At 69.9% G+C, this 57671-nt stretch carries 33 protein-coding genes (1 of these 33 running past the window's edge); 17 read left to right on the forward strand and 16 right to left on the reverse strand.

The window, feature by feature from the left end; translation table 11 throughout:
* Positions 1 to 492: 492 nt before the first annotated feature.
* The 3 genes from P3T29_RS21825 to P3T29_RS21835 all read right to left on the reverse strand — a co-directional run bounded on the left by P3T29_RS21825 (position 493) and on the right by P3T29_RS21835 (position 8255).
* Positions 493 to 885: a hypothetical protein gene (locus P3T29_RS21825; protein WP_280718250.1), complete on the reverse strand. Its 393-nt coding sequence runs from the start codon at positions 883 to 885 to the stop codon at positions 493 to 495.
* A gap of 391 nt (positions 886 to 1276) precedes the next feature.
* Complete coding sequence (locus P3T29_RS21830) at positions 1277 to 1666, reverse strand: hypothetical protein (protein WP_280718251.1); 390 nt, start codon at positions 1664 to 1666, stop codon at positions 1277 to 1279.
* A 7-nt stretch (positions 1667 to 1673) separates the two neighbouring features.
* Entirely contained in the window at positions 1674 to 8255 is a 6582-nt protein-coding gene (locus P3T29_RS21835; RefSeq protein ID WP_280718252.1) for an RHS repeat-associated core domain-containing protein, read from the reverse strand.
* A gap of 849 nt (positions 8256 to 9104) precedes the next feature.
* Between P3T29_RS21835 and P3T29_RS21840 the strand changes: the two genes are divergently transcribed.
* Both P3T29_RS21840 and P3T29_RS21845 read left to right on the forward strand, forming a co-directional pair.
* Complete coding sequence (locus tag P3T29_RS21840; RefSeq protein ID WP_280718253.1) at positions 9105 to 9563, forward strand: hypothetical protein; 459 nt, start codon at positions 9105 to 9107, stop codon at positions 9561 to 9563.
* Entirely contained in the window at positions 9449 to 13153 is a 3705-nt protein-coding gene (locus P3T29_RS21845; protein WP_280718254.1) for a LamG-like jellyroll fold domain-containing protein, read from the forward strand. The genes P3T29_RS21840 and P3T29_RS21845 overlap by 115 nt, the downstream gene beginning before the upstream one ends.
* Before the next feature lie 847 nt (positions 13154 to 14000).
* On the opposite strand, the gene P3T29_RS21850 is transcribed toward P3T29_RS21845, so the two are convergent.
* Positions 14001 to 18083, reverse strand: a complete 4083-nt coding sequence (locus P3T29_RS21850; RefSeq protein ID WP_280718255.1) for a LamG domain-containing protein — start codon at positions 18081 to 18083, stop codon at positions 14001 to 14003.
* Between the two features lie 727 nt (positions 18084 to 18810).
* On the opposite strand from P3T29_RS21850, the gene P3T29_RS21855 reads away from it, so the two are divergent.
* Both P3T29_RS21855 and P3T29_RS21860 read left to right on the forward strand, forming a co-directional pair.
* Positions 18811 to 25635, forward strand: coding sequence for a polymorphic toxin-type HINT domain-containing protein (locus tag P3T29_RS21855; RefSeq protein WP_280718256.1), 6825 nt, complete (start codon positions 18811 to 18813; stop codon positions 25633 to 25635).
* Positions 25636 to 25657: 22 nt separating this feature from the next.
* On the forward strand, positions 25658 to 26077 hold the full coding sequence (locus tag P3T29_RS21860; RefSeq protein WP_280718257.1) for a hypothetical protein: 420 nt from the start codon (positions 25658 to 25660) through the stop codon (positions 26075 to 26077).
* Between the two features lie 274 nt (positions 26078 to 26351).
* Here P3T29_RS21860 and P3T29_RS21865 read toward each other — a convergent pair whose 3' ends face one another.
* The 5 genes from P3T29_RS21865 to P3T29_RS21885 form a co-directional block, all read right to left on the reverse strand.
* A complete protein-coding gene (locus P3T29_RS21865; RefSeq protein ID WP_280718258.1) occupies positions 26352 to 27356 on the reverse strand; it encodes a LamG domain-containing protein in 1005 nt (334 codons plus the stop codon).
* Between the two features lie 84 nt (positions 27357 to 27440).
* Positions 27441 to 28556, reverse strand: a complete 1116-nt coding sequence (locus P3T29_RS21870; protein WP_280718259.1) for a citrate synthase 2 — start codon at positions 28554 to 28556, stop codon at positions 27441 to 27443.
* 144 nt (positions 28557 to 28700) lie between these two features.
* The gene (locus tag P3T29_RS21875; protein ID WP_280718260.1) at positions 28701 to 29735 is read right to left on the reverse strand and encodes a DMT family transporter; all 1035 of its coding nucleotides are present in this window, start codon (positions 29733 to 29735) and stop codon (positions 28701 to 28703) included.
* Positions 29736 to 29805: 70 nt separating this feature from the next.
* The gene (locus P3T29_RS21880; RefSeq protein WP_280718261.1) at positions 29806 to 31416 is read right to left on the reverse strand and encodes a class I adenylate-forming enzyme family protein; all 1611 of its coding nucleotides are present in this window, start codon (positions 31414 to 31416) and stop codon (positions 29806 to 29808) included.
* Between the two features lie 5 nt (positions 31417 to 31421).
* A complete protein-coding gene (locus P3T29_RS21885; RefSeq protein ID WP_280718262.1) occupies positions 31422 to 32876 on the reverse strand; it encodes an arginine decarboxylase in 1455 nt (484 codons plus the stop codon).
* 381 nt (positions 32877 to 33257) lie between these two features.
* On the opposite strand from P3T29_RS21885, the gene P3T29_RS21890 reads away from it, so the two are divergent.
* From P3T29_RS21890 to P3T29_RS21910, 5 genes are all read left to right on the forward strand, one after another.
* Positions 33258 to 34265: a trypsin-like peptidase domain-containing protein gene (locus P3T29_RS21890; protein ID WP_280718263.1), complete on the forward strand. Its 1008-nt coding sequence runs from the start codon at positions 33258 to 33260 to the stop codon at positions 34263 to 34265.
* A 209-nt stretch (positions 34266 to 34474) separates the two neighbouring features.
* On the forward strand, positions 34475 to 36550 hold the full coding sequence (locus tag P3T29_RS21895; RefSeq protein WP_280718264.1) for a hypothetical protein: 2076 nt from the start codon (positions 34475 to 34477) through the stop codon (positions 36548 to 36550).
* Between the two features lie 132 nt (positions 36551 to 36682).
* Positions 36683 to 37444 (forward strand): beta-phosphoglucomutase family hydrolase, encoded by a 762-nt coding sequence (locus P3T29_RS21900; RefSeq protein WP_280718265.1) that lies wholly within the window; start codon positions 36683 to 36685, stop codon positions 37442 to 37444.
* The gene (locus P3T29_RS21905) at positions 37441 to 39840 is read left to right on the forward strand and encodes a glycosyl hydrolase family 65 protein (RefSeq protein WP_280718266.1); all 2400 of its coding nucleotides are present in this window, start codon (positions 37441 to 37443) and stop codon (positions 39838 to 39840) included. Before P3T29_RS21900 ends, P3T29_RS21905 begins: the two co-directional genes overlap by 4 nt.
* A gap of 149 nt (positions 39841 to 39989) precedes the next feature.
* On the forward strand, positions 39990 to 40988 hold the full coding sequence (locus tag P3T29_RS21910; protein ID WP_280718267.1) for a helix-turn-helix domain-containing protein: 999 nt from the start codon (positions 39990 to 39992) through the stop codon (positions 40986 to 40988).
* Between the two features lie 187 nt (positions 40989 to 41175).
* Here P3T29_RS21910 and P3T29_RS21915 read toward each other — a convergent pair whose 3' ends face one another.
* From P3T29_RS21915 to P3T29_RS21945, 7 genes are all read right to left on the reverse strand, one after another.
* Positions 41176 to 42348, reverse strand: coding sequence for a cytochrome P450 (locus P3T29_RS21915; RefSeq protein WP_280718268.1), 1173 nt, complete (start codon positions 42346 to 42348; stop codon positions 41176 to 41178).
* A gap of 68 nt (positions 42349 to 42416) precedes the next feature.
* Entirely contained in the window at positions 42417 to 43019 is a 603-nt protein-coding gene (locus P3T29_RS21920; protein ID WP_280718269.1) for a GAF domain-containing protein, read from the reverse strand.
* On the reverse strand, positions 43016 to 43861 hold the full coding sequence (locus P3T29_RS21925; protein ID WP_280718270.1) for a S8 family serine peptidase: 846 nt from the start codon (positions 43859 to 43861) through the stop codon (positions 43016 to 43018). Before P3T29_RS21925 ends, P3T29_RS21920 begins: the two co-directional genes overlap by 4 nt.
* Before the next feature lie 45 nt (positions 43862 to 43906).
* Positions 43907 to 47041, reverse strand: a complete 3135-nt coding sequence (locus P3T29_RS21930; protein ID WP_280718271.1) for an adenylate/guanylate cyclase domain-containing protein — start codon at positions 47039 to 47041, stop codon at positions 43907 to 43909.
* Positions 47042 to 47063: 22 nt separating this feature from the next.
* Positions 47064 to 47267, reverse strand: coding sequence for an aroma-sacti cluster domain-containing protein (locus tag P3T29_RS21935; protein WP_280718272.1), 204 nt, complete (start codon positions 47265 to 47267; stop codon positions 47064 to 47066).
* On the reverse strand, positions 47264 to 47938 hold the full coding sequence (locus P3T29_RS21940; RefSeq protein WP_280718313.1) for a hypothetical protein: 675 nt from the start codon (positions 47936 to 47938) through the stop codon (positions 47264 to 47266). Before P3T29_RS21940 ends, P3T29_RS21935 begins: the two co-directional genes overlap by 4 nt.
* Positions 47939 to 48009: 71 nt before the next feature.
* Entirely contained in the window at positions 48010 to 49083 is a 1074-nt protein-coding gene (locus tag P3T29_RS21945; RefSeq protein WP_280718273.1) for a radical SAM protein, read from the reverse strand.
* A gap of 371 nt (positions 49084 to 49454) precedes the next feature.
* Between P3T29_RS21945 and P3T29_RS21950 the strand changes: the two genes are divergently transcribed.
* The 8 genes from P3T29_RS21950 to P3T29_RS21985 form a co-directional block, all read left to right on the forward strand.
* A complete protein-coding gene (locus P3T29_RS21950; RefSeq protein ID WP_280718274.1) occupies positions 49455 to 49946 on the forward strand; it encodes a hypothetical protein in 492 nt (163 codons plus the stop codon).
* Between the two features lie 92 nt (positions 49947 to 50038).
* On the forward strand, positions 50039 to 51232 hold the full coding sequence (locus P3T29_RS21955) for a radical SAM protein (protein WP_280718275.1): 1194 nt from the start codon (positions 50039 to 50041) through the stop codon (positions 51230 to 51232).
* A gap of 26 nt (positions 51233 to 51258) precedes the next feature.
* Entirely contained in the window at positions 51259 to 52626 is a 1368-nt protein-coding gene (locus P3T29_RS21960; protein WP_280718276.1) for an MFS transporter, read from the forward strand.
* A gap of 45 nt (positions 52627 to 52671) precedes the next feature.
* Positions 52672 to 54735 (forward strand): prolyl oligopeptidase family serine peptidase, encoded by a 2064-nt coding sequence (locus P3T29_RS21965; RefSeq protein ID WP_280718277.1) that lies wholly within the window; start codon positions 52672 to 52674, stop codon positions 54733 to 54735.
* Positions 54736 to 54910: 175 nt separating this feature from the next.
* Positions 54911 to 55114, forward strand: a complete 204-nt coding sequence (locus P3T29_RS21970; protein ID WP_280718278.1) for a hypothetical protein — start codon at positions 54911 to 54913, stop codon at positions 55112 to 55114.
* Positions 55102 to 55311 (forward strand): hypothetical protein, encoded by a 210-nt coding sequence (locus P3T29_RS21975; RefSeq protein ID WP_280718279.1) that lies wholly within the window; start codon positions 55102 to 55104, stop codon positions 55309 to 55311. The genes P3T29_RS21970 and P3T29_RS21975 overlap by 13 nt, the downstream gene beginning before the upstream one ends.
* A 116-nt stretch (positions 55312 to 55427) precedes the next feature.
* The gene (locus tag P3T29_RS21980; RefSeq protein WP_280718280.1) at positions 55428 to 57353 is read left to right on the forward strand and encodes a BTAD domain-containing putative transcriptional regulator; all 1926 of its coding nucleotides are present in this window, start codon (positions 55428 to 55430) and stop codon (positions 57351 to 57353) included.
* Between the two features lie 64 nt (positions 57354 to 57417).
* Positions 57418 to 57671: the start of an alpha/beta fold hydrolase gene (locus P3T29_RS21985; RefSeq protein WP_280718281.1), read on the forward strand. 448 nt of this gene lie beyond the right edge of the window; only the first 254 of its 702 coding nucleotides appear in the window; it begins with the start codon at positions 57418 to 57420; its stop codon lies beyond the right edge, outside the window.

Raw genomic sequence — 57671 nt, forward strand, 5'->3', positions numbered from 1 at the left:
GGACTGTACTTCGATGGCCTTGCCACGCGGATCTTCACCTTCCTGGATCAACAAGATCCATTGTCAGGTGTGTCCACATCGCGGGGGTCACCTCAATGATGAATCCCAGGTCAGTCCTCTGACCTGGGGTTTCTTGTCTGGCTGGCCTTGGAATTCGGGCTAATCGGGCACTGGTGGTCTACGCATCGAAATGTGCCTGTCTGGGAACGTGCGCAGGGTGGCAGTGCATGCCAGCCGGTGAACGATGTCGGTAAGCCGTGTGCGCGAGAAGAGCCTGCACGGTTTGACGGGCGGGGGCTGGAAACGGAGCCCTTATAGGCTACCGCGCCAGTCCCCGACCCTACTCAAAGAGCCGGTGCAAGCCCCGGCCAACCGTTCATACTCGGGCAAACACCCGGCACTGGTCCCGAGCGCTGTCGGCCGGAGACTGCCCACTCCCTTCCTTGTGCCGGCCGGCCGGCACAAGGAAGGGAGTGGCAGAGCGAGCCGTTTTCACGAACACAACTGCGAGACGGCGATATCTGTCACATCCTGAGTCATTTCGTCAAAACCGCTCAAGACTTCCCGCAGAGCCGACGGAAGAGCCATGGCACCGATCGGGATGTCCGGCGGAGAGAGAAGGACCTCTCCGGATTCACGACAGGCGTCCATCGTGGCCACGAAGTCATCCCCTGAGCGAATGAACTCCAGCGAGATGTCGACGGGGTCCTCGGTATCGTCGATCCGGACGATCGAGATATAGGCACTCAGCAGAGAACCGGCCGTGGACCGCGACTCCGCCCGGGTCTTCAGCTCCGGCTCCCGGACGGCAAGCTCGTCGGCGATGCGCGCCCGGATTCCCTCAAGATGGGAAAGTACCGTCGGGGTGATGTCGATCTCGGTCATTTGATATCCTTCAGAAACTTCACAAAAGCCGCCAGGAGCTCTGCGGTCAATGGGTGCTCTACGGTTTCGGCTGTCGCCCTTGACGCTATCCAGCCCTCCATTTCAGCCGGATCCCGGGGCTTGATCGACACATGTCCGTTCCTGGAGTACGCTTTGACGTTGCCGTCAGCGTTGCCGTCAAGACAACCAGAAGCCCTGCCGAAGAACCGCGGCAGGGCTTCTGACTAAACGCACTCACTATTAGATCATTGACCACGATTGGCGGCGGATGCACACTTTTTATATCCGGTCATGAACTGCGACATCTCGTCGGCGAGAAACCATCAGCGGACTGCCAGAAGAAGTTGAGTCGCTGATTCGATGCCTACCCCACGGAATGCACCAGAGCCCGCTACTTCTTCGAGATCATCGAAATCCCACCCGATGCAAGGGAGAATATCCGGGCAAGCGACTTCCGAACATCCGGGTCTCGATCGAGTCGCTCCAGCGATTCAAACCTCGCCGGATCAATATCGATGGTGGCAATTCCGCCAGTATCCCCGCCACCCACGGTCGAGAACAGCAGGAGGCATCGGTAGGCCCGCACAGCCCCTCCTCGCTCCTCGCGCATCAGCGACTGGAGGACGACGAATTCTTCTTTGACCTGACTGCGGAGTGCGTCCACGGAGGTCCACCGAGTCGCCCAGCCTCGATCCTCCGCCTCCAACTGCATCTCGAGCAGCGTATCGAAACTGATCTGACACACACGGAAGTCGGGGTCAGTCGAATGAATCATAGGCATCAGAGCACTACTCCCCGCCGTAGACGTCGATACGGATTTGCGTGTTCGGGTCGATGCGACCGTCGTCGATCCTTGTTTGGATTTCGTCCCAGCGGTGATGACCTCCAAGAATCGTGCCGTCACGTGAGACGAGAATTCCTTCTCCCGGTGCGGCCTTGTTGACCCCGTCCAGAAGTTCCTTGTCGCTCAGGTACTCGTGGTACCACTGCGACGCTGGATCCCGAGTCTTCTGCCCCTCTGTGTATTTACCGAGATCGCCAGCCTTCTCGTAACGTGTCGAGATCTCCGGGCATGGCCCAGAATTGTGAACGAGTACCGGCGTGGCGCCAGCGAGTACATAGTACGTGTGGAGGTCGCTGATAGTCAGGTTGTACATGTTGGCTGCGCCTGGAACGACCAGTACTGAATGAATCGTGGCGCTTCCGCCACCGGTGGTGGCGAGGTCGTGTCCAGGGGTGAGGCCAACGGCTGGGGCCCAGCTCTTCAGGGTGTCGTCCCAGAAGGGGTGATTCGCTGTCGTGTGGATGAGCGAGAGTCGACCGTCCGATGTCATGACGGTGAGGTCGACAAGGTCGTTGTCATGGTTCAGATGGAGAGCCGTTACCAGGCGTCCGCCGACCATTTTCCCAGTTTCAGGGTCAGCTGATTCGACATCATCGCCGATCTTGACATCGGCTATCTGTTTGGTGGATCCGTCCTCCAGGAGGACACGGGTGCTGCCTTCGAAACTATTCCCTCCGCACAGGCTTGGCGCTATCGCATAACGCTTCACCGCGTCCGGAGTATCGTCCTGTTCTATGAATTTCCAGTAAGGATCTTTTATCGGCTTTTCGCCAAATCGACCCCCGGAATGCTCTTCACTGTCAGGGTGCTCGCCTCCCCCTACCAAAAGGGCAACCGCATCGACTGCGGTTCCCCAGAGAATAGCAATCTGGATGGATTCGGAGCTTGTGCAGATTCCCTTTGTCGAGGCGCAGACGTCATTGGCCAACGAGTACTGCGCGGTGGGGGTCAGTTCCGGGTCATACTTATCGACGTGATGTGCGCGCTTTGCCCAGTAATCCTCGACGAACTTGTCCGGGTTGGAGAAGTCTGCCGGCAGGACGAGATTGGTGTCGACATGTGTCGTGCCGTCCGATGGAAGGTTGTCGTCGCTGCCACCTGGCGCGACGCCTCCGGCTTTGTTGTCGGTGGGGCAGTCGGCCTGGTCGCCGCCGCAGTTGAGCTTCAGGCCGGTGGGGTCGGAGGCGTTGACGGGGTTGTTGTTGCTGTAGGCGTAGCCGTTCCACTGCTGGGGGTCGGCGGCGTCGAGGAGGGGGTCGGGGTTGAGGAAGCGGCCGGTGGTGGGCTGGTATTCGCGGGCGCCGAGGTTGGTGAGGCCGGTGGTGTCGTCCTTGGTACCGCCGACGAAGCCCTTGTCGCCTGCCCAAGCGCTGGGTGCGGGCTGGGTGCCGCGGGGGTTGCCGAAGGGGTCGGTGGGGCGGCGAGTTTCGGCGAGGGTGGTGAGGTTGACGGCGAGGCTGTTGGTGCCGTGATGGTCGGAAAGTTGGACGACGAGTCCGGCGGTGCCGACGCGGACGTCGGTCATGCCGTTGGGCATGGGGTAGTAGCGGGTGCCCGTGAGGGTGGGGGGTTTGGCGGTGGTGTCGTAGGTGAGTTCGTCGCTGCCGAGGTTGACGGTGGTCTTGCCGGGGTCGTGGCGGATGAGCTGGTTGCCGTCGGCGTCGTAGATGTAGGTCGTGCCCGGGGACTGACCGGTCTTTGCGACGGAGGCGAGCTTGTCCTCGCCGTCCCAGGTGAGGTTGACGGTGCCGCTGGTGTCGGTGACCGACGTGGTGTTGCCCGCCTCGTCGAACTGCGAGGTGCTGACGGTGGGCGTACCTGTGCCGACCGTGGTACTGGCGCTCAGGAGCGCGTGCGGACCGCCGGTGCCGCCACCGGTGTTGGCGGCTTTGGTGGGAGTGTTGGGGGTGGTGGAGAAGGTCTGGGTGGTGGTGGTGTCCTTGGTGGAGTCACCGCCGGGGTTGTGCTGAACGAGGGTGCGGCGGTTGCCGGTCAGGTCGTAGGTGTAGTCCTGCCAGTAGGGGCTTCCGCCGCCGACGGTGGTCTTCAGCGGTGCCTGGACGCCACTGGTGGGGGTGGTGTTGGTGCAGGCGCCCAGGGAGCGGACCTTGTGCTGGAGCGGGTCGGGGCTGGTGATGCCGCCGGTGTCGCTCCAGGCGGTGGTGAGGCGGCCGAGGCTGTCGTAGCTGAAGCACTGCCGGTCTGTCGCGGCGGGGGTGTTGTCGGGGATGCCGGTGATCGAGGTGAGCTGTCCGGCGGGGTTGTAGGTGTAGTTGGTGATCTGGGCCTGGCCGTTCTGGGACGTCTGCTTGTCGACGTAGTCAGCCGTAGCCTGCCCGGTGGACTGGTCGTAGACGGTGGTGGCGACGACCTGGGTGGCCCAGGGGTTGACCGTGGTGCGCTGCGGGCGGCCGAAGGCGTCGTACGCCGTGTTCAGGTCGTAGGTGACCTTGCCCACGGTCTTGGTCAGGAGGCCGTACGCGTCGTAGGAGTTGCCGACGGTCTCGGCGGGGAGTCCGCCGATTCCGGGGAGGGCGGTGGTGTTGAGGTTTCCGGTGACCCTGTCGTAGGTACCGCTGGTGGTGTAGATGAACGGGGTGGCCTGGCCGACCTCGGAGCCGGGGATGCTGACCGTGCCGCCGGTGGGGCGGTAGGCGTCGTCGTAGCCGTTGACGGTGGTGCTGTACGCCGGGCCGGACGCGCCGTTCGTGTAACGGGTGGAGGAGGCGGGCCGGCCCTTGCCACCGGTGACGCTGTCGTAGGTCCAGGCCGCCTGCTGGTTGGCCGAGCTGGCACTGCCGGTGTACTCGCCGGTCTTACGGCCGATCAGGTCGTAGGTGTAGACGAGCGTCTTGTTGCGGGCGTCGGTGACGGAGTTGAGGTTTCCGGCGGCGTCGTAGGTCTGGGCGGTGGTGCCGGTGTCGGGGTCGGTGGCGGTGTTCTGCCGGCCGAGGAGGTCGTAACCGTAACTCCAGGCGTTCCCGGCCGCGTCGGTGCGGGTGCTGGGCTTTCCGTCGGGGGTGTAGGTGTAGCGGGTGACGGTGGCGTCGGCCGGGTTCCCGGTCGGGGTCAGCTTGTTGTACTGCCACAGCTCGGCGGTGTGCCCGCGGGAGTCGGTGACCGTGGTGGTGGGCCATCCGCCGCTGGGCGGGGTGACGTCGGTGCGGTCGGCACCGGGGTATGCGGTGGTGGTGGTCCACTGTGTGGTACCGAGCGAGACGAAGCTCGACGTGGTGGTGCGCCCCCGGCCGTCGAACGTGTTCAAGGTCTGGGAGGGGATCTGGTTGTCGCCGGCCGCTGGTGTGCTGTTGGGGACGACCAGGGTGCCGTTGGGCCCCGAGTCCGCGTTGTACCAGGGGGCGTTGGTCTTGTAGACGCGTCCCTGGGAGTCGCGGAAGGAGTCGGAGATCAGGCGCCCGGTGATGCCCTTGACCGCCGTGTTCGTCTGGACCTGGCGGACGCGGCCGAGGCCGTCCATGATCTGGACGCTGTTGGTGTAGGTCGGGCTGGTGGTCTGGTCGACCTTGAGGCTGGCGGTGGTCACGGCCGCGGGCAGCGCCCGGCCGCTGTCAAGGGTGTACGTGAAGGTCCGGTTCGGGTTCTGGCTGGTGGTCCGCCCGGCCTGCCAGACGGAGACCGGTCGCCCGAGGGCGTCGTACGCCTCCGTGGTGACCTTGCTGTTGGGGTCCTTGACCGTCAGTGCGGTGCTGCGGCGCACGTCGAACGTGGTCGTGGTGTCCCACGTGGTGGTGGGCGCTCCCGGAACCGGTGCCGAGACCGTGACGGTCGCGGGCAGTTCACCGGCCGCCGCCGGGGCGTAGCTGGAGCTCGTGGTCGCCCCGCCCAGATGCTGGGCATCGGTGCTGGTCAGGGCCGTTGCGGTCAGCAGTCGGCCGTAGGAGTCGAAGCTGGCACTGTTCTTCGGTGTGTAGTGCGCTTTGCCCGAACCGTCGTAGGAGTCCAGGACCTGTGATCCGGTGGCGTTCGCCACCGTTCCGGCCTGTCCCCAGGGCAGGGTGTCGTACAGGATCTCACCGTCGGAGACCGTGTTCGCCTGGGCGGGAGTAGCCGTGCAGGCGTTGTTGCCGCTGACGACGGTGGTGCGGTCGACGAGGTCGGTGCGCTGCGGATCGGGTCCGGTGGCGTAGCCGGTGCGGGTGCACAGGTCGGGCAGGCCGTCGGCCTGGTCGAGGACCGTGCTGGGGCGGTTGTTGTGGTCCGGGTCCGTGCTGGTGGTCTTGGTGGTGGTGCGCCAGGTGGTGTCGGTCTTGAGGGACCGGGTGGTGGTGACCATGCTGGTACCGGCGTAGCGGGCCACGACCGGTACGGGGATGGTGGTGCTGCCGGTCATGGTGTGGGTGGCGGTGGTGACGGGGTTGGTGGTGCGGTTGACGGTGGTGGCGACGATCTTGAGCTTGCTGGAGTCGCTCTCGTCCTGGGCGTAGGTGTCGGTCTGGACGGCTTGGCCGGAGAGCCAGTCGTCGTCGGTGACGGTTTCGCCGAGGGCGTCGGTGAACTGGGAGGTGCGGTCGGTACCGGTGGTCTTGTCGCCGTTCATGCCCTGCAGGTAGGTGGTGGTGCTGCGGCCCTTGGGGCCGTCGGTGCCGCTTCCGGTGATGGTGGTGACGGTGGCGTAGCCGCGGAAGTCGCCCCAGGTACGGGAGTTGGCGTCGGTGTACTCGCTGTCGTCGCGGTGCCAGCCGGGGTTGGTGTAGGTGTAGGCGGTCTGCTGGGGGGTGTATCCGCCGCCGTTGATGGTGGTGGGGTCGTCGGTGGTGAGGGAGGCGACGGTGTAGTGGTTGAACCAGTCAAGGATGGGGTCGGAGCCGGCGATGGCGCCTGGTGGTGTCCACTTCACGGGGAAGCAGGACATGTTGTTGTTGTCCTCGGCGGTGGGCATCACGTTCTTGAGGCGTGAGCAGCCGGGGAGGTTGTAGTCGGCGGTGAGGACGGCGCCGGTCTCGTTGTGGATGACATGGATGCGGGGCCGGTTGATGTCGGGGAAGGTGGCGCCGTTGGCGGAGGTGGCGACGCCGTCGACGCGGTTGGGCAGCATCTGGTACTCGAAGCTGACCGGCGGCAGCTGGATGTTGGGTGTAGCTGTTTTGCCGGTGCGCACGATGGAATCCAGCCACAGGGTGCGCTGGCTGGTGCTGTCACCGGGCGGGGGAAACGACTGGGACAGCGCGTAGGAGTCGACGTCGTTCCAGGCGTTGTTGGAGCGGACCGCCGTGGTGATGGACGTTAGTTTCTTGGTGCTGAAGAAGGTCGGCCCGTAGTGGGCGCAGGGAGTAGTGGTGGTAGCGGGGTCCGGGCACTCCTGGTCGACAGGGACGTCGGGCCAGTACGAGGAGTTGTCGGTGCTGCGCAGGGCGGCCGCGCAGCTGAAGTTCTTGTCGGTGCCGGTGTCGGTGGTGCAGCGCTCGGCGTCGGCTGTGAACGTGATGCGGGCGGCGGGCTGGAGCGTTCCGCCCGCCTTGAGCTGCTCGTCCTGGCGCTGGCCGTAGGCGATCTGGTGGAGGAGGTTGGCGCGGGTGTAGGCGGTGGTGGTGCCGGTGCCGTTGTTCTGGCCGCCGCCGCGCGCGTAGTAGCCGGTCTCCGGGTTGTAGGTGTAGGTGGTGAGGTTGCCGTGCGGGTCGACGATGTAGTCCAGGGCCCAGCGCGATGCCATCTGGCACCAGGACGCCGCACCCTGGCCGGCGTCGTAGCAGGGGTCGCCGCTCGTGGGTGAGTAGACGGGGACGGTGGAGACGGACTGGCTGGCCGTGCCAATGGTCTGCATGGTGCCGTCGGCCTTGGGGAGGTAGTTCGCCCCGAAGTAGTAGATGATGCCGGCGCTGTCGGTGACCTTGACGTACTCGCCGTTGTTGGCACCGTTGTTGGCACCGGTCAGGAACTCGACCTTGGTGCCGTCGTCACCCTTGATACGCCAGACACCGGAGGCGTCGTCGTGGACCAACGAGCCCGAGTGCGAACCGAACGACATGGTGGCGTTCTCGCCCGCCCAGCACCGGTCGCCGGAGCCATCGATGCCGTGCTTGTCGCAGGTCTGGTAGGTCCGTTCGATGAAACCGGGGTTGTAGTCCCACCCATCGCCGATCCATGACGACTGGGCGTTCGTCGCCGACGTCTTCCCGTCCACCGAGGAGGAGTCGTAGGCCAGCGACACACCGGGGACGCTCCCGCCCAGAGTGGGAGGCACCTGGATGCCGTAGCTGTAGGTAAGACCGCCGCTTGAGCTACCTGCGGTCCACCCCGAGGACGGGTTCAGGCTGGAGGCCTTGTAGTCGCCGCCGCCGCCGGAGGACGTGGTCGTCGCGCCGAGCAGCATGGGCGCGGATGCCGCTTGGACGGCCTGCGGTGAGGCCATCGTCGAGCGCCCGGTTGCAGCGGTGCTTGCACTGGTGGGGACGGTGATGTCGGCGATCACCCGTTTGGTGGCCGCGTCGACGTGGGTGGCGACCAGGGTCTGCACGGTGCACGCCGGAATCCGGGGCGTGGTCAGCGCACAGGCCGGCAAAGTCACCAGATGGCCCCGCTGGGAAAAGGTCCCGCCGGTGGCGGCGTCCAGCGCCTTCGGGTCGAGGGCGATCTGCGCGGGACCGCCCTTCGTGTCAGCGGTGGGGCTGAACTGGAGCAGCAGGCCGTCGATTCCAGCGGCTTGTGCCGCCTTGGAATCGGACTGCTTGACCGTCAGCTTTCCGCCCAGTGAGGACTTTTGCGGACCAAATGCTGCCGGTGCCAGCCAAACGGGGAGGTCTCCGGCGTGCGCCGGTGACTCCGGCCCCGCTGCTGACAGATCTGCTGTGCCGGTCGCCGCGACAACCGGCTTGCGTGATGGTGCGGATACGGCGGACCGCGTGGAATGGCGTGGCGTCACCGCTGCCCCGTGACCCACCGCCACGACGGCCACCGACGGGGTCTGGGACAGCGGAGTATTGGGCGGAGACCACAACTGCTCCGGGTCGACGGCTGCGGCTGCGAGGCCGACGGGCCCGAGCAAGGACGTCAAGATCGCCAGGGTGGCCACCACCGCGGCGCGGGAGCGAACACCTCTGGCACGTATGGGTGAAACAGGACGGGTAGCGCGATCAGGCACCAAGAACCCCCCGGGTTGACGGAAACGCAAGAAACCCGTCCGACAGACAGCCGGACGGGTCGCTGGGATTCTAGGGCTGGTTTAACTCGAAAGAAAGGACTTTTTAAGAATCCTTGGCTGGTGATGCATGTCACGCAGTGTAGGAATCCAGGCATTCTCCACAACTCGGACGCTGTCGCGGTAAATGCCTTTCCGGACCAACCATTTGTTCTGTCAGCATGCGTCTGGACTCTGCTTTCTTACCGTTCATCAGCACGCACTCTGGGGGATCTTCGCATGCCTGCACGGCCGTACATATCCGGTCATAGACGCTGCCGTACACGACTCCGTCTGGCTGCGGCCGTCGTTGTCCTCGGCCTGGCGGCCTCCCTGAACACCCCGCTCGCGTTCGCCGATGACGTGCCGAGCGCGGAGACCATCGCGGCGCAGGACGCCGCCCACGCCGGCGAGCTTCCGCCTCCCACCGCCGTCCAGCAGGCCATCGCTACCGCGAAGTCGACCGGCACCAAGGTCGCCATCGACTCGCTCGCCACCGAGTACAGCGAGACCTACGCGACGACCGACGGGCACGTGTCGCAGACCCTGCACCCGGACCAGCAGCGGATCAAGAAGAACGGCGCGTGGGCCGCCCTCGACGCGACGCTGGTGGCGAACCCGGACGGTTCCTACTCCCCCGCGCAGCTCCGAGCGGACTCGCCCTCTCCAACGGCGGCAGCGACCAACTCGCCACACTGACCGGACCGAACGGCCAGCAACTCGGACTGACCTCGCCGTTCCCGCTGCCGGCCCCGACGGCCAGCGGTAACTCGCTGCTCTACGACGTGGCGCCCGACACCACGTTGAAGGTCACCGCCACGAAGTTCGGCGGCCTGTCGACCGTCATCATCCTGAAGACCGCTGCCGCCGCCGCGAATCCCGCCCTGAAGAAGCTTCACTTCGGTACGACCACCAACGGTGTCACCGTCAAGGCGGACGCGGCCAACAACATCACTGCCGCAGCGGCAGACGGAACGACGCTGTGGCACGCGCCCGCGCCGCAGATGTGGGACAGCACCCCTTCCACCACGTCGCCGGTCCAGGCGCAGGCACGCTCGGCACCGCGCACGGCCAAGGCCGCTGCGAAGTCCTCGCGGCTCTCGAGGTCCTCCGCAGCCGACTCCGGCAGCAGCCCGCACGCCGAAAGCACCGCCGACGGCCCCGGTACCGGCGCCCGCGTCGCCGTCATGCCCGTCCAGACGGACGCCACCGGCATCAACCTGAGCACCGACCAGGACATCCTCAGCAAGGGCACCGGGCCCTGGTTCATCGACCCGGCCTGGATCGCCGACTCACGCGGCGTCAACCTCTGGAACTGGGTGCAGTCCGCGCACCCTGACGAGAACAACGACAACCGGCAGGGCGATGCCGACAGCGACCACCCGGGCATCGGCACCTGCGGAACCTCCTACCCGAACGGCGGCAGCTGCTCAACCCAGTCGACGTACCACACCTACTACCGTTTCGACCTGTCCGGCCTCGGCGGAGCCGTCATCAACTCGGCCACCCTGAACCTGCAGGAGTACGTCTCCGCCGACTGGTCGTGCGACACCACCTACGGCATCGATGCCTACCGCACCGACTCCGTCGCCAACGGCACCACCTGGTCGAACGAACCCACCTGGCGTGAGTCCCAGGGGACCGACAACGTGGGCGGCTCGGGCGCCACCGGCTCTGCCTGTCACGACAACGTGCCGTTCCAGTTCAACGTCACCGGCGCGGTCTCCTCACAGGCCGGGGGCTCGGTCACCTTCGGCCTCCGTGCCGACGACGAGTCGAACCCCTACGCCTTCAAACGCCTCACCTACCAGCCCAGCCTGAGCATCCAGTACGACAGGTACCCTGCGGTCCCCACCGGCCTGCACACCGGTCCGATCACACCCAGGACCCTGTCCAACCCCGACATCGAGTCCTGCGGCAACGGCCCGGTCTCCAGCTACGGGTGGATCACCAGCGACAGCGTCCAACTGCAGTCCACCCTCACCTCGCCCGGCCCGAACGTGCTGAACGAGTGGGTGAACATCTGGGACAACACCAACGGCGGAAAGCAGGTCACCACCGGCTGGAGCGGCACGGTCCCCAGCGGGGGTACGGCGAGCTACCAGCTCCCCGCCAAATCGCTCCAGAACGGCCACGTCTACGGCTGGGAGGCCTTCGCCAACGACGGCATCCTCTTCAGCCCGAAAACCGGGGTCTGCCACTTCAGCGTCGACCTGTCCGCACCCACCCTCACGGTCCGCCCCACGATAGATGTCACGACCGGTCAGCTCCCGCCGTCCGGGAACGGCCAGACCACCAACGTCCCCGTCGGCGGCACCGGCTACCTCCCCGTCACCGCCGACGACCCGGCTCCCGGCGCGGGTCTCGTGTCCTCCGGGCTCGCCTACCTGCGCTGGACCTACGACCCGCACCCGGCCGCCAACGTGGGATGGGTGACCCCGAACAACTCCAAGTGGGTCACCCCCGCCGGACTGATGGTCAGTCCGAAACACTGGGGCACCAACGTCGTCTACATCCAGGCCGAGGACAACGCCGGCAACATCAGCCAGCCGTACCCGTACTCCTTCTACGTCCCCTGGACACCCTCACCCCTTGCCTATGGCGACGTTTCCGGCGACGGCCACCCCGACATCCTCGCGGCCGACCCCAACACGGGCGACCTCCTCGACTACGGCCAGGGCATCACCTTCACCGCGCCCAGGACCGGCGTCCCCACCGCCGGCGGATCCACGCTACCCGGCCTCCAGGTGGCGGCCCCCGCCGCGAACGCGCCCGACAGCGGACACACCTGGAAGGACTACCACCTCACCCACCGCGGCTCGGTCTCACCACAGAACCAGCTGGACGACCTCTTCGCCCACATCGACCCCACCCCCTCGGCACCGGCCGGCGGCGACGCCCTCTGGAACCTGACCAACAGCACCCAGACACCCGGCACGTTCTACGGCGGTGCCAGCAGCGCCAGCCAGCTCTTCCGGCCCACCTGCGCCAACACCACCGCCAACCCGCATCCCGAGTGCCTGGACTACGGCAGCGTCGACAGTTGGTCGACCGTCAGCCAGATCACGCCCATCGGTTCGAGCAACGCCAAGCTGACCCCCACCGACAAGCCGGGGGACGCGACGGGCGTCCTCGCCGTCGAGAAGGGCAACCTCTGGTACTACCCGGCCGGTAACGGTGCCGCGGCCAACTCGAGCGGCAACCTCACGTTCTTCGGTCAGCCGGTCGAACTGGCCAAGGGCGGCTGGGACAACTTCGACCTCATGATCCCCGGAGACACGCTCTCCACCGGCCAACCCGCCCTCTGGGTCCGGGCCCGCAACAACGCCACCGGCGTCACGGCCGGCGACATCCTTCAGTACGCCCTCACCTTCGACAGCACCGGCTTCGTCGTGACCGGCATCACCCAGAAGCCCGCGACTCCCATCGACACGAACATCACCACGCAGAACTGGCCCGTCGTCGGCGCCGTCGGCGACCTGACCGGCGACAACATCCCCGACCTCTGGGGCACCGGGCCGACCGGCCAGATCACCACCTGGGCCGGCACCGCCACCGACCCCACCAACAAGACCAAGCTCACCGGCTTCACCCACCGGACCAACCAGTGGCTCCTCAACCCCAACACCAAAGCCAACGACACCACCGGCAACAGCTCAGGCAACCCGGTGACCCCCGTCGGCGGAACCACGGCCTGGAGCCCCGACGCACCGGCCGGAACAGCCGTCACAGGCTCCGCCGCCCTCACCGGCACCGGCATCCTCGCCGCCACCGGACCAGCCCTCAACACCACCACCAGCTACAGCGTCAGTGCCTGGGCCAAGCTCGACAACAAGAACACCTGGCAGACCTTCGTGTCCCAAGCCGGCACCACCATGGGCAACTTCTACCTCCAGTACAACAAGACCCTGGACGCCTGGACCTTCCTCACCACCGCCTCCGACAAGGCCGGCGCCGCCCAGTACATCGCCCACAGCGACCCCAAGACGCTGCCCGTCACTCCAGGGCAGTGGACCCACCTGACCGGCACCTACGACCTCAGCTACGACAGCAACAACATCGCCACCGGCACCGTCACCCTCTACGTCAACGGTCAGTTCGCAGGCTCGGCAGGCGTCTCCAACCCCACCGCCAACACCTGGGCCGCCACCGGACCACTGACCATCGGCGGCGTCCAGACCACCGGCGGAGCCGTCAACAACCAGACCACCGGCCACATCGCCGACGTCCGCGTCTACCCCTACACCCTCACCAAGGACCAGGTCACCACCATCTACAACAACGAGTGACCCCACCGGCGCAGCCGTAACACCGGCCACAGACACACGCTCAACCAGCCAACATCCAGGGGACGATACCCATAGAAAAAGGACGCTGCTGGCAGTTCTGAGCCCTGGCATTCTGCCGGGACTGTCCGAAAACCTGACACTCCCATTCTGCCCCGTTGGAGCTTCCCAGCGGGGCAGAATGCTGTGCGGAGGGAGGTTCCTGGACGACCCCACCGACACCCCGGTGGCAGCTCGCGTGCCCGGAATGCCTGGTGGGGGTGTTCGCCAGCTTGGGGAACCGGGTTGTGGCTACTCTCCAGTAGAGGGAAGCCTTTGGGTGGGCGGCGAGGAGGGCCCTGATGGGCGCACGGGGTGCGAGAGAGGCCCTGTTCTGAGAAGCCGTCAGCCGCTAGGGGTGTCCAAGGGGTGACCGGACACCTTCGGACGATCCGACATAGTCCGTCACAGTAGTCGCCGCGTCCAAGGCGCCATGCTGTGACGGAGGTTTGAAAGCGCTTCTGATCTGCGCGAACGTTGGATTCAGCGGCACGCGACGGCAGGGGCCATCATGACAGCCCGTTAGGATGATTGTCCGATTTGCGGACTTTTAATCCGTAGGTTCAGGGTTCGAGCCCCTGGCGGCCCACCAGATCAACTCTCGCGTGACGAAGGGCGTTCTCCCCTGTGGGGAGGACGCCCTTCGTCACGTTCGGCTCTGCGGCCGGGACTCGGGTGAGTCGACAGGATGCGGGCCGTATTGCTGCGCGAACGGTGGTCACGAAGACCCCACCGGGGTGAGACGTAGACGGCTCGCCCCCCTTGCTTGCGCATGAGGGGCGAGCCGTCCGGATGGTGTGCTGGTGTCAGGTCACTGGTTCTGGAAGATCGTGCTGACCTGCTCCTTGGAGAGCGTGTACGGGTAGGTGGCGACACCGGCGATGTTGCCGGTGGTCTGGTTGCTGATGGCGCCGGTCGTGGTCCTGGCCCCGCCGATCGTCAGCGAGCCGGGAGCACTCCAAGTGGTGGTGGGGACGTTGGCGGTCCCGACCGCGACTCCGTTGACGTAGAGGGTGAGGAGGCCGTTACCGATGCCGACGCCGGGGTCGTAGGTGCCGACCAGGTGCGTCCACTGTGTGCTCAGTTTGCTGGAGTCGCTGTGGGCGATGTACTGGGCCGCGCCGGTGCTGTCGGACGCGGTGGTGAGGAAGGCCCAGGCGTTCAGGCCCTTGTTGTACTGGAGGTAGAAGCCGCCCATGTTGGCGCCGGACTGGGAGACGAAGGTCTGGTACGAGTTGAAGTTGTCGACCTTGACCCAGGCGCTGACGCTGAAGGTGCTGCCGGTGTTGAAGGCGGCGTTGCCGGTGGGAAGGATGCCACCGTCGAGGCGGGCGGAGCCGGGGAGGGCGGTGCCGGTGACCGGGGCCGTGCTCCACGAGACGTTGCCGGTGGGGTTGACCGGGCTGGCGTGGCCCGCGTCGTCCGTCGGGGTCGAGCCGCTGAGCAGCCACTGGTTCGTGCGCCTGGTGAAGCCGGTGACCGGGCCACGGACGGGCTTGTTGTTGGAGTCGAATCCGGTGACTGCGGCGACACCGCCCCAGGTGGTGATCTGGTTGGTGCCTGCGGCCCGGGCCCAGAGGTCGGGCACGTTGTCGCCGGTCAGGTCGCCGTCGGAGCCGATGAGCGGCCAGTTCTGGGGCGTCATGCCGCTGCCGATGCGGGTCGTCGGCGACTGGGTGATACCGGTGACGACGGTGTTGCCGGCGTCGAAGTTGAGCGCGAACTGGAGGATGTCACCGGATGCGACGGTACTGCCGTTGCCCTTGTTGGCCCGGACCCAGAGCGCGGGGTGGCCGGTTGCCAGCGTGTCGCCGGGGATCATCAGGTCGTAGTCGTTCCAGCCGCCTTTGGCGAGCTCGACCGGGGCGCCGAACTTCACAGGATTGCCGCTGGCGTTGGGCGGGGTGGAGCCGCTGCCCGCCGGGTAGTACCAGAGGTTGTCCTGCTGGACCACGAGGATGCCGGTGGCGTCTCCGCTCTTGTCACTCGGCGAGAGCTGCGACTTGCCGGACCCGATGGGTGTGATCTGCCGGATGGTGGCCCAGCTGTCGATGTCGCCGTAGTCGTCGCACTGCTTCGGAGCGGCTGCTGTGGCGGCACAGTCGGGGCGGTAGAGCTGGGTGGGACCGGCGGAACCGCCGTAGAAGGTACCAGGGACGTCAGGGTTGTTGTCGATGTACCAGAGCGCGCCGCCGCCACCGCTGGGGGCTGCGGGAGTCGGGTCGATATGGGCGAACAGACCGTCGACCGGGTTCTCGGGCGAGGTCGAACCCCGGTGGGAGATGCGGTAGTCCTTCCAGGTGTGTCCGGTGCCGGGCGCGTTGGCGGCGCAGGCGGCGAACCGCAGACTGACCTGTGCGGAGCAACTGGGGGCAGGGCCACCGGCGCTGGGGGCGTTGAAGGTGATGGCCTGGTTGTAGTCGAGGAGGTCGCCGGTGTTGACGTCGGGAGCGAGGACGTCGGGGTGCCCGTCACCGGTGACATCGCCGTAGGCGAGTGGGGTCGGGACCCACGGAACCCAGAAGGTATACGGGATTTCCTGGGTCTGGTTCCCCGCGCGGTCCTTGGCCTGGACGTAGACGGTGTTGGTGCCCCAGTGGGCCGCCTTCACCGGGATCCCGGTGGTCGCGATGCTGACCGGCTTCCCGGAGGCGCCGGACACGTAGTCAGGCGCGACCCAGCCCCAGTTAGCAGCCGGGTTCGGGGCGTAGCTCACGCGAATGGCCGCCACGCCGGAGGCGAGCAGACCGGCGCCGGGGGCGGTGTCGGTGACGGAGAAGGGGATGTACCCGACCTGGCCCGCGCTGATACCGGTCACCTGACCGTTGCCACTCGGGGGGAGCTGGGGATAGGTGCCCCCGACCGTGACCTTGTCGGACGTCTTGTTGACGCCGGGGAGGTGGACGGTGGGCGGGGAGTTGTCCACGGCGAAGTGGCAGACTGCGGTCTTGGCGCTGTAGGCGATGCCGTCGTTGGCGAAGGCCTCCCAGCCGTAGAAGTGGCCGTCCTGGAGGTAGTTGGCGGGTAGCTGGTAGCTTGCCACGCTGCCGTTGGAGACGAGGCTGCTCCAGCCGCTCTTGTCCGGAGAGGTCGGCACGGCGTTGTCCCAGATGTGCGCCCAGATGTTCAGCTGGCCCTGGGCGTCGGAGTTGACGGTGGCCTGGAGTTGGGTGCTGTTGCCGGTGATCCAGCTGTAGCCGGACGGCGAACGTTCGTCACAGGACTCGTCCGTGGTGACCGTGTTGTTGACACTGACGAGCCGGGGCTCCACGGGGCCGGTGTGCGGCACGCTCGGAACCTTGGGGTACCGGTCGTAGGTGACCACGAGGGTGGGGCTGGCGTTGAAGTACTTGAGGGCGTTCTGGTTGCTCTCGCTGCCCCGGATGCCGATGTCCATGATGTTCCAGGACTGGGCTGCGGCGCTGGTCATTGCGTTGGTGACGTTCAGCGGCACGGGGACGTTGCCGTAGCAGCCCGTCTGCCCGGCGGCACCGGCCTGCGCGCTGGACTGGAAGGTGCCGCCGTCCGGCTGGTTGCCCCAGTAGGTGTTGTCGTCGATCCCGCTGAAGACGTATGCGCTGACGGTGTCGTTCCCCCCGCAGTCCCAGCTGGCGGTCGAGTACTCGTTGATGGTCAGAGTGGCGTTGTTGATGAGGGCGCCGTGCCACGCCTGGACGTTGAACTGGTAGTAGACCCGTTCGGCCACCTGAGGGATGCAGCTGTCGCCTGCCGCGCCGTAGTCGCCGCACAGCCCGACGCCCAGGTGGTTGGTGTCGATATTCGGGGTGTTGCCGTTGTGGTGGGTGTCGGGGCCGTCGTCGGAACGGACCCAGGCCCAGTTCTGCAGGCTGGGGGTGTCGCTGAGCCAGCTCGGGTCGATGTAGACGGGGTACCTGGTCCCCGGGTCGGTCAGGATGGCCTGACTCGGGACGAGGTCGACCGCGTTGTTGTCGGCGGTCGTCGGCATGGCGGCGACCTTGGCGTTGGCCCCGGGGCCGCTGGTGCTGCTGACGGCGTCGGGTGCCGGGGGCGGGGTGGCACTCCGGTTGGCCGTCGAGCGCGGAGTCCGGGCGGGGGCCCCGGCCGGTGCCGCCGCCGGTGCCTCGGCGGCGTTGCTCGAATCCCACATGATCGGCGTGGGGGCGGAGAACACCCGCTTGCCGGTCCTGTCATCGAGAGCGCTGATGTTGCCCTTACTGTCGGCGCTGAGCTTCACGCCCTTGGCGGTGGTGGCCCAGTGCAGGGTCTTGAACGCCGGATTGGCCGCTGCAGCAGCGTTTTTGACGATGAGTACGGTGGAGAATCCGCCGCCCTTCGTCGCGGTGACCTTGAGGTCGACGCCTGGTGCTACGTTCGGGTAGAGGGCGCCGTTCCCGCTCGTCGTGGGCTTGGGCAGTGCGAACGGCGCGGCGATGGCGATCTGCTGACCGTTGGAGCCGGTCATGGTGGCCAGCGGGCCCGAGCCGCCACCCGACAGGGTGAGGTCGGAGGACGCGGCCTTCGGCGAGAGGGTGCCGTCGGCGTTGGCCGCGAGCGTCGCGTCGAGCCCTGCCCAGACGCCGTTTCGCTTCACGCGCTGGGCCTCGACCTGCCGACTCTCCTGGAGGTGGCCGGCCGGAGTTGCGACGGTTTCGGAGTACTCCGTGGTCAGGGAGGGGACAGGGATGTTCCGGCCGCTGGACTTGGCCTGTGCGATGGCCTTGTCGACCTCGGAGGCCGGCGGCAGGGTGGCGTGAGCCGCGTCGCGTGCGGCGATCGTGGCAGCGGTGGGGCTGCTGTCGGCGTGGGCGGCAACAGGCGTGGCCAGGGCTGCCGTCAGGCCGAGGAAGGCGACGGCAGCGGCCAGTCGGGGCGGACCGGGCCGCCGACGAAACGAGCGAGATGGTGAAGACATGTCAGGGAGCCCCCGGAGTTGTACGCATGAGCGGTGTTGCAGCACGAGCGAAACGCATGCTTACAGACGTGGTTGCCGCCGCCGAAACGCTTTGGAGGGCCTGTGTCCGGCTTGTGGGGGTTAGGTAGCTTCTCTGGTTAATGTGACATAAATCACTAGATAAAGTGTTGATAAATATCCTAGGTATGTATGGAAAACAGCCCCTAGAGTCCGAGCGGCCCGATGTGACGAATTCCTCGGGCGAGCAGCTGTTGCTTCATCAGCCCGGGGGTTATTGGTGCAAGTTCGAACGTCCCATCCATTCCTGCCATTTCGTCAGCGAAGTATGCGTTCGCGTACGGCGATGGTTGGCGTCCTGGCGGTCCTGACGGCGCTGGTCAGTCCGGTGGGGTTCGCCGCAGCGGCGGTCGACCCGGATCAGCTGTGGTCCCCTCCCGGTACGCCGCTCCCTGCGACCCGGTCGATCGCCGTCAAGAAGGCGGTGCGGGGGACAGTGGTGAAGCCGCACTACGCGGTGCCCGGCGCGGCGGCGGCGCCCGCTCCCAAGCCGGTCGCGGAGGCCGGCGGCACTGTCGATCTCGGCAAGGCCGGCCCGGGGTCTCCCGCGCATGCCGGAAATCTTCCGGTGTGGATTTCCCCGGCGGCCGGAACCGGTCCGAAACGCTCGGCGTTGAACGGTGAATTGACAGTACGTCAGTCTTCCTCCAGGGCCGCGAAGGCGGCCGGCGTGAACGGTCTGCTGTTCCAGCTCACCCCTACCGCCGGTACGGCCGGTGGCTCGGCGCAGGTGGCGTTCGACGCCAAGGCGCTGGATGACGCGACCGGTGGGGTGTTCTCCCAGCGTGGCCGCCTCGTCTCCATGCCGGCCTGTGCGCTGACCATGCCTCAGCTGGCGGCCTGCACCACCCCGACTCCGGTCGCCACGCACTCCGACCCGGCCACCGGCCGGGTGGTCGCCGATGTCACGGTGCCCAGCGGGGCGGCGGTCGCGGCGGTCGGCCGCTCCTCGATGGCCTCGCCCCGGGCGGTTCAGGCGGCCTCGGCGCCGCTGGTGCTGGCGCTGACGAGTACAGCGTCCGGCGGCGGCGGGGACTACACGGCGTCGAGTCTCAACCCGTCCTCGGGCTGGGCGGCCGGCAGCGCCGGTGGCGGCATGTCCTACGGCTACGACATCCAGCTGCCCGCCTCCGTAGGGGGCAGTACCCCCGGTGTGGCGCTCTCGTACAGCTCCTCCTCCGTCGACGGCAAGACCTCGGCGACCAACGCGCAGGCGTCCTGGATCGGTGACGGCTGGGACTACAACCCCGGGTTCATCGAGCGGACCTACCAGTCCTGCGACAAGCACGGCATCCCGGGCTCCGGCGACGAGTGCTGGGCGGGGGACAACGCGACGCTGTCACTCGGATCGCACTCCGGACAGCTGGTCCGGGACGACGTCAGTCATGCCTGGCATCTCAAGAGCGACGACGGCACCAAGATCGAGTTCCTCGCCGGCGCCAACAACGGTGTCAACAACGGCGAGTACGTGAAGGTCACCGACACCTCCGGCACGGTCTACTTCTTCGGGGCGAACTACCTCCCGAAGGCCGACGGCACCATGCAGACCATGGGGACGGCCAGCCAGTCCGTCTCCAACGTCCCGGTGTACTCGCCCAACACGACCGACCCCTGTTACAACGCGGCCCAGGGCGCGGCGTCCTGGTGCCAGATGGCCTCCCGCTGGGCGCTCGACTACGTCATCGACCCGCACGGCAACCTGAGTAGCTACACCTACAAGCCGGAACAGGGCAACTACGCCCGCGGTGGCGGCCAGAACAACGGCAACGGCGCGCTCACCCCGTACACCCGCGCCAACCTGCTGTACCAGATCTCCTACGGTCAGCGGCAGGACGAGCAGCTCGCGGCCGGCGGCGCCCTCCAGCCCGCCGCCCATGTCACCTTCGGCACCGACGAGCGCTGCATAGCCGACAAGACCTTCAGCTGTGACCCGTCGCTGCGTGCCGCCAACGCCTGGCGCTGGTACGACGTCCCCGTCGACCAGGAGTGCCCGGCGAGCGGAACCTGTACCAACTACAGCCCGACGTACTTCACCACCAGGCGTCTGACGAAGATCTCCACCCAGGTCCGCGCCAACAACGCGTGGGCCGACGTCGACTCCTACGTGCTCTCGCAGTCCTTCCCGCCGCCCGGTGACGGCAGCAGCCAGCGCGCCCTCTGGCTCGACCAGATCCAGCGCACCGGTATGACCGCGGCGACGACCGTCCCGCTCCCGCCGGTGAGTTTCGTCCCCGTGATGCTCCCCAACCGGGTCGACGGCATCACCACCGCCACCAACGGCGCCGGCTTCCCCGACATCAACCGGCCGCGTATCCAGCAGATCCGCAACGAGACCGGCGCGATCCTCAACATCGACTACAACCTCCCCGGCTGCTCGCGTCTGAAGAACGTGATGCCCGCCGCCGAGGACAACAACCAGATGTCCTGCTTCCCGGTGAAGTGGACCCCGCCCGGCGCGATCGTGGACTCCGACCCGATCGTGGACTGGTTCAACCACTACACGGTCCACTCCATCGCGCTCAACGACCCGACCACGGTCTCCGGTCTCCAGATCACGCAGCAGACCGCCTACGCGTACGGCAAGCCCGCCTGGCACCACGACGACAGCGAGTACACCGACAGCAAGACCCGTACCTGGAGCGACTTCCGGGGCTACAGCAGCGTCACGACCGTGACCGGCAACGGCGCGGACGGGCCGATGAGCCAGACCGTCACCACGTACCTCCAGGGCATGGACGGGGACAGGACGACGGGCGCGGACCGCTCGGTGACTGTCCCGGACGCCCTCGGTGAGAAGGTCACCGACGACGACTGGCTCGCCGGGGAGGTACTGCAGACCGACACCTACGACCAGGCCGACGGCACGATCACCGCGACGATCACCAACCGCACCACCAGCCCCGTCACCACAGCCACCCACGCCCGGACCGGCGACACCACCCTCGCGGTGCCGCTCGTCGCGCGTTACGCCGGTACCACCACGGCCACCACGACCCGCTCCCTGAAGGCCGACAAGACCTGGCGCACCACGACCAGGACCACGCAGTCGGACTCCACCCACAACAACCGGCAGACCACCTCGCTCGAACAGGCCGACGGCCTACCCGACCTGTGCAACATCACCGGCTACGCCACCGGGCCCGACCCGCAGCGCACGGATCTGGTGGACCACGTCACGGCCGTCAGCGGCTCCTCGCCGTGCACGGCGACGGCGACGTCCGCCAACACGGTCTCGGACAGCCAGATCCTGTACGACAACCAGCCGTTCGGCCAGGCGGCGAGCACGGCGGACGCGACGAGTTCGCAGCTGCTTGACTCCTACGACGGCTCGGGCAAGCCGCACTACATCCCGCAGCACAGCGCCGGCTTCGACAAGTACGGCCGGACCACGTCCACCACGGTCCTGACCAACACGGACCGCCAGCACCCGGGCGGTGCGACGACCAGGACCACCTACACCCCGGCTGCCGCCGGTGAGCAACCCGCCACGGTCACGGTCTCCGCTCCGATTCCCGGGTCGAGCACCACCGCGACCTGGGACACCGTCAGCACCTACGACGTGCGTCGCGGTGTGGCACTGACGGTCACCGACCCGAACCTGAAGACCGTCTCGGAGGCGTACGACGCCCTGGGTCGCCTCACCTCGGTCTGGAGCGCTGGCCGGACGACGGCGCAGAGCCCGAACCGGACCTTCGCGTACACCCTCGACCTGAACCGGGCTCTGCCCGGGTACGTGACCAGCCGAAGCCTGGTCGCCGACCCCGACCCGCTCTACACCACCAGCGTCCAGATCTCCGACGGCCTCGGCCGGCCCCGGCAGGGCCAGGCGAACACGGCGTTCTCGGGAATCACCGGCCGGCTGATCTCCGACACCTTCTACGACTCCCACGGCCGCGCCTTCAAGACCAACGCGCCCTGGTACAACGCCGACGCCGGTCCCGGCGGCACCCTGGTGGTGCCCAACACGACGCCCCAGGCGACTGACGACCAGATCCCCGCCCAGACCGTCAGCACCTTCGACGGCCAGAGCCGCGCTCTCAGCTCGACGTTCGTGTCGATGGGCGTTCCGCAGTGGAGCACCTTCACCGCCTACCCGGGCGCCGACCGGACCGATGTCACCCCGCCCAGTGGCGCCTGGCCCACCAGCACCGTCACCGACGCCCGTGGCCGTACGACCGAGCTGTGGCAGTACAGCAAGCCGACCCCGACCGGGAATCCGGCCGACGCCACCGTCACCCGGTACACCTACCAGCCCGACGGCAAGCCCGACACCCGGGTGGACGCCGCCGGTAACACCTGGAGCTACGGCTACGACCTGCTCGGCCGCCAGACCTCGGCGACCGACCCCGACACCGGTACCACTCTTCAGACCTACGACAACGCCGGGAACCTCGCCACCACGACGGACGCCCGTAGCAAGACGCTCGCGTACACCTACGACCTGATCGGCCGTAAGATCGGCGAGTACGCCGGTTCCGTCAGCCCGGCCAACCAGCTCGCCGGCTGGGCCTACGACACGGTGGCCAAGGGGCACCCCAGCTCCTCCACCCGGTACGTCGGCGGTGCCTCGGGCTCGACCTACACCACCGCCGTCACGAAGTACGACAACTCGTACCGCGCCACCAGTAGCACCGTCACGATCCCCGGCTCGGAGATCGGCCAGACCGGCTCGTTCTCGTACACCACGAGCTCCGGCTACGACAGGTTCACGGGGAATCTCAACTACACCCTTCTCCCCGCTGTCGGCGGCCTGCCCGCCGAGACGGCCAGCAACACCTACGACGCGTACGGCCTGCTGATCCAGACGGCGGGCAAGGTCACCTACGACCTGAACACCGGCTACGACGCCTTCGGCCGCCCGCAGCGGACCACGGTCAACCCCTGGGGCAAGCAGGTTGTCTCCAGCACCGTCTACGACCAGGCCACCGGACAGGTCCTGCACGACTACGTCGACAAGCAGACCGCGCAGACCGGCCAGACCCAGATCACCAACTACACCTACAACCCCGCCGGTCAGCTCACCTCCATCACCGGCATCCCGGACAACACCCCGTCCGCCACCGACCGGCAGTGCTTCACCTACGACAGTCTCGGCCGCCTCTCCACGGCATGGACCGACACCGGCACCGTCAGCACGCCCGATCCGGCGCAGCACATGGTCATGTCCCAGGGGGCCTGTACCAACAGCACCCCCACCTCCGGTGTAGTCGCACCGTCCAAGACCACCGTCGGTGGTGGCAGCCCGTACTGGCAGGACTACCAGTACGACGTCACCGGCAACCGCAAGACCCTCGTCCAGCACAACCCCGGCGGTGACACCAGCAAGGACGTCACCACCACCCAGACCTTCCCGACCACCCCGAACACGAAGACCACAGCCCGCAACACCGGTGGTGGCACCGGCGGTCCGCACGCGCTGCTGAGCGCCAGCACCGTGGTCGGCGCGGGTACGCCCACCGTCAGTACCTCGCAGTTCGACGAGGCGGGCAACACCACGTCGGTCACCGACACCAGCGGCACCGTCAACCTCACCTGGGACGGCGAGGACAAGCTCGCCTCCGTCGCGAAGACCGGTCAGTCCCCGGGCACGACCTACATCTACGACGCCGACGGCAACCAGCTCATCCGCCACGACCCCGGCAAGACCACCGTCAACCTGGGCAGCGACGAACTCACCTACGACACCAACGCCAAGACGCCGCCCATCGGCACCCGCTACTACGCGATGCCCAACGGCATCACCGACGTCCGGGTCGGTGGCGGCGGGCTGGTCGCCCAGATCGCCGACCACCAGGGCACCGACAGCCTCTCGATCGACCTCACCACCTCCGCCGAGTCCCGCCGGCCCACCGACCCGTTCGGCAACCCTCGCGGCACGCAGCCGACGCCCGGCTCCTGGGTGGGTGACAAGGGCTTCGTCGGCGGCACCAAGGACGACACGACCGGCCTCACCAACCTCGGCGCGCGCGAGTACGACCCTGTCCACGGACGGTTCCTCAATCCGGACCCGCTGTTGGACGCGACCAACCCCCAGCAGTGGAACGGGTACGCCTACAGCGACAACAGCCCGATCAGCAAGAGCGACCCGTCCGGCATGATGGCCGAGGCGAACCAGGGTGGTGGCGACAACGGGACCGTGGTCGCCACGGACGACGGTGTCATCATCGTCGACCCCACCACCGGTGACCGTACCGACGACGGCCCCGGTAACGGCGGCCACGGTGGTGGCGGCGGCAACGGCGGCGGTGGCGGCGCCAAGACGAAGAAGTGCGGCGGCTGGCTCAGCGGCGGCGGCTTCAGCTGCCACGTGAGCAACGGTGTCCACCGCACGCAGCACTTCGTGACCCAGAACCCGGTCGTCAAGATCATCGCGACCACGGTCACCTATGGCGTCACATTCACCAGCTGCTGGGGCGCGGCCACCGCCGGCGCGAGCGTCAGCGGCGGAGCGACCCTCGTCGCGGCGGGCATCGGCTGCGGTGCGCTGGCCGGCGCGGCAAGCTCCCTGGTCGACAACGCATTGACCGAGGGCGCGGACCATTCCTTTACGGGCCAGCTCAAGGACGTCGCCGCCGGAGCAGTCATCGGAGGGGCCACCGTCGGCGCCGGTGAAGTCGCGCAGGGTGCCGCAGCGAGCATCTCAAGTGGGGTCGGCAAGAACCTCTTGAATGCCGTCGGAGACCTTCTCGGCGGCGGAGGTGGCGGCGGGTGCCGACTGAACAGCTTCCTCACAGGCACTCTTGTCCAGCTCGCGAATGGTCAGGCGAAGCCGATCGACCAGCTCGCCGAAGGCGACCAGGTCCTCGCGACCGACCCTCAGACCGGCACCACCACCGCCGAACCGATCACCCAGACCATCGTCACCCCCGACGACAAGGACTTCACCGACCTCACCCTCACCACCCACCTGTCCACCGGCGGGACAGGTCGGCCGCAGTCCATCACCTCCACAGCCCACCACCCGTACTGGGACGCCACCACCCACCGCTGGACCGAAGCCGCCGGCCTGAAGGTCGGCGACGAACTCGCGCTGGCTGATGGCACCACTGCGGTCATCACCAGCTCGCACAGCTACACCACTGTCCCGACGGCGGCCTACAACCTGACCGTCGCGGACCTCCACACGTACTATGTACTCGCGGGTACCACGCCGGTCCTCGTGCACAACGCTGGGTGCGATCCGTATCAGATTCCACTTGATGAGAACGGGCTACCGGTCGGCGGCCACACGTCGGGAACTGCCAGGCCGCCGTGGACCGGTGGGACGCCGAATTCCGTCTACACCCGAACTGGGAAGGACGGCACGCCGGTTCAGAACACCATCTTCGATGGGAACGGCGATGCCGCCGGGCACTTCGATTTCAAGGATCACGGAACCGGAGGGCCGCACGGACACGTGATCGACCCGCCTGGGACGCCCGGTGGCGGACATGGTAGCAAAGCACCCCACATTCCGGCAGCGGATCTTCCGCCCGGCTGGAATCCGAACCCATAGGCCGCTGCGGAAGGGAATCAAGATGACCATTGTGCGCCTTTCCGAGAGTAATTCTAAGGCGTTCCTTGAAAGGTTCATGGGGTTCGAAGACGGAGTGCTCACAGGAATTCGTCTGCACTTGCCGAGAGTTCCCATGGCCGACCGGACCGTAACCTTCGATATCCAGGCGATGGACGTGACGGCCAACAAGGAATGGCGCCTCGTCCGAGTCACGGTCGGAGGCGTCCACGAATATCAGTTCCGCTCCAGTAGGCAGTACTCGTACTCGGTGCTGTCGGACGGCCTGAACCTGGAGTGCACACCCGAGCAGTGCGTTCTGGATCTCGATCCGGGGCCGGATGAGTGGTCGCCGGACCAGGTGGCACAGCAAGGGGAGTACTCAAAGCAGTACGCCATCGGACTCTGGTGTGAATACGAGGTGCTCGGCGGCCCGTTCATCTGAGTCCATCGGTGATCCGTGCTAGCGGGCGTTGCCTGCGGAAGCTGAAACCTGTCGTTTGACGGGTTCACCGGTCCAGATTCACCCGGACCGCTGAGCCCGTCGTATGGCTTCCTTGCGGGAGTTCTGCCGGAGGATCGAGTCGCATTCGGACCCTTCGCAGTGTCCGTGTGAACTGCAGTAGCCGCTGAGATTTGGCGCGGGTCGGGCCCTTGAAGGCCTGGCCCGCGCCATTGCTGTCCGTTGGCCGGGCTGTGAATGCGTGAGTGTCGTGGTGTCAGAACCTGAACCAGGTCGCGCGGGCGGGGATGTCCGTCGAGCGGGTGGTGGCCAGTTGGGCGACCTTGTCGGGGGGCAGTGGTTGCGCCCAGACCTGGACGTCGGCGATCGAGCCGTCCCAGAGGTCGGCCCAGTGGGACTTGTACCGTGCTCGGCCGATCTCGATCGGGCCGGTGGTCGACAGGATGCCCGGCGCCGGGGTGGTCTGCGCGAGCGCTCCGTCGACGTACAGGGCGATCGTCCTGGCCTTGGCGTCGTACACACCGGTCAGTGTCGTCCACCGGCCGGTGGTGGCCGGGCCGGTGGACAGGGCCATGATGCTCTTGCCGGTTGCTGCGGCCGTCTGCACCTTGAACACCCACTTGTTGTGGGTGGCGCTCGAGGAGTCGTCCCGGCCCAGGTAGAGGGAGAAGAACTTGTCGCTGCCCTGGGAGACGGCGGCCTTGGGCTCCGCCGTAGCGCTGTTGTCGACCATGGCGGACACGGTGAAGCTGGTGCTGGTGTCGATGACGGTCGAGTTGACCTCGGCGTAGCCCTCGGAGGCGGCGTGCAGGGTCAGGGCCGGTCCGCTGTGGCCGTCGACGGAGCCGACCTGGGTGGCGGTGCCGAGCCGTACGTCGCTGTTGCCTGTGGGCGGCGCGGTCGACGGCACGGTCGACGGCGAGGCGGACGCTGCGGCGGATGGTGTGGCGGACGGCGCTGTGGAGCCCGCACCCGCCGGGACCGACGCCGCCGACAGGCGGTCGGCCGACGGCTTCTTGCCGCCGGGGCCCTGTACGGCCACCGCGACGACCACGATGCCGGCCACCGCGAGGGCACTCAGCACGCCGATGCCGACGCGTATCAGCCGCTTCCTGCGGGCTTCCGTTGCGTTGGCTTCGGCCAGCGCAGCCCAGTCCGGACCGATTTCGGTCGTCCCGGGCTGGTAACCGGGCTGGTAACCCGGTGCGCCCCAGGTGCTGTTGCCGCCCCAGCCGCCGCTGCCGTTCTGGCCGCCGCCCACACTTGCCACTCTTCCCCCAGCGCTCTCCGTCGGCCGAACTCTAGGCGACCTCGGGGGATCGGTGACCACCAGGGTGCCCGGCCGTCAGGCGGCCTGGAGGCGGCCCTCGTACGCCGGCGTGGTGGGCCGGACGGGCAGGGCGCGGGGTGCGGGGCCGACGTAGTGGGCGGAGGGCCGGATCAGGCGCCCGGTGCGCTTCTGTTCGAGGATGTGGGCGGACCAGCCGGCCGTCCGGGCGCAGGCGAACATGGCGGTGAAGAGGGTGGGCGGGATCTGGGCGAAGTCCAGCACGATCGCGGCCCAGAACTCGACGTTGGTGGCCAGGACCCGGTCCGGTCGGCGTTGGCGCAGGGCGGCCAGGGCGGCCTGTTCGAGTGCGGCGGCCACCTCGAAGCGGTCCGCGCCCAGCTGTTCGGCGGTTCTTCGCAGGACCCGGGCGCGGGGGTCCTCGGCGCGGTACACGCGGTGTCCGAAGCCCATCAGGCGTTCGCCCCGGTCGAGGAGGCGGCGTACGTAGCCTTCGGCGTCCCCGGTCCGTTCGACCTCTTCGACCATGTGCAGTACCCGGGAGGGCGCGCCGCCGTGCAGGGGGCCGGACATCGCGCCGACCGCGCCGGACAGGCAGGCCGCCACGTCGGCGCCGGTGCTGGCGATGACCCGGGCGGTGAAGGTCGAGGCGTTCAGGCCGTGTTCGGCGGCGGAGGTCCAGTAGGCGTCGACGGCCTGTGCGTGGCGCGGGTCGACCTCGCCGCGCCAGCGGAGCAGGAATCGTTCGGCGGTGGTGGCGGCGGTGTCCACCTCCCACTCCGGGACGATCGGTACGCCCAGGCCACGGGCCGACTGGGCGACGAAGGACAGGGTGGCGGCGGCGGCCCGCTCGACGTCCTCGCGGGCTTGGTCATCGCTGATGTCGTGCAACGGCCGCAGCCCCCAGGCGGGGGCGAGGGCGGCCAGCGCGCTCTGGGTGTCCACCCGTACGTCCCCGAAGCGCATGGGCAGGGGCAGCGGCTCGTGCGGGCCGAGCCCCGGGCCGGGCCGGCCGTCGACCAGCAGGCCCCAGACCTCCTCGAACGGGAGGTGGCCGACGAGGTCCTCGATGCTGACGCCTCGGTAGCGCAGCGCACCGCCCTCCTGGTCGGGTTCGGCGATCTCGGTTTCGAAGGCGACGACTCCTTCGAGACCCGGAATGAAGTCGGACACGAGGTAACTCCTCCGAGTTGAGGCGCTTTCCGGCTGGGTGCTCTACGGTGCGCGGGTGTATCGGGAGCGGCGGGCACTCCTCCTCCCGGACGGGGTGGAGGAGTGCCCGCGTGCGTCAGCGAACTGCGGTGACTGCGACGCCCGTCAGCGGCCCGCCGATACGGTCTGCTTCTTCTCGGCGGCAGCCGCTCCGGTGGAGAGCTTCGCCTTCACCGGCGCAGCGGCGGCGGCCGGTGCGGCCTGAGCTGCGGCGGCGGCCCGACGCCTCAGGTAGAGGTTGTTCAGGACCAGCGCGGACGCGGTGAAGAGGGCGCCGACGATCTGCATCGCGGCCGGGATGACGCCGGTCAGCGCCGAGATGGTGAACGCGGTGACCGGGACGACGTCCATGAACAGCACGCCGTTGAGCGGGCCGAGGTTCTTGTTGCCGATGTTCCAGGCGAGCACGCCGACGAATCCGGCCACGATGCTCATGTAGGCGAGCTCGGGGAGGATGGTGACGATGGCGCTGCCGGTCGGGACGGGCTCGCCGCCGACCGCCAGGATCACCGCGGTGATCACGACGGCGCTGGCCAGGCCGAGCCCGGTGGTGATGGTCGTGTACTTGATCGGGGACCACTTCGGGAAGTAGGTGGCACCGGAGGTGTAGATCACCCAGCACAGGGCGGCGAAGAGCAGCAGCGCGTCGGCGCCGAAGTTCTGCGGCTGGTTGACCAGGGAGGACAGGTCACCCTTCGTCACGACGAGCAGGATGCCGACGAAGGACAGCCCGATGAAGGCGAACGACCACTTGGGCGGAACGACCTTGCGCAGCACCCAGTTGACGAGGAAGCCCATCATCGGCATGGTCGCCATCATGATCGAGGCGATCAGCGCGCCCTGCTTGCCGATCAGGTCCTGGCCGTAGAAGACCAGGAACTGGAAGCCGGCGAAGCCGGCCGTGCCGAACAGCCAGGCCAGACCGACCCGCTCACCCTTGAGGTTGAGAGCGGAGCGGCCCTCGCGGAAGAACAGCACGGCCAGGAAGATCAGCCCGGCGATGCCGTAGCGCATGCAGGTGAAGGTGAAGGGGTCGATGTGCTTGAGCGTGACATCCATGATGGGGAACATCGCGCCCCATGAAAGGGTGGCCGTGAGGCACAGCAGTACCCCTCGGACGTAGTTCTTCTGGTCGTTCATAACTCTCCTGTCGGACTGTTCTGACTGTTCTGACTGTTCGGGCTGTCAGGACGGGTGGTGGTGGAACCGGTCATCGAGCTCCGGCCAACTGCTTGGCGGACTCGGCCTCTTGCGAGATCAGGGGAAGGACGGTCTCCAGCAGCACTCCGGCCCGCACCTTGCCCGTGGGGCTGTACGGGACGGCCGGGATGGAGACCACGTGGGTGGGCAGGTTCGGGGCCATCCGGGCGCAGGTGGCGCGGATGGCCCGCTCGCCGCTCTCCTCGCGCTCGGGGGAGATCGGGCTGAAGGCCACGATCAGCGCGTCGCCCAGGTCGGGACGGCTGACCCGCAGCACGGCGGTCTCGCGGACGCACGGCAGGCCGGTCAGGTCGTCCTCGAGGGCGAAGATGTTGACGTCGAGGGCGCGGCCGCCCTCGGCCGTGGAGACGCCGTCGTTGCGCGCGCTGAGCTCGAGCCGGCCGCCCTCGTCGATCACGCCGCTGTCACCGGTGAGCAGGTACCGCTGGGTGCGGCCGCCGTGGTCGAGGACCAGGAAGTCGGGCTCCGAGGTCGCGTAGCTGTCCATCAACTGGTAGCTGGCGATGGCGATCCGGCCGAGCCGCCCCTTGGGCAGCGGACGGTTCTCCGGGTCGAGCGCGACCAGGGTGTTGCCCGGCATCGGCCGGCCGGAGCGGGCGGGGGCGACGTGCAGCTCCTCCGGTCCGATCATGGTGTTGAGGCCGGTCTCGGTGGTGCCGTAGTACAGGTGCAGTACGGGCCCGAGGCGGTCCCAGGTGGTGTTGATGACCCAGCGGTTGAGGTGCCGGCCGCCGGAGAGCAGGAAGCGCAGCCGGGAGGTCTTGTGCAGGTGCTCCGAAGCCGGGTGCGAGATCAGGCGGTTGAGCACCGGCGGGACCATCAGCGTGGTGGAGACGCCCTCGTCCAGGATCAGCCGGGCCATCTCGGCCGCGTCCTCGTACGGGCTGAGCACCACGGTGCCGCCCAGGGAGAGGAAGATCCGCGCCCAGCCCGGGCCCGAGGAGTGGTAGAGCGGGACGGTGACCAGGTGGACGTCGTCCTCGTCGAAGGAGAACTGGTCCACCAGGTCGGAGAGCCGGCGCGCCTCGAACGAGGTCTTGCGCACCACCAGCTTGGGGATGCCGCTGGTGCCGGAGGTGAAGGAGAACGCGGTGAAGGGCTGCTCGACCGGCTCCACGTAGGCCGGCTCGAAGGCGGCCAGCTCGTCGTAGGTGACCGTGCCCGGCGGGGTCGGCGCGCCGGGGGCGTCGAAGTCGCCCTCCTGCGGGCCCGCCAGGTGGATGCTCAGGATGTCGCGGTCGCCCGGCCAGCCGGTCGCCTCCAGCAGCGGGCGGCGCAGCGGGGTGGTGATGATCACGGTGGGCTGGAGCTGCTCCAGCGTCCCGATGGTCGCCTCGGGGGTGTTGGTGTAGTCCAGACCTATGCAGGGCACGCCGAGCGTGGCGCAGGCTGCGGTGACGACGACCAACTCCCAGCTGTTGCAGGAGATGAAGGCGGCCCGAGCCGGTCTCACCTCCGGCAGGTGCTGGGCCAGACCGGAAGCCACCCGGCTCACCTGCTCGGCCAGTTGGGCCCAGCTCAGTCTGACGTCGCGGTCGACGATCGCGGTGTGGTCGGGGCGCCGGGCGGCGTGCCTACGGATGTCATCGAGCTTGATCACGGGTTCTACTCCAGTCCGGCGGTGCTGAGTTGGGCGGTCTGCGGTTGGTACAGCGTGTAGATCTCGCTGCCGCTCGTGCGGAGGGCGTTGAGTTCGTCGAGGGTGCGGTCGCACATCCGCTCGCCGGGAACGGTGATGGGGATCCCGGGCGGGTAGGCGATGATGAAGTGGTCTGCGGTGCCCTGGGTCAGGGCCGCGGAAGCCGTTCGGTAGGTGCGCTGGATGGTGCGCAGGGCATCGAGCAGACGGAGCATGGTGGCCTCGTCGACGCCGATGTGGACGTGGAAGAGCACCGCGCTGCCGCTCTCACGGGCGACGTACAGGCCGTAGTCGTCGAAGAGCAGCCGGCGGAAGTCGGCGGTGGTGACCCCGAGGCCCGCGATGTCGACGAGGACCCGGGTCGGGTCGTCGGCCACCAGCAGCGACGGGTCGGTCAGGTGGTTCTTGGGGCCGAGCAGGCGGTACGCCGAGAGCCGGGGATCGGTCTCGATCTCGGTGCTCAACGTCCGGGCCAGGAAGAGCGAGCGGTCCAGCAGGGCCTCCCCCTCGGTTTCGGCCTGCGCCCGTGCCAGGTCCAGGCTGGCCAGGACGGGGAAGCTCGGGGAGGTGGTGTGGTGCTGGAAGAGCGCCTGAGCGGTCCGCTCCTGGGTCTCCCGGTCGCCCACCAGGTGCAGGTAGGAGCCCTGTCGCAGGGCTGACATGGACTTGTGCGCGGAGTGCGTCACCGCGACGGTCATCGGCAGGTGCGGGTCGGTCAGCTTCAGCTCCCGCACGGCGTGCAGCGCGGTGAGCGGCCGCAGAGTGGGGTGGAACCGGTGGATCGCCCCCCAGGCCTCGTCCACCAGGACCGAGACGGTCGGGTGGATCTCGGCCATCGCGCGGAACAGGGTCGGCAGGTCGTACCGGACGCCGTCGTACGAGACGGCCGAGAGTACGACGGTGTCGTACGGCCGCCCGGACGCCGCCGCCTTGGCGAACGCGTCGAGCAGGCACGGCAGGTCGGCGAAGGTCCGGGGGCAGTCGTCGCAGCAGCGGCGCATCCGGGTGTAGTCCACGTCGACGGCGAGCGACCCGAGGGCGAAGTGCACCGACTGGTGGCAGCTGCGGTCGGCCAGCACCCGGCTGCCGGGACGGGTCAGCGCCGCCAGCGCGACCCGGTTGGCCGTGCTGGTGCCTGCCGAGAGGAACAGCGTCATGTCGGCGCCGAAGGTCTCGGCGGCGAGCCGCTGGGCGTCGCGGAGCGGGCCCCGGGGTCGGAAGAACGAGTCGAGCATGGTGCCGCTGTAGGAGACGTCCGCCGCGAGCTGGGCCGTACCGAACAAGGCCTCGTACGCCTCGCGCGTAGGGGAGTTGCTGATCGAGCGGCCGTGGGACAGCGGCAGGGCGTGGAACGAGGCGATGTCCCGGCGGGCGACCTTCAGTACGGCGTCAGCCAGCGGCGTCGCACTGGTCCTGAGCAACTGTCTTGCAGCAGGTGACGGTTGATTGTCAGCTGCCTCGGTGGCGGTGCTGCTGGGTTGGGTCATGGGCGTGCACTCCAGTTAGGTAAACGGAGCACCCGGTAAGGGCGTGGGCTGAGTGCCACGTCTCATGAGACAAAACCAACGCGGCGGTATCAATTCAGATCGGGAATCCTGCTGGTACTTTCCGGAGTCGCGTTCCTGGTGGTGTCTCAGGGGCGCCGGAGTCGAACGTCCGATCGATGCAGGAGCCTGGGCATGCGTTTTCTCACGGGTCTCTCAGCGGGGGGTAACCGAGTTTCCAGTTGGGCGGCTCATGGTCGTGATGTGCGCGGTAGGTACACGCGGACCACCGACCGCTGGGCAGGAGTGACGTACCGGATGAGAGACCAGAATCGCCACCCGCGCCGCACCCCGTTCCGGGGTCGGTCCGTCCTGCTGATCGCCGCAGTCATGGCGCTGGCCGGCGGCACCACCACGCTGGCCGCCCAGGCGACCGCGTACAACGTGCACCCGGCGGCGGTGCAGACCCCGGCCCACGGCAGCACGCCGGCCACGGGTCAGGCGCAGTCACCCACGGCGACGCCGTCCCCCGAGTCCACCCCGACCCCGACCCCGATGCCGAGCGCCGCCGAGCCCTCCAGCACCCCGGCCCCGACTCCGTCGCCCACTCCCACCCCGACGCCGACCCTCGCTCCCAGCCCCACCCCGGCGGCGCAGCCGTCGGAGAGCGTGGTGAACCTCGGCAGCACGGGAACGGCCCCGGCGAACCCGGAGTCGGCCCGGGTCGGCGCGCTGTTCTCGAACACCGTCTCGGCCGGCAACCACTTCTGCACCGCCAGCGTGGTGCACAGCCCGACCCGGAACCTGCTGCTCACCGCCGCCCACTGCCTGAGCAGCCCCGGCGGCGCGGTGTTCGTGCCCGGTTACCGGAACGGCTCGGCCCCGTACGGCGCCTGGCAGGTCACCCAGGTGTTCAACACCACCGGCTGGAGCCAGAACGGCGACACCGACCAGGACTTCGCGTTCCTCACCGTCGCGCCGCTGAACGGCAAGCAGATCGAGGACGTGGTCGGCGCCAACCCGCTCGGCCTGGACGCGAGCTTCACCGCGACCGTCCGGCTGTACGGCTACCCGAGCAGCAGCGACGTCCCGCTGCTCTGCTCCAACGCCACCACGAAGTTCAGCAGTTACCAGCGTGAGATCGCCTGCCCGGCCTACTCGGGCGGTACCAGCGGCGGCCCGTTCATCTCCATCGACACGGGACAGGTGATCGGGATCATCGGCGGCTACCAGCAGGGCGGCGACACCGACGACATCTCCTACAGCGCCTACTTCGACCAGACGATCGGCAACCTCTACGGGACGGCCGTCAGCCAGGCGGGCTGAGGTGGTCCGGTAACTCCACCTGTACCGCTGAGCGGACTTATATGTCCGTTCAGCGGTACTTCGGCGCTGTGGCGGCGGCCGGGCCGTCACCCCCTGGCGAACGGTCGGTGAACACTGTGGCCCGGGGCCCCGGACGCCCGCTCCGGTCGTCAGGATCTGGCCTGGACCGTGCAACTCCGAAGGCACGGCCGGGTATTCGGAGGAGATCCATGCCTCGTCGCCGCATCGCGACAACAGCCGCCATCGCAGTGACCACGCTCGCCGCACTCGCCGCCACCGTCGGCCCCGCGACGGCAGCAGGGGAGGACAACGGCCTGAGCACCGCCAACCACCGGCACCGGCACGGCTCGGTGGGCTACACCGTCGGCACTCCCATGGTCGACCGGGTCAAGGGCGGACCCTGGACGCTCGCGCAGGGCGACCCGACGCTCGGCGCCTCGTACGACCGGAGCCTGCCGGTCTACTCCGGCGGCGGCACCGGGACGATCACCGTCGGCGGCGTGACGTACCCGAACCTGGCGGTGGACCCGGCCGGCTCCGGCGCCGTCCCGGCCGCCAGCGGCGTCACCGGCAGCCCGGGCCCGCTCACCGGCTACTGCTCCAGCGGCGGCGCCACCCCCGAGACCGGCACGGTGACCCGCCAGCCGAAGGGGACCACGCTGCCGATGCAGCCGTACTACTTCCCCTTCGTCACCAGCCAGGACGGCGGCGAGACGCTCGACGGGCTCTTCGACTACCGCCCCAAGGACGGTGACGAGGCGGTGGTCGCGGCCACCTCGACCGACCACGGGAAGACCTGGAAGTACCAGGGCGAGGCGCTGGAGCAGAACGCCGGCCTCTGCCCGAACGGCAACACCAACGACGACGGCCAGGGCCACGCCTTCGTGCTCACGGTGCCGGACTACGCCGGTACCGGCCACCGGGGCCAGGTGCTCTACACCCTCTCCCGACCGTCCGGTGACAACCTCGGCACCAACCTGATCGTGCACCGGCTCGCGCCGAAGGGCGGCAACCCGCTGGCGGGCCTGCCCGCGAGCGAGCCGGTCGGCCAGGGCGGCGCCACCACCGCCACCGCGCCCGTCGCCGTCCCGGCCGGGCCGGGCGGCGCGGGGGTCACCATCACCGTCGGCAGCACCGCGAACTTCGAGCAGCCCGGCCACTTCACCGTGGGCGGCGTCACCGTCGACTGCAACGACGACTCGGCCACCGCCACCACCTTCACCGGCTGCACCACCCGTACGCCGGGCGGCGCCACCATCGCGGCCGGTGACGCGGCGCGGGCCGACGCCGTGATCCCGGCGACCGCGCAGCAGACCTCCGGTCTGGTCGCGCCCGACGGCATCATCAGCACCCTCCCGCACTACCAGGGCGCGCCCCGGGGCAGTGTCGCGGTGCTCTACACCGAGAAGATCCTCAACTACTTCACGCCGACCACCACCACGGCCGCGCTCACCCTCCCGGCCGCGACCCTCCCGGTCGGCGACACCGCCGCGCTCCGGCCGGTGAACGGCACGGTCACCGTCAGCCTCGGTACGGCGGCCGGCATCGTCCAGGTCACCTGCACCGGCGCGGACGCCACCGACCTGACCGGCTGCTCCGGCGGTACGGGCGCGGTGGCCAAGGGCAGCAGCGTCGGCGCCCCCGGCGCGGCGGTGACCCCGTACGCGCAGCTGGCGAAGATCGGCGAGGGCAAGAACAAGCCCAAGTCGCTCTTCGGCAACAACGAGGACTACACCGTCGTCCGCGCCGCCTACACCTACGACGGCCTGAACTTCACCGACCTCGGCCGGGTGAACGGCCTCGCCGACCCGGCGAGCACCAGCGACAGCGTGCTGCGCTGGACCGGCTCGCGCGGCACCGTCGTCACCAACCCGGACGGCAGCTACGGCCTGTTCCTCTCCGGCGCCTACGCCTCGGACGGCGACAGCGACGCCTTCAACCAGATCTTCTACTCCTCCTCCAAGGACGGGCAGAACTGGACCGCCCCGCAGAAGCTGATCGGCACCGACTACACCTTCTCGGCCCTCGCGCAGCAGGCCGCGACCGGCGGCGCCCTCGGCGTCTCCGGCTACTATGCCGGCCGGGTCTACGACCCCACGGTGGTCCAGAACGACAACGGCAGCCTGACCATGCTCTTCGCGGGCTACTCCACGCCGAAGCCGCTGCCCGGCACCGGCGTCACCTACGGCACCGACCCGGCCGCGCAGTACACCGTGCCGGCCGCCCAGCCCGCCGAGTACCGCACCATCCTGAGCGTCACCCTGCACCCGCACTGGAGCAACTGACGCGGGCAGTCGGGGCAACCGGTCGGCCACCCGTGCCCGGCCGAGCGGTTGCCCCGTCCGACGGCGGGGCCGCGACTCGCCAAGTGGAGCAAATGGCCGGTACGGAGGTGTGGTTCGGGTGAGACTGGCAGCATGCTGGGACTTCCGGACCACATCCATGCCTTCCTCTTCGACCTCGACGGCGTGCTCACGCAGACCGCCAAGGTGCACGCCGCAGCCTGGAAGGACATGTTCGACTCCTTCCTGAGAGCCGAGGCCGAGCGCACGGACGAGGAGTTCGTCCCGTTCGACCCGGTCGCCGACTACGACACGTACGTGGACGGCAAGCCCCGGCTGGACGGCACCCGGGACTTCCTGGCCTCCCGGGATCTCGTGCTGCCCGAGGGCTCCCCGGCCGACCCGCCGGGGAGCCGCAGCGTGCAGGGGCTGAGCAGCGCGAAGAACGACACCGTGCTGAGGCTGATCCGCGAGCAGGGCGTCCAGCCGTACCCGGGGTCGGTGGAGTACCTGCACCGGCTGCGGGTGCTCGGGCTGCCGCGTGCCGTGGTCTCGTCCAGCGCCAACTGCCGGGACGTGCTGCGGGCGGCCGGTATCGACGGGCTGTTCGACGTGATCGTGGACGGTGAGGTGGCCAAACGCGACCACCTGCCGGGCAAACCCGCCCCGGACACCTACCTGGCCGCCGCACGGGCGTTGAAGACCGCGCCCGAGCACGCCGCCGTCTTCGAGGACGCGCTCGCCGGGGTCGCCTCCGGCCGGGCGGGCGGCTTCGGGACGGTGGTCGGCGTCGACCGGACGGGGCAGGCCGACGCGCTGCGCGCGCACGGCGCCGACCTGGTGGTCGCCGACCTCGCCGAGCTGATCGAGGGCGACCAGCAGGAGGCCGGCGCGTGACCGGCGAGAGCACCTTCACCATCGACCCCTGGGGGATCGGCGAACACGGCCTGGACCTCAGCGGCCAGGCCCGCGCGGAGTCCCTCTTCGCGCTCTCCAACGGCCACATCGGCCTGCGTGGCAACCTGGACGAGGGTGAGCCGCACGGCCTGCCCGGCACGTACCTGAACGGTGTCTTCGAGCTGCGCCCGCTGCCGTACGCGGAGGGCGGCTACGGGTACCCGGAGTCCGGCCAGAGCGTCATCAACGTGACCAACGGCAAGATCATCCGACTGCTGGTGGACGACGAGCCCTTCGACCTCCGGTACGGCGAACTCCGCAGCCACCAGCGGAGTCTGGACTTCCGGGACGGTCTGCTGCGGCGTGAGGCCGAGTGGACCTCGCCCGCCGGGCGGACGGTCAAGGTGGTCTCGGCCCGGCTGGTCTCGCTGACCCAGCGGGCGATCGCGGCGATCGACTACCGGGTCTCGGCGGTGGACGGTCCGGTCCGGATCGTGGTCCAGTCCGAGCTGGTCGCCAACGAGCAACTCCCCACCGGCGCCGCCGATCCGCGCGCGGCGGCCGTGCTGGAGGCGCCGTTGGTCTCCGAGGCGCACCAGGCGGGCGGGACCAAGGCGGTGCTGGTGCACCAGACCCGCTACAGCGAACTGCGGGTGGCGGCCGGGATGGACCACGCCGTCGAGGGCTCGGACGGTTTCGACGCCGTCGCGGAGAGCTCCGAGAACCAGGGGCGGATCACCGTCACCACCGTACTGAAGCCCGGCGAGGAACTACGGCTGGTCAAGTACATCGCGTACGGGTGGTCGGCGACCCGCTCGCTGCCCGCCGTCCGCGACCAGGTGGAGGCGGCGCTGACCGCCGCCCGGTACACCGGCTGGGACGGGCTGGTGGCCGAACAGCGCAAGTACCTGGCGGAGTTCTGGAAAACCAGCGACATCCGGATCGAAGGCGACGTCGAACTCCAGCAGGCCGTCCGGTTCGCCATGTTCCACGTCCTGCAGGCGGGTGCTCGCAGCGAGGAACGGGCCATCCCCGCAAAGGGGTTGACCGGCCCCGGGTACGACGGCCACAGCTTCTGGGACACCGAGGCATTCGTGCTGCCGGTGCTCACCTACTGCCTGCCCGGCGCGGTCAAGCAGGCGCTGCGCTGGCGGCACGGCACGCTGCCGATGGCCCGCGACCGGGCGGCCCAACTCGGCCTGGCGGGTGCGGTGTTCCCATGGCGGACGATCCACGGCGAGGAGTGCTCGGGGTACTGGCCGGCCGGTACCGCCGCCTTCCACATCGGCGCGGACATCGCGGCGGCCGTCGCCCGGTACGTCCGGGCGACGGCGGACGTCGAGTTCGAGCGGGAATACGGGCTCGAACTGCTGGTGGAGACCGCGCGGATGTGGCGTTCGCTGGGACACCACGACGCGGCCGGACGGTTCCGGATCGAGGGCGTCACCGGCCCGGACGAGTACAGCGCCGTCGCGGACAACAACGTGTTCACCAACCTGATGGCGCAGACCAACCTGCGGGACGCCGCCGAGGCCGCCACCCGGCACCAACAGGAGTCGGCCGCACTGGGCGTGGACACCGAGGAGGCGGCCGCCTGGCGGGACGCCGCCACCGCGATGTACATCCCGTACGACGAGAAGCTCGGCGTGCACCCGCAGGCGGACGGTTTCACCGACCACCAGGCCTGGGACTTCGACGCCACCCCGCCGGAGAATTACCCGCTGCTCCTGCACTACCCGTACTTCGACCTGTACCGGAAGCAGGTGGTCAAACAGGCCGACCTGGTGCTCGCGATGCAGTTGCGCGGCGACGCCTTCACCGACGAGCAGAAGGCCCGCAACTTCGCCTACTACGAGCGGCTGACCGTCCGGGACTCCTCGCTCTCGGCCTGCACCCAGGCGGTCATCGCGGCCGAGGTCGGCCAGCTGGAGCTGGCGTACGACTACACCGCCGAGGCCGCGCTGATGGACCTGCACGACCTGGGCGGCAACACCAGCGACGGGCTGCACATGGCCTCGCTGGCCGGCGCCTGCATCGCGCTGGTGCAGGGCTTCGGCGGGCTGCGCGATCACAGCGGGCACCTCTTCTTCCGGCCCCGGCTGCCGAGCGGGCTGGCGCGGCTCTCGTTCTCGATGCTGGTGCGGGAGAGCCTGCTGCACCTGGAGATCTCCCACGCGAGGACGACCTACTCGGTGCTCCGGGGCGGGCCGCTCCGCCTGCTGCACGAGGGCGAGGAGCTGGTGATCGCCCCCGGTGAGCCGGTCAGCCGCCCGATGGCCGTGGTGGAACCGGTCGAGCGCTGCGCGCAGCCGCCGGGGCGGGAGCCGGCCCGGCGGAAGACGCAGGCCGGGGTGCAGATCGGCAGCGGTGCGGTGGAGCACCTGCAGGCGGAGTGACCGGAACCGGGGCGATCGGTGCCATGTCCTCTGTATGTGAAGTTTTGCCACGGATGCTGTGTGAACGTCTTACTATCCTGGTTAATGATCAGCCCTGGGCAATCATGTCCGGGTAACCGTTTGGGGGGTGACCGATGGCCGAGCCGTCCATGACCTCATTCCCCACGCTCTCCGAGAGCGACCTCCGGGTCTTCCAGTGGGTCGCCGGCCACGGCGGGCTCACGCCCCAGGCGGCGGGTGAGCTCGGCATGTCGGAGAGCGACGTGCGGCGTTCGGCGGTGGTGCTGGAGCGACTTCACCTGCTGCGCCCGCTGCCCGGCGGCCCCGGCGAGGAGCCCGCGCTGGTGGCCGTCCCGCCCGAGCTCGCAGCGGCCAGCCTGCTGGCACCGGCCGAGGCCGAACTCCGCAGGCAGCTGGCCGACACCGGCCGGGTCCGGGCCGAACTGGCCCGGCTGGCACCGCTGTACGAGCAGGTCAGCTCGGCGCGGACGGTCGAACCGCTGAGCGAGGTCCTGGACCTGGACACCGTCATCGACGTGATCTACACGCTGACCGCCCGGTGCGACACCGAGGTGCTGACCTGCCAGCCCGGCGGCCCGAGAGCGCCCCACCTGCTGGAACAGGCCTTCACCCGGGACCTGGAGATGACGCGGCGCGGAGTCCGGATGTGCACGCTCTACCAGCACACCTCGCGCCGGCACCCGCCCACCCAGGAGTACGTCCGCCGGATCAGCGCGGCCGGAGCCGAGGTGCGGACGCTGACCGCGCTGTTCGGCCGGATGATCGCCTTCGACCGGGAGACCGTGATCATCCCGCACCACGAGGCGTACGACGGCGCGGTGGTGGTCCGGGACCCGTCCGCCGTCGCGTACCTGTGCGCGGTCTTCGACCACTCCTGGACGCTGGCCGATCCGTACGCCCCGGTCGGCCAGACGCAGGGCGACTCCGCGCTCGACGAGATCAAACAGGCCATCATCCGCTTGCTGGCGGAGGGCATGAAGGACGAGATGATCGCCCGTCGGCTCGGGATGTCGCTGCGGACCTGCCGCAAGCACATAGCGGAGAGCATGGAGACCCTCGGCGCGAGCAGCCGCTTCCAGGCGGGCTATCTGGCCCGGGCGCGGAGTGAACTCGTCGACCCGCTCTGACCACTGCGGGATGCCCGGCGTCGCGCGCCCTGCGGGAACTATGAGACCTGCCCTAAGGGCAGAGTGTTGCGCGCCTGCGGGAACTATGAGACCTGCCCTAAGGGCAGAGTGTTGCGCGCCTGCGGGAATTATGAGACCCGCCCTAAGGGCAGAGTGGTGCGCGCCTGCGGGAATTATGAGACCCGCCCTAAGGGCAGACTGTCAGCGGGAGGGCCTTGAGACGGCGGTGCTGGTGGCCGCCGCTCCAGGACAGCTCGGTCGGCGGGCAGGCCAGGCGGAAGGCGGGCCAGCGGGCGAGGAGCGCGGTCAGGGCCACGGTCAGCTCCAGCTTCGCGAGGCCGGCGCCGATGCAGTAGTGCGGACCGGCGCCGAAGCTGAGATGGCGGGGCCCGCCCGGACGGCCGAGGTCGAGCCGGTCCGGGTCCTGGTGGCTGCGCGGGTCGTGGTTGGCCGCAGCGACCGAGAGCAGCACGCTGCTGCCCGCCGGGATCACCGTCCCGCCGATTTGTACGTCCGCCAGCGCGACCCGGCGGGTGCTGAACGGCCCTGGGGTGTCCCAGCGCAGCAGCTCGTCCACGGCACGGGGCATCAGCGCGGGGTCGGCGCGCAGCCGCTCCAACTCCCCGGGGTGGTCGAGCAGGGCGAGGACGCACATGCCCAGCATCTGCACCGTGCTGTCGAACCCTGCGAGCAGGAGCATCGCGAGCAGGTCGACCAGCTCCGCCTCGGTGACCTCGCCGCTCGCCTGCCAGGCCCGGACCACGACGGAGACGACGTCCTCGCCCGGTTCGGCGAGGCGGTCGGCGATCTGGGCGCGGATGACGGCGTCGAGGCCGTCGAGGGCCCGTTCGGTGTCGCGGTAGCCGAGCAGGTCGGACACCGCGCGGTGCAGCTTCGGGACGGTTTGCTCGGGGATGCCGAAGACCTCGCAGAGCACCGCGAAGGCGAACGGTTCGGCGAAGTCGGCCATCAGCTCGACGGTTTCCGGGGTGCCCAGTGCGGCGAGCCGCGCCGTGGCCAGCTGTTCGACCCGGGGGCGGTGCGGCGCGATCCGGCCGGGGGTGAACGCCGGGGCGGCGAGCCGCCGGATCCGGGTGTGGTCCGGCGGGTCGTAGTTGACCAGGGTCATGTCCAACGCCCGGTGCGGGCGGCCGGGTTGCGGCGGGGTGCCGCGCAGTGAGAGCCGGGGGTCCAGAAACCCGGCCCGGACGTCCGCCGCGCGGGTGACCAGCCAGACCGGCCGCCCGGCGGGCGTGGTGACCCGGGCCACCGGGCAGCCCTCCCGCAGGCCGGCCAGGACGGCATCCGGGTGTGCGATGAAGTCGCCGCCGAGCGGCGAGCGGGTGTCGGTCGTGGTCATCGGGTTTCTCCCGTCGGGGGCAGGGCTCAGGGGGTAGAGCTCAGTGGGCAGGGCTCACCGGGCAGGGCTCAGGGGGCGAGCAGCAGGTCGCGTACCGCGTCGAGGGCCCGGAGTCCGGCGGCGCGGTCGGCCGGGTCGAGCCCGTCCAGTACGAGCGCGGCGGCCGGGACCTCGGTGCCGCGCAGGGCGCGGCGGTCCAGCACGGCCCGCAGGGCGGTGGCGGCCTGTCGGGCGAACAGCGACAGCAGGTCGAGCTCGCTGAGGCTGGACCGGGCCTGCGGGGACGGGTCGAGCACCTCCAGCACCCCGAGGAGCACCCCGGAGGAGTGCAGCAGCGGCGCCGCCATCAGCGAGTCGGGTACGTACTTGGTCGACTCCGCCAGATCGCGGGCGAAGCTGCCGTTCTGCGAGAGGTCGTCCACCACCATCGGCTCACCGGTGCTCGCCACCCAGCCCGCGATGCCCCGCCCGGCCGGGAAGCGGGTGCCGACCAGGAACTCCTCGCCCTGGCCGGAGACGGCCTGGAAGACCAGTTCGTCCGCCTTCTCGTCCAGCAGGAAGATCGAGCTGGCCTCGGCGCCGAAGATGGCCCGGGCGGTGTCGACCACCGACTGCAGCAGCTCTCTGGCCACCGGGTCGACCTCGGTCGGGTGGCTGGTGGTCTCGGTCATTCGGCACCCCTGTTGCTGACGGATACGTTGGAAGCGGCCTGGTAGAGCACGGACTTGAGCTGGAAGGTGGTCATCTTCGGGTACTTGGCGAGGACCCGGGCGGCGAGCCCGGCCATGTACGGCGTCGCGAAGCTGTTGCCGGTGGTGCGGATGGTGTTGCCGCCCAGCCAGGGCACGGTGACGTTCTGGCCCGGGGCGAAGAACTCCACCGGCGGCTTCGGGTTGTAGAGGTACAGCTCCGGGTCGTCCTCCTGGTGGCTGCCCACCGAGATGACCGAGGAGTACCGCCAGGGGAAGCTCTCCACCGGTGTGTTGTGGGCGGAGGCGACGATCACCGAGCGGCCGAAGAACGCCTCGTCGGCGAGGGCCCGCAGAGCGTCGGTGAACTGCGGCCGGGTGGTGGACAGGCTGAGATTGATCACGTCGAAGCGCTGCTCGACCGCCCAGCGCAGCCCCGCGAGCAGCACGTCCCCGGTGCCCGCGAACCTCTCGCCGAGCACCCGGACGCTGTACAGCTCGCAGTCCGGCGCGGTCCGGCGGATGATCCCGGCACAGGCGGTGCCGTGGCCGCAGGTGTCACCCGTCTCGGTCGGCTCGATCCGGATGCCGGCGTCGTCCTTGATCACGACGTACGAGCCGTCGACCTGGCCGACCAGCGGGTGGTCCCGTTCGACGCCGCTGTCCACGACGCAGACCCGGACGCCCCGGCCGGTGGAGCCGCCCCAGGCCCAGTCGGGGGTGATCTCCTGGCCGTCGGCCACGATGGGGATGTCGCCCGGGCTGTGGCCGCGCAGGCTCCAGCTCAGTGCGGCGCCCGGCGCGGGCGCGGTGGGAGTGGTCATCGGGGGAGTCGCTCCTCTGGTGGGTGCTGGTGGACGGGCCCTTGCTCAGCGCTGGGCCCGCTGGGCCCGGTGAGCGGCCTCGGTCAGGTCGGCGGCGCGGCGGACGCCGACCAGGTGGCCCTTGGCGGCGAAGTGCCGGCCCGCTCTGGCGGCGGCCCCGGCCGCAGCCGTCTCGTGGCCCAGGGCCAGCGCGGTGTGGGCCTCGTCCAGGGCGGCGGTGGCCTGCACCACGGGCGAGTCGGTGCGCTCGGCCTCCGCGACGGCCCGCGCCGCGAGGTCGGCCGCGCCCTGCTCGCTGCCCGCCCGCAACCGGGCGAGCGTGCCGTGCAGGTCGGCGGAGTCGGCCAGTGGCAGCTGGTCGGCGCAGTCCGCCGGGCCGGCCGGGGAGAGCAGGCCGGACAGCTCGTCGAGGTGTGCGTGGGCCCCTGCCAGGTCGCCGGAGTCCAGCAGGACGCGGGCCAGGTCGCGCGTGATGCCACCGAGCAGGCTGGTGGCGCCGAGTTCGCGGCAGGCCCGGTCCGCCTCGCGGAGCAGCCGGGTGGCCCGGGCCGGACGGTCCGCCAGGGCCTCCACCGCCGCCCGGAAGATCGGCATGAAGACCAGCGCCTCGGCGAAGCCGAGTTCGCGGCAGAGCCGGTCGGCCTCCGCCAGGCAGCGCCGGGCGCCGTCCCAGTCCTGCCGCAGTGCCAGCAGCACCGCGAGCGGGCAGTTGAGGGTGACCTGCGCGGCCCGCCGGTCGGAGCCGTGCTCGGCCAGCAGCGCGCGGCAGCGGGCCACGGCGGCGGGTACGGGCGTCGGCCCCATCCAGAGCGACACCCCGATCGCACCGAGGGCGGCGGCCCGTTCGGGCTCGGCGCCGGCCAGTACGGCCTGTTCCAACGCCCGTTCGAGCAGGGTCTCGGCGGTGCCGTGCCGGCCCAGCAGCTGCTGGTGCTGGGCCAGCCGCAGGCAGGCCCGGGCCACCCCGAGGTGGTCCTGGGCGGTCTCGAACAGCGGGAGCACCTCGCGGGCCGTCCGGGCGGCGTGCCCGAGCCCGGGGCCCGGGTCCAGCACGGCGAGGCCGAGCCTGGCGTGGGCCGCGACCACCGGGTCGTCGGTGGTGGCGACGTCCTGGAGCAGCTGCCGCCCCTCCTCGGTGCGCCCGGTGGCCAGGCGCACCTCGGCCAGCCGCCAGGCGGCCGTCAGCCAGGCGGGCTCGCCGGGCCGGGCGAGCGCGACGGCGCCGTCGAGCAGCTCCTCGGCCCAGCCCAGGTCGGCGCGGGCCAGCGCCAGCGCACCGGCGGCCGCCAGGTGACCGGCGGCGCGGCGGCGCAGGTCCTGGGTGTGCGGGTCGATCAGGCCGAGTTCGCTGCGGTAGCGGTGGGCCTTGGCGAGGTGGTTGCCGACCGAGCTGTCCGGCGCACCCCGCCCGGCGAGCAGGTCGGCGGCGCGTTCGTGCCGCTCGGCGCGGACCCGCTTGGCCATGCCCTGGTACGAGACCTCCTGCACCAGGCCGCTGCTGAAGCGGTACCCGGCGTCCCGGCCGTCCGGTTCGACCAGCCGGCGGCGGACCAGCCGGAGGAGTGCGGGCGGCAGGGTGTCCAACCCGGCCGCGTCGGGCTGCAGTTCGCCGCCCGGACGGCCCTCGGGGCCGCTGCGGGCCAGCCCGGTCAGCTCGCCCTGGCCGAACTCGCGGCCGACCACCGAGGCCAGCGACAGCGTGGTGCGCTCGGCGGCCTCCAGGGCGTCGATCCGGGCGCCGAGCAACGCCTGTACGGTCGGCGGGAGTTCGTCGGGGTTCCGGTTCTCGGCGACCATCGCGAGCAGCTGCTCCAGGTGCAGCGGGTTGCCCTCGGCCCGTTCGAGCAGCTGGCTCATGGTGCCCGCGCCGTGGGCTGACACCTCGGCGAGCCCGGCGGCCAGCCGGACGCTCTCGGCGGCGGACAGCCCCGGCAGCAGGATGCTGTGCGCGCCCGCACCCCAGTCCGGGCTGTGTTCCAGCAGCTCCAGCCGGGCGGCGCAGACGATCAGTACGTGCTGCGCGACGAGCCCGGCGGTGAGCCGTTCCAGCACGTCGCGCAGGACCGGACCGGCCCAGTGGAAGTCGTCCAGGACCAGCACCACCGGCTGGTGTACGGCGAGTTCGGAGAGCAGCCCGGTCAGGGCGGCGCAGGTGTCCTCGACCGAGGGGTTGGGCGTGCCGTCGTGCAGCAGCCCCTGTCGCAGCACCTCCGGGACGAGTGCGGCCGGGACGACTGTGGGCAGCGCGCTGTCGAGCAGGCGGCGCAGCGCGTCCGCCAGCGGGGCGAGGCTGCCGCTCTCGCCGTACGGGCGGCAGCGCCCGGCGCCCCAGCGCGGGGTGGAGCGGAGCAGCCACTCCCGGATCAGCCGGGTCTTGCCGATGCCCGCCTCGCCGTAGAGCGTCACCAGTCCGGAGCCGTTCTCGGGTCGCGCCAACGCGCTCTCCAGGGCGGCCAGTTCGGCTTCACGTCCGATCAACGGGGTGTCGAAACGGCGGAGCAGCTCCGGGTCGTCGCCCTGCAGGCCGAGCAGCCGGTGCGCCCGGACCTGCTCCGACTTTCCCTTCAGGGTGAGCAGGCCGGCGTCCTCGACGACGGCGGCCGCGCCCACCGCGCGCAGGGTCTCGGGGCCGATCAGGATCTGGCCGGCCCCGGCGTTCTGCTCCAGCCGGGCGGCGACGTTGACCACCTCGCCGGAGACCAGCGCCTGCCGGGCCGAGGCGTCCGAATTGGCCACCGCCTCACCGGTGTTGACGCCGATCCGGACGTCCAGCCGGATGCCGAGGGCGGCCGTCAGCTCGGAGTTGAGCTCGGCGAGCGCGGTGAGCATGTCCAGGGTGGCGGCCACCGCGCGGCGGGCGTCGTCCTCGTGCATGACGGGGATGCCGAACACCGCCATCACCGCGTCGCCGATGAACTTCTCCACCGTGCCGCCGTGTGCCTCGATCCGGGAGGTCATCAGCTCGAAGTAGTGCAGCGTCACCGAGCGCAGGGCCTCCGGATCGAGGCGGCCGGAGAGGGCGGTGGAGCCGACCAGGTCGCAGAAGACCACGGTGACCACCTTGCGCTCGTCCGCCCGCTGGGCGGATGCGATGGGCGCGGTCGGTGCGCACGGCGTGCCGCAGTGCAGGCAGAACCGTGCGCTGTCGGGCAACTCGCCCGCACACGAAGGGCAGTTCACGGCTTGGCCTCCTCGGGGGCGATCAGAACAGTGCGCCGCCGGCCACGGCGCCGTGCGCCTGGACCTCCGGTTCGACGTCGTCCAGTCGCGCCTTGATGTCGAGCAGCAGCACCAGCTCCTCCTCGCTGAGGGAGCCGAAGACCTCGAGCTGCTCGTCGGTCAGTACGTCCACGGGGAACCCGGCGGTTGCCAGTACGGCGATCGTCCGGGGGTCGGGAGTGGTCATTGGTCGGGCGTCCTCTCGTCTCGGGAAGGGCGTGACATGCGGGAGAGCATCGTCAGGTCGTTGTGGGTGAGCCGGGTGAAGAGCTCGGTCACCGCGTCCACGGTGTGCAGGGCGCTGACCGACACTGCCGTCTCCTGGGCCCGGTCCAGCGGGAGCCGGTCGAGCAGCAGGCCCAGTTCGGCGGTGTGTCCGGTGTCCAGCACCGCGTGGTGGCTGACGGTCTGGAAGGCGGCGCCGGGCAGCCCGGTGTCGGCGGCCAGCCGGTCGGCGAGCCAGGGGGCGGGGGCGTTGCCCTCCAGCACGGTGATGTAGCCGAGCAGCGAGACCGGGTGGAAGTGCTCGACCCAGTAGTACTGCGGGCCGACCAACCGGGCGACCAGCGGCGGCGGTTGCTGCCGGAGCGGGGAGTAGGGGCTGTGCGGGCTGTGCGGGTCGAGGCCGGCGGCGGTCAGGTCGGCCAGCAGCCAGTCGTCGTGGCCGCGCTCCTCCTCGATGTGCTGTTCCAGATACCGGCCGAGCGGCCCGGCGACCGGGTCGGCCGGCCCGAGGTCGGCGCAGCGCCTGGCGGCGAGCTCCATCAGCGGTACGGAGGCGCGGATCACCTCGTGCATCGTGCGCAGGTAGCGGCCGTACCGCTCGGTGAGGCCCCGGGGGTGCCAGAGCTCTGCCATCGCGGCGTTCAAGGCCGGTGCGGCGAGGGCGAGTTTGAGGTGGAGCGCGGAGCTGCGGCTCGGTGCGGTGGTCACTGCGGAGCACCTCCCGAGAGGGTGACCAGGTCGGCGTACCGGGGGCTGCCGAAGCGGCGGACCAGGGCGGCCGGGCCGGCCGTGCGCTGGGAGCTGGCGGCCTGCAGGTCGAGCAGTTCGCCGACCGCCCCCGCGCCGTCCCGCTCCGCCCCGGCCAGCACGCCGGGGTGCTCGCCGAGGCTGCGGCAGCCGGTGCAGTACCCGGTGCAGTCGGCGAGGTCGCCGTAACGGGCGTACAGGTGGCCGGGGCCGACGGACCTGAGCATTCTGAGCGCCGGTGCGGTGAGCGACCGTTCGCGGATCTCGGCCCAGCCGTCCCGGGCGATGTCGCCGAGCAGCAGGTGCGGGGGCACCGGGCGGCGGTCTGCGGTGTCCTGGTTGCAGCAGGCCAGGACGGCCCCGTCGTGGGCGATCACCGGCCAGGCCGCCATCGCGCAGGGCAGCGGCCGCCCGTCCGGTCCCGGGGTGCGGGCGGCGCCGGCCCAGGAGGCCGCACGGCCGAGTGCCCGGACTTCGTTGACGAGCATCGGGACCCGGCCGCCGAAGGTCCGCCGGACGTCCGCCGTCAGCTCGGCCAGGTACGGGTCGTCCGGTCCGGTGCCGGTGATGTGCAGGCTGACGGGGAGGCCCTCGGCCAGCACGGCGTGCAGCGCACGGAAGACGTCGGCGCGGGACACCTCGCGCTCGTGGAAGGCGTCGATGCTCGCCGAGAAGTGGTCGGCCGAGGTGATCGCCGCCAGGATCGCGGCCGGGATGCGCGGCTGCCGGGCGAAGAACATGCCGCTCAGCAGTGCCGTCCGGCAGCCGCTCACCCGGGCGGCGGCGGCCAACTCGGCCACCAGGCCGGGGCGCAGCAGCGGCTCGCCGCCCGTGAGCAGCATCAGCTCCGGCCGGTTCGCACGGGTGAACGAGGACACGAAGCCCCGCAGCCGGTCGGCCTCCGGTTCGCCACCGCGCATCGTGGAGGAGGTCGAACAGTGCGCGCAGCTCAGCGGGCAGCGCTGGGTGAGGGTGACCAGCAGCCCGGCACACGGCGTCGGGCGCAGCCCGACCAGCTCGGCCAGGTCCATCGGCACACCTCTCGCACTCGTAGGGCCCACGGCGGGCACCGTCTGCCGAGCAGACTGGCCGGTCGGGGTTGGCGATGGGTTTGCAATCGCACCGAATCCGGTATATCCGCAGCTGAGCGGCCTCCTGACGGTGCCGTCCCGGACGGGCGCGGCCCGGCCTGTGGCCCGGTGGACCGCTGTTGAGCTGGGCGTACGCCGCTGCTGTACCGCTGCTGAACCGATCCCGTTCCGGGCGTTCCTAGCTTTCTCGGTGTCGGCGGGATCGACCGCCGGCACCACCCCAAGGTGTGAGTCGGCCTCGTCTGCTGACCGGCCGTTGCAGCGGACGGTGCGAGGACTCCCGGCTCCCCGTGTTGTGAATGGAGATCACCATGGCTGAGAACATCAAGCCCACCGGCGACGAGGCTGCCGACGTCGTGGCGCACAAGGACGACGCGACCGGCTGGTGCTTCAGCAACTCGGGCGGCGTCGACGTCGCGGAGACTGCTGACGTCGTGGCGCACAGCGACGAGGAGACCCCGTGGTGCTTCAGCAACTCGGGCAACACGGACCTCACCGAGTCCGCCGACGTCGTGGCGCACAGCGACGAGGAGACCCCGTGGTGCTTCAGCAACTCGGGTAACACGGACCTCACCGAGTCCGCCGACGTCGTGGCGCACACCGCCGAGGCGAGCGGCTGGTGCCTCAGCAACTCGGGCAACGTCGACTTCGCCGAGACCGCTGACGTCGTGGCGCACAGCGACGACGAGACCCCGTGGTGCTTCAGCAACTCGGGTAACACCGACCTCGCGGAGGACGCCGACGTCATCGCCCACAGCGGCGAGGAGACCCCGTGGTGCGTCGGTAACAGCGGCGTGGCCTAACCGTCCCAGGACAGTTCACGGGGCCTGCCGCCGCGCGGCGGCAGGCCCCGTCCCCCTCTTCCATCCCCGCCCGACCCACTTTGGAGGCACCCGTGCCAGCACAGCAGTCCGCACCCGAGGCCGACCGGAGCCGTCTGATCAAGGCGGAGGGCGGCGGTTGGTGGTTCCTCGGCGACGGCGGCTACGCCCGGCTCCGTCCTGGCCAGGTCAGCCCGGAGGGCACCCTGCTGCCCAGCGCCGAGCGCTTCCTGCTGGACCGTGGCCTCTACGACATCAAGCCGTTCCGCTCGTACTCGCTGACGGTGCTCACCAGCACCGACTGCAACCTGGGCTGCGGGTACTGCTTCCAGAACACCGGACAGGACGAGAAGGGCGGCAGCCGTCCGCCGCGGATCAAGCACGCCCGGCTCACCTCGGACATGATCACCAGCGTCCTGGACTTCACCCGGGAGCGGATGGAGGCGGCCGAGCTGGACCGGCTCGCGCTGATGCTGTTCGGCGGCGAGCCTCTGCTCAACCCCCGGGGCGCCCGCGAACTCCTCCGTCGGGCAGCCGAGTTGGGCGAGCTCAAGGCGAGCATGGTGTCCAACGGCACGCTGCTCACCCCGCTGATCGCCAAGGAGCTGCACGCGGCCGGCCTCGAATCCGTCCAGATCACCTTCGACGGTGACAAGGAGGTGCACGACGCGATCCGGATCAAGCGCTCCGGCGGCGGCACCTTCGACCTGATCGTGAACAACGTCGCCAAGGCGATGGCGGCCACCGACATCCGCTGGCACCTGCGGGTCAACGTCTCGCACCACAACAAGCACGGCATGGACGAGCTGGTCGAGCGCCTCGCCGAGCGCCTCGACGCCCCCCGCTGCGGCCTGCAGTTCGCCCTGATCGGCGATGTCGGCGTCGGCTACGGCAACGACCTCGCGTACGGCAGCACGCTCGCCGAGGACTTCACCCGCTGGCATGCCCGAGCGCTGGAGCTCGGCTTCTCCGTCAGCCGTCCCAAGGCCAACCTGGGTTGCCAGGCCTGCTCGTTCAAGAGCGGCAAGTACGGCGCGGTGATCAACGCCGACGGTGTGCTGTCGAGTTGCTGGGAGACGGCGGGCCAGCCCGGCTGGGAGGTCGGCACCCTGGAGCACGGCTACCTCTCCGAGGAGGAGACCGAGGGGCGCTGGATCACCTGCTACGACCAGTACCAGTACGGCGAGAACGCGGCCGCGCTGGCCGCTTTTCAGGACGAGGTCGACGCAGCCCTGCTCGACCGGTTGAACGCGGCCGGGCGGCTCTGACGCCCCGCCTGTCTCGGAGGTGGACCATGGCTGACCCCGGCATACTGCGCACCAACAGGGACTTCCGAAGGTTCTGGATCGGCTCGGCGGTCTCGACGCTGGGCTCGCAGATGTCCCTGATCGCCTTCCCGCTGCTGGTGCTCTCGCTCGGGGGCGGAGCCGCGCAGGCCGGTCTGGTGGCCTCCTGCTCGCTGGTGACCAGGATGCTCTTCCGGCTGCCCGGCGGGCAGTTGGCGGACCGGATGGACCGGCGGAAGCTGATGGTCGGTGCCAACCTGGTCCGGCTGACCACGGTCGCGAGCATCCCGGTGGCGGCCGGCCTCGGCCACCTGGCGTACCCGCAACTGCTGATCGTGGCCGTGGTCGAAGGCACCGCCACGGCCGTCTTCGCCCCGGCGAGCACCACCGCCGTCCGGGACGTCGTGCCGGACGACCAGCTGTCCGACGCGCTGGCCAAGGACCAGTCCTCGATGGCCGCCGCCTCCCTGGTCGGCCCCTTCCTCGGCGGTTGGCTGTTCACCGTCGACCGCATCCTGCCGTTCACCGTGGACGCGGCTTCGTACGCCGTCTCGATCGTCCTGCTGCTGCGGATGGTCTCCAGGCCGCCGCAGGCCGCCGAGGGCACTGCGAGGGACAACAGGGTGACGGCCGGGGTGCGTTGGCTGCTCGGGCAGCCGTCCCTGCTGCGGTTGCTGCTCTTCGCCGCGCTGCTCAACCTGGTCGGCTCGGCAGCCGAGGTCGCCATGGTCGTCACGCTGCGGAGCAGCGGGACGGGCGGTACGTCGATCGGCCTGGTGATGGCCTGCGCCGGGGTCGGCGCCCTGCTCGGCTCGCTGGCCGCGCCCCGGGTGATGAAGACCTTCACTCCGGGGCAGCTGTTCCTGACCATCGGCGTGACCTGGGCCGGTGGTCTCGCGGTGTTCGCGTGCACCCAACAGCCCTGGGTGCTCGGCCCGTTGCTGGTGCTGTTGATCCTGCTCACCCCGCCCGCCGGCATCGTGGTCGGCCAGGCGATGCTCAGCCGGTCCCCGCGTGAGCTGCTCGGCCGGGTCAGCACCGCCGTCGACCTGCTGGTCGCCGGGCTCGCCGCGCTCGGCCCGATACTGACCGGCCTCGCCCTCCAAGGGATCGGCATCTCGCCGACCTGGCTGCTGCTGGCCGCCCTGGTCGGTGCCGCCACGCTCGTCGCGGTCGTGCCGATGCTCCGCGACGGCGGCTTCGCCGCCGGGCCCGAGCCGAAGCAGGCGGCCGAGCCCGCGAGCGAACAGGCTGCCGGCTCCGCGAGCGACGCCGCTCCCACTCGCGAAGCCGGTACCACCAGCGAAGCCGGTACCACCAGCGAAGCCGGCCCCACGAGCGCCGGGCGTCCGCCCGTCGAGCCGGCCGCCGTCTGACCCCATCCGCCGGCACTCCAGCCGGAGCACCCCGATCGAGGAGCCATGACCGGACCTGTCGCGTACCCGCCCGCCCCTCGCGCCGAGTTGACCGAGGAGTTGCACGGACATCTGGTCGCCGACCCGTACCGCGCCCTCGAGCACCCGCAGGACCCGCGGACCGCAGCCTGGTCGACGGCCCAGGACGTGCTGTACCGGCAGGCCCGGTCCGGCTGGCCGATGCTCGGGCAACTGGAGCGCAGAATAGGCGAGTTGCTCGACATCGGCACGATGTCGGCGCCCTTCGCCCACGGCCCCCGCCTCTTCAACACCCGCCAGCGGCCGGGCCAGGACCTGCCGTCGCTGGTGGTGGCCGAGGACGGCCGGGTCCGGACGCTCTTCGACCCGCTGGCCCTCGACCCCACCGGCGACACCGTTCTGGAGAGCTGGTCGGCCTCCCTGGAGGGCGGGCGGGTCGCCGTCCAGTACTCCGTCGGCGGGACGGAGGACTCCGTCCTGCTGGTCCTGGACGCGGCCACCGGCGAACTGCTGGACGGGCCGATCGACCGCGTACGCCGGTCCACTCTGGCCTGGCTCCCCGGGGGCGGGTCGTTCTACTACGTCCGCCGACTGCCGCCCGAGCTGAACCCCGGCCAGGAGCGCTACCACCGCCGGGTCTGGCTGCACCGGGTCGGCGCCGACCCGGCCGAGGACGTACTGGTCTTCGGCGCCGGCCGGGCGCCCGAGCAGTTCTACTCCGTTGCCACCGACGGCCGGCTGCTCACCGTCACCGCCACCGCCGGAGCCTCGCCGAGGACCGACATCTGGGTCGCCGACCTCGCCGAGGGCACCCTCGAGCGACCGCTCCTGCGGCCCGTCCAGGAGGGCGTGGACGCCCGGGCGACGCCGTACCCGCACGCCGGCTCGCTCTACCTGGCCACCCGCCACGGAGCACCGCGCGGCCGGATCGACCTGGTGGCGGGCGGCGAGCGCCGGGTGCTCGTCCCGGAGGACCCGGAGGCGGTGCTGGAGGACTTCGCCGTCCTGGACGGCCCCGAGCTGGAGCGGCCGGTCGCCCTGGTCACCCGGACCAGACACGCGCTCAGCGAGATCACCGTGCACGACCTGGCGACCGGCGAGCAGCTCGCCGAGGTCCGACTGCCCGGCAGCGGCACGGTCGGACCGTTGAGAACACGTCAGGAACCGGGTTGCGAAGCCTGGTTCGGGTACGCCGACCACGTCACCCCGTCCCGCGCGCTGCGCTTCGACGCCCGCACCGGCCGGACCGAGCTGTGGGGCGCCCCCGAGGGCAGCCCGAGCACCGGCGTGAAGACCACCCAGGTCGTCTGCTCCTCCCACGACGGCACCCCGGTACGGATGTTCGTGATCTCGCCGACCGGCCGTCCGGACCGCCCGCGCCCCACTGTGCTCAGCGGGTACGGCGGTTTCGGCGCCTCGATGGTCCCCGGGTACGCGGCGCACGCGTTGGCCTGGGCCGAGGCCGGCGGAGTGTACGTCGTCGCCTGCCTGCGCGGCGGTGGCGAGGAGGGCGAGGAGTGGCACCGGGCCGGGCGCCGGGAGCGCAAGCAGAACACCTTCGACGACCTCGACGCCGCCGCCGACCACCTGGTCGCCGAGGGCTGGGCCGACCCAGGGCGGCTTGCCCTGATGGGCAGTTCGAACGGCGGGCTGACCGTCGGCGCCGCGCTCACCCAGCGGCCGGAGAAGTACGCCGCCGTGGGGTGCATCGCGCCGCTGCTCGACATGGTGCGCTACGAGCGCTCGGGGATGGGCCCGAGCTGGCGGGACGAGTACGGAAGTGCGGACGTGCCAGGTGAGTTGGCGACCCTGCTCGGGTACTCGCCGTACCACCGGGTGCGTCCCGGTGTGCGCTACCCGGCGGTGCTGTTCGGGGTCGCCGACGGCGACACCCGGGTCGATCCGCTGCACGCGCGGAAGATGTGCGCGGCCGTGCAGGACGCCTCCACCGGGCCGGGGCCGGTGCTGCTGCGCCGCGAGTCGGGGGTGGGGCACGGAGTCCGGGGGGTCGCCTCCACCACGGCCCTGCTGGCCGACGTGATGGCCTTCTTCGCAGACCGACTACGGCTGGCGGACGAGCCGCAGGGCTGATGAATCGCCGGATAATCAGTCACATGTCCGATTTGTGGACCTGGGTGTGTTACTGCATGCAGCATGCTGCACTTGATGATCCCTTGGCTCTCGGTGGAGCGGGAGGCAGGCTTCAGGGGTCGAGGAATCCCGGGACGGAGCCGGAGGTTCCCGGCAAAGGACCCAAGGGGAGCAAATGAAGCGAATCAGTGCCACGGTCGCCGTCATCGCCGGTGTCTTCGCCCTCGGTGTACTGCCCGCCGCCGCCCAGGCGGGCACCGCCGGTTCCGCTGTCACCGCGCCGGCCCGGGCGGACGGCGCGGCACAGACGGTCGTCCAGCTCTCCGGATCGGCCCTGGGTCCCATCTGGCACACCGACGACACCGCGTGGGGCCACTGACGAACACCGCCGCCCGCCGTCCGTCCGCCCGGGTGCAGGCCGCCCTCGACGGCGCGGGCTGCGGCCTCCTGGTCGGACTGACCGGGACGGTGGCCGTACTGCTGCTGTGGAACGGACGCCGCCGCACCCACCTGCGGCGGGCTCGCGAGGTGTTGTCGGACCGCCGGGGGTATCCCCCGACTCCGCCCTGGCCCTGAGGCGCCGGCTCTGCGGTGCTGGTAGCGAGGCCCGGGCCCCGAGGTGTCGGCCGGGCCCGCAGGGCCCGGAACCCCCTCCCGCGGCCGGTTCAGATCCTGGATCCGAAGGGGCAGGCATGATGCTGGAGCACGTAGCGGTACGGCATGCGGCGGTCCACCACGTAGCGAAGACTCATCCCGCCGGAGTCGGCGCCGCACCCGCCGGCGCCCAGGAGAGCGGCACGATCCGGTTCCGGATCCTCGGCGAGCTGTCGGTGGAGATCGCCGGCCGCCCGCTGCCGCTCGGTCCGGTCAAGCAGCGGCTGGTCCTTGCCATCCTGCTTTGCCGGCCCAACACCACCGTCTCCACGGACCTGTTGACCGAGGTGGTCTGGGGCGACGACCCGCCGCGCTCGGCCCGCAAGAACCTGCAGGCGTACGTCTCGGCGCTGCGCAAGCTGCTGGCCCTGGCCGACTGCCAGGACCGCCTGGTGCACCAGCCCAGCGGCTACGTCCTGCGGGTCGAGCCCGGTGAGCTCGACCTGCTGCGCTTCGACGAACTGACCCGGGCCGGGCGCCAGGCCGCCCGGCTGGGAGCCGGTGCGCACGCGGTCCGGCTGCTCCGGGAGGCGCTGGACCTCTGGAGCGGCCCGCTGCTCGCCGACCTCGCGTGCAGCGAGGTGGTCCGCGAAGAGGCTGAGCGCTACGCCACCCGCCGACTGGCCGTCCACGAGGACTGGGCGGAGGCCGAGTTGGAGCTCGGACACGCGCCCGCCGTCGCCGACGTGCTGGCGGAAGTGGTCCGGGAGCACCCGCTGCGCGAGCGGCTCTGTACCGCCTGGATGACCGCGCTCTACCGCGCCGGACGACAGACCGAGGCGCTCGCCGCCTACGACAGCCTGCGCCAACTGCTGGCCCGTCAGCTCGGGTTGAAGGTCAGCCCGGCGCTGGAGGCGGTCTACCAGGCGATGCTCGACGGTCGCGACAGTGGCCAGGGCCCGCGTGGCGGCCGGGAGGGCGCCGAGGCCGCCCGGGGCCCGGACCGCCCCCGCACGGTGCTGCCCGCCGACCTGCCCGACTTCACCGGCCGATGGGACCAGGCGAGCGAGCTGCGCGAGGTGCTCGCGGCCGGGGGCCGGACGGTCGTCCTGAGCGGCCCGGTCGGGGTCGGCAAGACCACGCTGGCCGTCCATGTCGCGCACGGGCTGGAGCAGCAGTTCCCGGACGGCCGGCTCACCGTGCGACTGCGCCGGGAGGACGGCTCGCCCCGGCATCCCAGCTCCGTCCTGTCCGAACTCTGCCGGGTGACCGGCCTGCTGGGCGCGGTGCCGGAGGACGAGGAGGAGGCCGCGGCGGTCTGGCGCTCCTGGCTGACCGGCCGCCGGGTGTTGGTGCTGCTCGACGACGCACCGGACGAGGCGAGCATCCGGCACCTGCTGCCGGGCTCGGGCTCGGGCTCGGTGCTGATCACCAGCCGCAGCAGGCTGGCCGGGCTCGGCCCGCTGCACCGGCTCGAACTCGCGCCCTACACGACCGGCGAGGCGGTGGAGCTGCTCGGTCGGATCGTCGGCGACGACCGGGTGCCGGCCGACCGCCCGGCGGCGGAGCGGATCGTCACGGCGATCGGGCTGCTGCCACTCGCGGTCCGCGTCAGCGGCACCAAACTGGCGGTGCTGCGCCAGCTGACCCCGGCCGAGTACGCCGCCCGGCTGGAGCAGAGCCCCTCCCTGCTGGACGAGTTGGCGGCGGGCGATCTCGCGGTGCGCTCCCGGCTGGCCGGCTGGTGGTGCGAGCTTCCCGAGGTGGTCCGCTCGGTGGTGCGGCGGCTGGGCCACCTGCCGGCGCCGCTGTTCACCCTGGCGGAGGCGGCGAACGCGCTCGGGTGCAGTGAGGTGGTGGCGTGCCGGGTCCTGGAGAGCCTGATCGAGGTGTGCGTGCTGAGCAGCCCGATCGGCGAGGTCTCGGCACACGCGGCGCTGTACGAGCTTCCGCTGCTGGCTCAGATCTACGCGCGTGAACAGGCGGACGCGGCACGGCAGTCTGACCCGTCCGGCCCGGCCTGACGGGGACCGGGCGTCACCTGTCGGCGCGTCACCTGCTTGAATCGGGGGGAGCCCAGGAGGAGCCTTGGAACAACGGGAGTTCACCCACCTCGCAGACGGCGAAGAGCTGAGCTGCACCACGTTCACCCCGGCGGGCGGTGAGCGGCCCGAGCGGGTCGTCATCATGCACGGCGCCGGAGCCGGCAGCAAGCAGCGGAGCCTGCCCCTCGCCCGGGAGTTCGCCGACGCCGGGTTCCGCTCGCTCGCCTTCGACTTCTCCGGCCACGGGCAGAGCACCGGGGAACTCACCGGGCTCAGCCTGGAACGCCGTTTCCTGCA

It is taken from the genome of Kitasatospora sp. MAP5-34 (genome assembly GCF_029894335.1).
Taxonomy (GTDB): Bacteria; Actinomycetota; Actinomycetes; order Streptomycetales; family Streptomycetaceae; genus Kitasatospora.

Excerpts from the sequence above, each read along its gene's own strand:
- P3T29_RS21825 (WP_280718250.1), bottom strand. The coding sequence starts at position 885 with ATGACCGAGATCGACATCACCCCGACGGTACTTTCCCATCTTGAGGGA.
- P3T29_RS21830 (WP_280718251.1), bottom strand. The coding sequence starts at position 1,666 with ATGCCTATGATTCATTCGACTGACCCCGACTTCCGTGTGTGTCAGATC.
- P3T29_RS21840 (WP_280718253.1), top strand. The coding sequence starts at position 9,105 with ATGCCTGCACGGCCGTACATATCCGGTCATAGACGCTGCCGTACACGA.
- P3T29_RS21850 (WP_280718255.1), bottom strand. The coding sequence starts at position 18,083 with ATGTCTTCACCATCTCGCTCGTTTCGTCGGCGGCCCGGTCCGCCCCGA.
- P3T29_RS21860 (WP_280718257.1), top strand. The coding sequence starts at position 25,658 with ATGACCATTGTGCGCCTTTCCGAGAGTAATTCTAAGGCGTTCCTTGAA.
- P3T29_RS21875 (WP_280718260.1), bottom strand. The coding sequence starts at position 29,735 with ATGAACGACCAGAAGAACTACGTCCGAGGGGTACTGCTGTGCCTCACG.
- P3T29_RS21890 (WP_280718263.1), top strand. The coding sequence starts at position 33,258 with ATGAGAGACCAGAATCGCCACCCGCGCCGCACCCCGTTCCGGGGTCGG.
- P3T29_RS21895 (WP_280718264.1), top strand. The coding sequence starts at position 34,475 with ATGCCTCGTCGCCGCATCGCGACAACAGCCGCCATCGCAGTGACCACG.
- P3T29_RS21900 (WP_280718265.1), top strand. The coding sequence starts at position 36,683 with ATGCTGGGACTTCCGGACCACATCCATGCCTTCCTCTTCGACCTCGAC.
- P3T29_RS21910 (WP_280718267.1), top strand. The coding sequence starts at position 39,990 with ATGACCTCATTCCCCACGCTCTCCGAGAGCGACCTCCGGGTCTTCCAG.
- P3T29_RS21915 (WP_280718268.1), bottom strand. The coding sequence starts at position 42,348 with ATGACCACGACCGACACCCGCTCGCCGCTCGGCGGCGACTTCATCGCA.
- P3T29_RS21920 (WP_280718269.1), bottom strand. The coding sequence starts at position 43,019 with ATGACCGAGACCACCAGCCACCCGACCGAGGTCGACCCGGTGGCCAGA.
- P3T29_RS21925 (WP_280718270.1), bottom strand. The coding sequence starts at position 43,861 with ATGACCACTCCCACCGCGCCCGCGCCGGGCGCCGCACTGAGCTGGAGC.
- P3T29_RS21935 (WP_280718272.1), bottom strand. The coding sequence starts at position 47,267 with ATGACCACTCCCGACCCCCGGACGATCGCCGTACTGGCAACCGCCGGG.
- P3T29_RS21940 (WP_280718313.1), bottom strand. The coding sequence starts at position 47,938 with ATGGCAGAGCTCTGGCACCCCCGGGGCCTCACCGAGCGGTACGGCCGC.
- P3T29_RS21945 (WP_280718273.1), bottom strand. The coding sequence starts at position 49,083 with ATGGACCTGGCCGAGCTGGTCGGGCTGCGCCCGACGCCGTGTGCCGGG.
- P3T29_RS21950 (WP_280718274.1), top strand. The coding sequence starts at position 49,455 with ATGGCTGAGAACATCAAGCCCACCGGCGACGAGGCTGCCGACGTCGTG.
- P3T29_RS21960 (WP_280718276.1), top strand. The coding sequence starts at position 51,259 with ATGGCTGACCCCGGCATACTGCGCACCAACAGGGACTTCCGAAGGTTC.
- P3T29_RS21965 (WP_280718277.1), top strand. The coding sequence starts at position 52,672 with ATGACCGGACCTGTCGCGTACCCGCCCGCCCCTCGCGCCGAGTTGACC.
- P3T29_RS21970 (WP_280718278.1), top strand. The coding sequence starts at position 54,911 with ATGAAGCGAATCAGTGCCACGGTCGCCGTCATCGCCGGTGTCTTCGCC.
- P3T29_RS21980 (WP_280718280.1), top strand. The coding sequence starts at position 55,428 with ATGATGCTGGAGCACGTAGCGGTACGGCATGCGGCGGTCCACCACGTA.